Annotated in this window: 56 protein-coding genes, 1 tRNA gene and 1 pseudogene; 23 read left to right on the forward strand and 35 right to left on the reverse strand. The window is 67.7% G+C overall.

Going from position 1 to position 55370, the window contains the following annotated elements:
* Nucleotides 1-319: 319 nt before the first annotated feature.
* The 7 genes from AC4D2C_RS15150 (at nucleotide 320) to AC4D2C_RS15180 (ending at nucleotide 5315) form a co-directional block, all read left to right on the forward strand.
* A complete protein-coding gene (locus tag AC4D2C_RS15150) occupies nucleotides 320-931 on the forward strand; it encodes a hypothetical protein (protein WP_490915669.1) in 612 nt (203 codons plus the stop codon).
* Nucleotides 932-1010: 79 nt separating this feature from the next.
* The gene (locus AC4D2C_RS15155; RefSeq protein ID WP_490915670.1) at nucleotides 1011-1616 is read left to right on the forward strand and encodes a class I SAM-dependent methyltransferase; all 606 of its coding nucleotides are present in this window, start codon (nucleotides 1011-1013) and stop codon (nucleotides 1614-1616) included.
* Between the two features lie 67 nt (nucleotides 1617-1683).
* A complete protein-coding gene (locus AC4D2C_RS15160; RefSeq protein WP_490915671.1) occupies nucleotides 1684-2232 on the forward strand; it encodes a hypothetical protein in 549 nt (182 codons plus the stop codon).
* 203 nt (nucleotides 2233-2435) lie between these two features.
* On the forward strand, nucleotides 2436-2747 hold the full coding sequence (locus tag AC4D2C_RS15165) for a hypothetical protein (RefSeq protein ID WP_490915672.1): 312 nt from the start codon (nucleotides 2436-2438) through the stop codon (nucleotides 2745-2747).
* 333 nt (nucleotides 2748-3080) lie between these two features.
* Entirely contained in the window at nucleotides 3081-3422 is a 342-nt protein-coding gene (locus tag AC4D2C_RS15170) for a hypothetical protein (RefSeq protein ID WP_490915673.1), read from the forward strand.
* Nucleotides 3423-4120: 698 nt separating this feature from the next.
* Nucleotides 4121-4624, forward strand: a complete 504-nt coding sequence (locus tag AC4D2C_RS15175) for a septum formation family protein (RefSeq protein WP_490915674.1) — start codon at nucleotides 4121-4123, stop codon at nucleotides 4622-4624.
* A 442-nt stretch (nucleotides 4625-5066) separates the two neighbouring features.
* Complete coding sequence (locus AC4D2C_RS15180; RefSeq protein WP_490915675.1) at nucleotides 5067-5315, forward strand: hypothetical protein; 249 nt, start codon at nucleotides 5067-5069, stop codon at nucleotides 5313-5315.
* 57 nt (nucleotides 5316-5372) lie between these two features.
* Here AC4D2C_RS15180 and AC4D2C_RS15185 read toward each other — a convergent pair whose 3' ends face one another.
* Nucleotides 5373-5549 (reverse strand): hypothetical protein, encoded by a 177-nt coding sequence (locus AC4D2C_RS15185; RefSeq protein WP_490915676.1) that lies wholly within the window; start codon nucleotides 5547-5549, stop codon nucleotides 5373-5375.
* Nucleotides 5550-5854: 305 nt separating this feature from the next.
* Here AC4D2C_RS15185 and AC4D2C_RS15190 point away from each other — a divergent pair, with 305 nt between their 5' ends.
* Nucleotides 5855-6238 (forward strand): hypothetical protein, encoded by a 384-nt coding sequence (locus AC4D2C_RS15190; protein WP_490915677.1) that lies wholly within the window; start codon nucleotides 5855-5857, stop codon nucleotides 6236-6238.
* An 889-nt stretch (nucleotides 6239-7127) separates the two neighbouring features.
* Here AC4D2C_RS15190 and AC4D2C_RS15195 read toward each other — a convergent pair.
* Nucleotides 7128-7394: a hypothetical protein gene (locus AC4D2C_RS15195; protein ID WP_490915678.1), complete on the reverse strand. Its 267-nt coding sequence runs from the start codon at nucleotides 7392-7394 to the stop codon at nucleotides 7128-7130.
* Nucleotides 7395-7514: 120 nt separating this feature from the next.
* Here AC4D2C_RS15195 and AC4D2C_RS15200 point away from each other — a divergent pair, with 120 nt between their 5' ends.
* From AC4D2C_RS15200 to AC4D2C_RS15215, 4 genes are all read left to right on the forward strand, one after another.
* A complete protein-coding gene (locus AC4D2C_RS15200; RefSeq protein ID WP_490915679.1) occupies nucleotides 7515-7805 on the forward strand; it encodes a hypothetical protein in 291 nt (96 codons plus the stop codon).
* A gap of 69 nt (nucleotides 7806-7874) precedes the next feature.
* On the forward strand, nucleotides 7875-8429 hold the full coding sequence (locus tag AC4D2C_RS15205) for a DUF6578 domain-containing protein (protein WP_490915680.1): 555 nt from the start codon (nucleotides 7875-7877) through the stop codon (nucleotides 8427-8429).
* A 123-nt stretch (nucleotides 8430-8552) separates the two neighbouring features.
* Nucleotides 8553-8906 (forward strand): hypothetical protein, encoded by a 354-nt coding sequence (locus AC4D2C_RS15210; protein WP_490915681.1) that lies wholly within the window; start codon nucleotides 8553-8555, stop codon nucleotides 8904-8906.
* Nucleotides 8907-9039: 133 nt separating this feature from the next.
* A complete protein-coding gene (locus AC4D2C_RS15215; RefSeq protein ID WP_490915682.1) occupies nucleotides 9040-9411 on the forward strand; it encodes a hypothetical protein in 372 nt (123 codons plus the stop codon).
* Between the two features lie 164 nt (nucleotides 9412-9575).
* On the opposite strand, the gene AC4D2C_RS15220 is transcribed toward AC4D2C_RS15215, so the two are convergent.
* The 5 genes from AC4D2C_RS15220 to AC4D2C_RS15240 all read right to left on the reverse strand — a co-directional run bounded on the left by AC4D2C_RS15220 (nucleotide 9576) and on the right by AC4D2C_RS15240 (nucleotide 13117).
* Nucleotides 9576-10457, reverse strand: a complete 882-nt coding sequence (locus AC4D2C_RS15220; protein ID WP_490915683.1) for a DUF427 domain-containing protein — start codon at nucleotides 10455-10457, stop codon at nucleotides 9576-9578.
* A 101-nt stretch (nucleotides 10458-10558) separates the two neighbouring features.
* Nucleotides 10559-10756 carry a hypothetical protein gene (locus AC4D2C_RS15225; protein WP_490915684.1) on the reverse strand — a complete coding sequence of 66 codons (198 nt, stop codon included), beginning with the start codon at nucleotides 10754-10756 and terminating at the stop codon, nucleotides 10559-10561.
* Between the two features lie 35 nt (nucleotides 10757-10791).
* Nucleotides 10792-11064, reverse strand: a complete 273-nt coding sequence (locus AC4D2C_RS15230; protein WP_490915685.1) for a hypothetical protein — start codon at nucleotides 11062-11064, stop codon at nucleotides 10792-10794.
* Between the two features lie 546 nt (nucleotides 11065-11610).
* Nucleotides 11611-11684, reverse strand: a tRNA-Met gene (locus AC4D2C_RS15235).
* 776 nt (nucleotides 11685-12460) lie between these two features.
* The gene (locus AC4D2C_RS15240) at nucleotides 12461-13117 is read right to left on the reverse strand and encodes an HNH endonuclease family protein (protein ID WP_490915686.1); all 657 of its coding nucleotides are present in this window, start codon (nucleotides 13115-13117) and stop codon (nucleotides 12461-12463) included.
* Nucleotides 13118-13537: 420 nt separating this feature from the next.
* On the opposite strand from AC4D2C_RS15240, the gene AC4D2C_RS15245 reads away from it, so the two are divergent.
* Nucleotides 13538-13924 (forward strand): hypothetical protein, encoded by a 387-nt coding sequence (locus tag AC4D2C_RS15245; protein ID WP_490915687.1) that lies wholly within the window; start codon nucleotides 13538-13540, stop codon nucleotides 13922-13924.
* Between the two features lie 670 nt (nucleotides 13925-14594).
* Here AC4D2C_RS15245 and AC4D2C_RS15250 read toward each other — a convergent pair.
* The 6 genes and pseudogenes from AC4D2C_RS15250 to ychF form a co-directional block, all read right to left on the reverse strand.
* Nucleotides 14595-14804, reverse strand: coding sequence for a hypothetical protein (locus AC4D2C_RS15250; RefSeq protein WP_490915688.1), 210 nt, complete (start codon nucleotides 14802-14804; stop codon nucleotides 14595-14597).
* 402 nt (nucleotides 14805-15206) lie between these two features.
* Complete coding sequence (locus tag AC4D2C_RS15255) at nucleotides 15207-15638, reverse strand: hypothetical protein (RefSeq protein WP_490915689.1); 432 nt, start codon at nucleotides 15636-15638, stop codon at nucleotides 15207-15209.
* Nucleotides 15639-15766: 128 nt separating this feature from the next.
* The gene (locus AC4D2C_RS15260; RefSeq protein ID WP_490915690.1) at nucleotides 15767-17713 is read right to left on the reverse strand and encodes a hypothetical protein; all 1947 of its coding nucleotides are present in this window, start codon (nucleotides 17711-17713) and stop codon (nucleotides 15767-15769) included.
* A gap of 80 nt (nucleotides 17714-17793) precedes the next feature.
* A pseudogene (locus AC4D2C_RS15265) lies at nucleotides 17794-17967 on the reverse strand (transposase); the annotation flags it as partial.
* 416 nt (nucleotides 17968-18383) lie between these two features.
* The gene (locus AC4D2C_RS15270) at nucleotides 18384-18665 is read right to left on the reverse strand and encodes a pyrophosphorylase (protein ID WP_490915691.1); all 282 of its coding nucleotides are present in this window, start codon (nucleotides 18663-18665) and stop codon (nucleotides 18384-18386) included.
* A gap of 322 nt (nucleotides 18666-18987) precedes the next feature.
* Nucleotides 18988-20073 (reverse strand): redox-regulated ATPase YchF, encoded by a 1086-nt coding sequence (gene ychF, locus AC4D2C_RS15275; RefSeq protein WP_490915692.1) that lies wholly within the window; start codon nucleotides 20071-20073, stop codon nucleotides 18988-18990.
* An 84-nt stretch (nucleotides 20074-20157) separates the two neighbouring features.
* Here ychF and AC4D2C_RS15280 point away from each other — a divergent pair, with 84 nt between their 5' ends.
* Complete coding sequence (locus tag AC4D2C_RS15280) at nucleotides 20158-21489, forward strand: DNA recombination protein RmuC (protein WP_490915693.1); 1332 nt, start codon at nucleotides 20158-20160, stop codon at nucleotides 21487-21489.
* A gap of 169 nt (nucleotides 21490-21658) precedes the next feature.
* On the opposite strand, the gene AC4D2C_RS15285 is transcribed toward AC4D2C_RS15280, so the two are convergent.
* Both AC4D2C_RS15285 and AC4D2C_RS15290 read right to left on the reverse strand, forming a co-directional pair.
* Nucleotides 21659-22756 carry a 4-hydroxy-3-methylbut-2-enyl diphosphate reductase gene (locus AC4D2C_RS15285; RefSeq protein ID WP_490915694.1) on the reverse strand — a complete coding sequence of 366 codons (1098 nt, stop codon included), beginning with the start codon at nucleotides 22754-22756 and terminating at the stop codon, nucleotides 21659-21661.
* Between the two features lie 61 nt (nucleotides 22757-22817).
* Nucleotides 22818-23660: a hypothetical protein gene (locus tag AC4D2C_RS15290; protein WP_490915695.1), complete on the reverse strand. Its 843-nt coding sequence runs from the start codon at nucleotides 23658-23660 to the stop codon at nucleotides 22818-22820.
* 198 nt (nucleotides 23661-23858) lie between these two features.
* Here AC4D2C_RS15290 and xseA point away from each other — a divergent pair, with 198 nt between their 5' ends.
* Entirely contained in the window at nucleotides 23859-25181 is a 1323-nt protein-coding gene (gene xseA / locus AC4D2C_RS15295) for an exodeoxyribonuclease VII large subunit (protein WP_490915696.1), read from the forward strand.
* Nucleotides 25178-25414 (forward strand): exodeoxyribonuclease VII small subunit, encoded by a 237-nt coding sequence (locus AC4D2C_RS15300; RefSeq protein ID WP_490915697.1) that lies wholly within the window; start codon nucleotides 25178-25180, stop codon nucleotides 25412-25414. Before xseA ends, AC4D2C_RS15300 begins: the two co-directional genes overlap by 4 nt.
* An 82-nt stretch (nucleotides 25415-25496) precedes the next feature.
* Here AC4D2C_RS15300 and AC4D2C_RS15305 read toward each other — a convergent pair whose 3' ends face one another.
* The 9 genes from AC4D2C_RS15305 to AC4D2C_RS15345 all read right to left on the reverse strand — a co-directional run bounded on the left by AC4D2C_RS15305 (nucleotide 25497) and on the right by AC4D2C_RS15345 (nucleotide 34431).
* Nucleotides 25497-25868: a glyoxalase superfamily protein gene (locus tag AC4D2C_RS15305; protein WP_490907770.1), complete on the reverse strand. Its 372-nt coding sequence runs from the start codon at nucleotides 25866-25868 to the stop codon at nucleotides 25497-25499.
* Between the two features lie 82 nt (nucleotides 25869-25950).
* Nucleotides 25951-26775: a PPK2 family polyphosphate kinase gene (locus tag AC4D2C_RS15310; RefSeq protein ID WP_490915784.1), complete on the reverse strand. Its 825-nt coding sequence runs from the start codon at nucleotides 26773-26775 to the stop codon at nucleotides 25951-25953.
* A 74-nt stretch (nucleotides 26776-26849) separates the two neighbouring features.
* A complete protein-coding gene (locus tag AC4D2C_RS15315) occupies nucleotides 26850-28067 on the reverse strand; it encodes a pyridoxal phosphate-dependent aminotransferase (protein WP_490915698.1) in 1218 nt (405 codons plus the stop codon).
* A gap of 100 nt (nucleotides 28068-28167) precedes the next feature.
* Nucleotides 28168-29136, reverse strand: coding sequence for an ABC transporter substrate-binding protein (locus AC4D2C_RS15320; protein WP_490915699.1), 969 nt, complete (start codon nucleotides 29134-29136; stop codon nucleotides 28168-28170).
* The gene (locus AC4D2C_RS15325) at nucleotides 29133-29879 is read right to left on the reverse strand and encodes an ABC transporter permease (RefSeq protein ID WP_490915700.1); all 747 of its coding nucleotides are present in this window, start codon (nucleotides 29877-29879) and stop codon (nucleotides 29133-29135) included. Before AC4D2C_RS15325 ends, AC4D2C_RS15320 begins: the two co-directional genes overlap by 4 nt.
* The gene (locus tag AC4D2C_RS15330) at nucleotides 29879-30586 is read right to left on the reverse strand and encodes an ABC transporter permease (protein ID WP_490915701.1); all 708 of its coding nucleotides are present in this window, start codon (nucleotides 30584-30586) and stop codon (nucleotides 29879-29881) included. The genes AC4D2C_RS15325 and AC4D2C_RS15330 overlap by 1 nt, the downstream gene beginning before the upstream one ends.
* Before the next feature lie 2 nt (nucleotides 30587-30588).
* The gene (locus AC4D2C_RS15335; RefSeq protein WP_490915785.1) at nucleotides 30589-31707 is read right to left on the reverse strand and encodes an ABC transporter ATP-binding protein; all 1119 of its coding nucleotides are present in this window, start codon (nucleotides 31705-31707) and stop codon (nucleotides 30589-30591) included.
* A 274-nt stretch (nucleotides 31708-31981) separates the two neighbouring features.
* Nucleotides 31982-33025: an N-acetylglucosamine kinase gene (locus tag AC4D2C_RS15340; protein WP_490915702.1), complete on the reverse strand. Its 1044-nt coding sequence runs from the start codon at nucleotides 33023-33025 to the stop codon at nucleotides 31982-31984.
* Nucleotides 33026-33189: 164 nt separating this feature from the next.
* Nucleotides 33190-34431 (reverse strand): MFS transporter, encoded by a 1242-nt coding sequence (locus tag AC4D2C_RS15345; RefSeq protein ID WP_490915703.1) that lies wholly within the window; start codon nucleotides 34429-34431, stop codon nucleotides 33190-33192.
* 165 nt (nucleotides 34432-34596) lie between these two features.
* Between AC4D2C_RS15345 and AC4D2C_RS15350 the strand changes: the two genes are divergently transcribed.
* Together AC4D2C_RS15350 and AC4D2C_RS15355 are read left to right on the forward strand one after the other, a co-directional pair.
* On the forward strand, nucleotides 34597-35079 hold the full coding sequence (locus tag AC4D2C_RS15350; RefSeq protein WP_490915704.1) for an Lrp/AsnC family transcriptional regulator: 483 nt from the start codon (nucleotides 34597-34599) through the stop codon (nucleotides 35077-35079).
* An 87-nt stretch (nucleotides 35080-35166) separates the two neighbouring features.
* A complete protein-coding gene (locus AC4D2C_RS15355; RefSeq protein WP_490915705.1) occupies nucleotides 35167-36057 on the forward strand; it encodes an alanyl-tRNA editing protein in 891 nt (296 codons plus the stop codon).
* On the opposite strand, the gene AC4D2C_RS15360 is transcribed toward AC4D2C_RS15355, so the two are convergent.
* From AC4D2C_RS15360 to galU, 4 genes are all read right to left on the reverse strand, one after another.
* Entirely contained in the window at nucleotides 36054-37331 is a 1278-nt protein-coding gene (locus AC4D2C_RS15360) for a phosphotransferase (RefSeq protein ID WP_490915706.1), read from the reverse strand. The genes AC4D2C_RS15355 and AC4D2C_RS15360 overlap by 4 nt on opposite strands.
* 61 nt (nucleotides 37332-37392) lie before the next feature.
* Complete coding sequence (locus AC4D2C_RS15365) at nucleotides 37393-38226, reverse strand: hypothetical protein (RefSeq protein ID WP_490915707.1); 834 nt, start codon at nucleotides 38224-38226, stop codon at nucleotides 37393-37395.
* A 258-nt stretch (nucleotides 38227-38484) separates the two neighbouring features.
* Nucleotides 38485-39114 (reverse strand): GNAT family N-acetyltransferase, encoded by a 630-nt coding sequence (locus AC4D2C_RS15370; protein WP_490907780.1) that lies wholly within the window; start codon nucleotides 39112-39114, stop codon nucleotides 38485-38487.
* Between the two features lie 15 nt (nucleotides 39115-39129).
* Nucleotides 39130-40032, reverse strand: coding sequence for a UTP--glucose-1-phosphate uridylyltransferase GalU (gene galU, locus AC4D2C_RS15375; RefSeq protein WP_490915708.1), 903 nt, complete (start codon nucleotides 40030-40032; stop codon nucleotides 39130-39132).
* Between the two features lie 56 nt (nucleotides 40033-40088).
* On the opposite strand from galU, the gene AC4D2C_RS15380 reads away from it, so the two are divergent.
* From AC4D2C_RS15380 to cpaB, 3 genes are all read left to right on the forward strand, one after another.
* Nucleotides 40089-40736: a 5-formyltetrahydrofolate cyclo-ligase gene (locus AC4D2C_RS15380; RefSeq protein ID WP_490915709.1), complete on the forward strand. Its 648-nt coding sequence runs from the start codon at nucleotides 40089-40091 to the stop codon at nucleotides 40734-40736.
* An 84-nt stretch (nucleotides 40737-40820) separates the two neighbouring features.
* Nucleotides 40821-41141, forward strand: coding sequence for an FmdB family zinc ribbon protein (locus tag AC4D2C_RS15385; protein ID WP_490915710.1), 321 nt, complete (start codon nucleotides 40821-40823; stop codon nucleotides 41139-41141).
* 223 nt (nucleotides 41142-41364) lie between these two features.
* Nucleotides 41365-42042 (forward strand): Flp pilus assembly protein CpaB, encoded by a 678-nt coding sequence (gene cpaB / locus AC4D2C_RS15390; RefSeq protein ID WP_490915711.1) that lies wholly within the window; start codon nucleotides 41365-41367, stop codon nucleotides 42040-42042.
* A 196-nt stretch (nucleotides 42043-42238) separates the two neighbouring features.
* Here the strand turns inward: cpaB and AC4D2C_RS15395 are convergent, their stop codons facing one another.
* The 4 genes from AC4D2C_RS15395 to AC4D2C_RS15410 form a co-directional block, all read right to left on the reverse strand.
* Nucleotides 42239-46342, reverse strand: coding sequence for a DUF4011 domain-containing protein (locus tag AC4D2C_RS15395; RefSeq protein WP_490915712.1), 4104 nt, complete (start codon nucleotides 46340-46342; stop codon nucleotides 42239-42241).
* Between the two features lie 93 nt (nucleotides 46343-46435).
* Nucleotides 46436-48022, reverse strand: coding sequence for a glutamine-hydrolyzing GMP synthase (guaA, locus tag AC4D2C_RS15400; RefSeq protein WP_490915713.1), 1587 nt, complete (start codon nucleotides 48020-48022; stop codon nucleotides 46436-46438).
* A 63-nt stretch (nucleotides 48023-48085) separates the two neighbouring features.
* The gene (locus AC4D2C_RS15405; protein WP_490907787.1) at nucleotides 48086-48571 is read right to left on the reverse strand and encodes a DUF3817 domain-containing protein; all 486 of its coding nucleotides are present in this window, start codon (nucleotides 48569-48571) and stop codon (nucleotides 48086-48088) included.
* Nucleotides 48564-49469, reverse strand: a complete 906-nt coding sequence (locus tag AC4D2C_RS15410; RefSeq protein WP_490915714.1) for an SURF1 family protein — start codon at nucleotides 49467-49469, stop codon at nucleotides 48564-48566. The genes AC4D2C_RS15405 and AC4D2C_RS15410 overlap by 8 nt, the downstream gene beginning before the upstream one ends.
* A gap of 131 nt (nucleotides 49470-49600) precedes the next feature.
* Between AC4D2C_RS15410 and AC4D2C_RS15415 the strand changes: the two genes are divergently transcribed.
* Together AC4D2C_RS15415 and AC4D2C_RS15420 are read left to right on the forward strand one after the other, a co-directional pair.
* Nucleotides 49601-51322: an ABC transporter transmembrane domain-containing protein gene (locus AC4D2C_RS15415; RefSeq protein ID WP_490915715.1), complete on the forward strand. Its 1722-nt coding sequence runs from the start codon at nucleotides 49601-49603 to the stop codon at nucleotides 51320-51322.
* Nucleotides 51315-53060 (forward strand): ABC transporter ATP-binding protein, encoded by a 1746-nt coding sequence (locus AC4D2C_RS15420; RefSeq protein ID WP_490915716.1) that lies wholly within the window; start codon nucleotides 51315-51317, stop codon nucleotides 53058-53060. The genes AC4D2C_RS15415 and AC4D2C_RS15420 overlap by 8 nt, the downstream gene beginning before the upstream one ends.
* Before the next feature lie 18 nt (nucleotides 53061-53078).
* Here the strand turns inward: AC4D2C_RS15420 and AC4D2C_RS15425 are convergent, their stop codons facing one another.
* The 3 genes from AC4D2C_RS15425 to AC4D2C_RS15435 all read right to left on the reverse strand — a co-directional run bounded on the left by AC4D2C_RS15425 (nucleotide 53079) and on the right by AC4D2C_RS15435 (nucleotide 55367).
* Nucleotides 53079-53570 (reverse strand): PTS sugar transporter subunit IIA, encoded by a 492-nt coding sequence (locus AC4D2C_RS15425; RefSeq protein WP_490915717.1) that lies wholly within the window; start codon nucleotides 53568-53570, stop codon nucleotides 53079-53081.
* Nucleotides 53571-53654: 84 nt separating this feature from the next.
* Nucleotides 53655-54794, reverse strand: a complete 1140-nt coding sequence (locus AC4D2C_RS15430) for a GuaB3 family IMP dehydrogenase-related protein (protein WP_490915718.1) — start codon at nucleotides 54792-54794, stop codon at nucleotides 53655-53657.
* A gap of 78 nt (nucleotides 54795-54872) precedes the next feature.
* Entirely contained in the window at nucleotides 54873-55367 is a 495-nt protein-coding gene (locus AC4D2C_RS15435; RefSeq protein WP_490915719.1) for an FBP domain-containing protein, read from the reverse strand.
* Nucleotides 55368-55370: the final 3 nt, after the last annotated feature.

Here is a 55370-nt window from a genome sequence, read left to right on the forward strand (position 1 = left end):
CAGTGAGTCAGGCGAGCTGTTGGCGCCAGACCGAGGCCGCCGGCTGGGTGTTCGGGCTCGGCGTCGAACCCAGACCGCGCAGCACCCGCGCTGCATGGAGTGTCCCGCTGCCACCGAAGGCATTCCTAAGCACCGTAGCGCGACTGCAAGACGCAGGGATGGATGCGCTGCGATCTGAACCATTCTGGGTTGGCTACTGGAGCTATGTGGTCAAGGACCCCGTGGGCCAGACCGTCGAACTCGCTGACGCAAACACCACGGGCCCCTAGCAGGGGCACGTTAGCCGATCCTCGTACGCCGTCGTCGGACACAATGAGATGTGCCCACTACCGAAAAGACCCGATCGCGATTGCTGGCCGCGCAGCAGGAAGAGGCCATGGTGCGCCTCGACCGGGTATCGCGTCCCGATCAGCGGGTCGACGGATTCGTTGTCGCTGTCGGTCGAAAGTGGGCTCTGCTTGCACAGACGATGGACGGAGGATTCTTCGACGGGTACGCAGCCGTCCGTCTACGCGAGGTCGCGCGCGTGAGACCCGACCAGAGCTTCGAGCAGGAGTTCGCCAGGACGCGGCCGGAATGGCCGCCAGCTCCTCCACCCGGTCGGCCTGTACCCGACCTTGATTCGACCTCGAGCATGCTCATCTCCTTCCTTGCCCCTCGTGTCCTGTTATCCATCGAACGAGACAAGAAGTACGACGCCATGTGGATCGGGGTTCCGGCCGAGCTAACGCGCCGGCATCTCTACCTTTGGGAGGTCCGGCCGGATGCAACCTGGCACGATGCTCCCCTTGGCTACCCTCCGCAGAGCATCACAATCGTCAGGACTGGAGACCACTACCTCGACGGTCTGGCTTCAATCGCTGGAACCGTTCCAGCGAAGGAATTTGTGCACCGCGAGGATGCACGCGCAGAGGTCAAGCGCTCCCGCTAGCGAAGGTGCTGCGCGGACAGGTGCTCAGTGAAGGATCGGTGCACGGACGCGAATGCTGCCCGCGCCTAGACTCGGCTACATGCTTGATGAGGTTGGTGATGCGTACTCACGTCGTGCAGCCGAGTACACCGAACTGCTCGGCTCGATGGATGCAGTGCACCCCTCCGACCGTCAGCTGGTTTCCTCCTGGGCTGATGGTATCGACGGCCAGATGATTGACGCCGGTTGCGGGCCAGGCCACTGGACGAACTTCCTCACGGGGCGCGGAGCTGCCATCACCGGCGTGGACCTGGTACCCGAATTCATCGACAGAGCCCGCAACTCGTATCCTGCCGTCTCGTTCGATGTCGGCAGCCTCGAGACCCTTGATATCCCACCAAGAACAGTGAGCGGGATTCTGTCGTGGTACTCGCTCATCCACCACAAGCCCAGCACAATCAGGATCCCCCTTCTGGAGTTCGCCCGCGTGCTTCGCCCTGGCGGCGCGCTACTTCTCGGCCTCTTCGAAAGCGCCGTCATTGAGGAGTTCGCTCACGCCGTGGCCCCGGCATACCGATGGCCGATAAGTGAGCTCAGTGAAGAACTGACGTCGGTTGGCTTCGACGTAGTCGAAACCCACACGAGGACAACCACCGGTCAGCGGCCCCACGCAGCGATCATCGCGCAGCGCAAAAGCGTCCGGTGACTCATCCCTCGTGGGACTGGTCCTCGGCGGGATCGTCTCAACGAGTGACGCGGCGTAGTGTTCCGCCATGAGCGCCCTTCAGCCCGGTGAGTCCCTCAATCCGCCTCCTGCTGTGATCGTCCAGCTGTTGGAGCGGATCGTGATTGAGCAGTGGCCTTCAGGATCAGAGCATTTCAAAAGCTACTTCGCCCGACTCGGCTGCACGCTAGGCGCACCAGTGGACCCTGACGATGAGACTTCTCTAGGCGTGACTCGAGGGCAGTTCTTTGTGCCAGGGGCTGCCGTGGAGGACGCTTCCTGGTCCGCTCTGAATGATGAGCTCTTCAACCTGGGCCTTTTCGCCTATGCCGGTGAGTGGAATTCCTCGCCCGTGGATGTCGAGGCCGGCTATGAGGCGATTCGGGCAGGCATCGCTGCTGCATTCGGTCCTTCACCGGAGGAGCGCACCGATCAGCGCGGTAACCGATCTGCGGTCTGGTTTGTTCAGGGAACTGCGATCGAGTTATACGCGCATGTAACCGAAGCGCCTGTGTTGCAGGCTGGCGCATCCCACGAGGAGCGGACAGCGAAGTTTGAAGACCTTATCAAGCAGCGGCCGGACCACACGAAATATTGAGCTTCTGATTCGAGAGAAGCATCAGCTACAGGCGCAGGCAACTGTCCGGTCAACGACCCTCACCGAACCCAGCATGCGACATACGGCTAACAGGTGGGTTTCGATCCCGCGGCAGCATTGATGTGATATGCGCCTGGGTTCACACTTAGGCACATGGGGTTCCGTTTCTTGGGACGAAGACGTAGGCCGACATGAGGAGTGATATGTCTAGTGCAACGCTGGCGAAGTCCACAATGACGTTTGGGGCGCGGTTCGGAGTCGCGACCGTCGCCCTGCTTGTGTTGGGCCCGCTCATCAACACGAATTTCGGCGTCGGAAACAGTTTGACCTTCCTGTCGCAACCCGAAATCTGGGATACAGCACCAGCAGCCGTGCTGGTATCGCTGATCTGTATGGTCCTTTTGGTTACTGGCTTTTTACTCTCCGTCATCCTCGTCACAGTCTCCCTCATCATTCGTCACAGTGAGACAAGCGAAGAAGCACGCATGAAGGACACTGCCTCCGCCATTCGCTGAACGCATCTTTTCGTTGCTCAGTGCCATGCACGGGTAAGGATCCTCAATCGCAACAGCTTGGAGTGCCCGAAGGTGATGACCGGCGGTGCGCTGTACCGAGCTAGATGCCTCTAACCTCGTGGCGTCATGCCCAGACGGTAGCAAGTCACGACTCAGGCGACTGACCTTAGCGATTCGACACGCGCCCGCCTACACGCTTTTTCCGTAGGAAGGCCCTTACGGTGAGAGCTCGATGAGCCTTATTTATGGAGCTTGTCTGACGATAATCAGCGATGTCTGACTCTGCGTCTGTACTCAACAAGAGAATGTCATCTAGGTTTAGGAGTTTTTCTTATGGATATCAGCTACGAGAAAACCGAAGAGGGCGAAGAATGGCTCTACGGAGAAGACGACGACATTCGCATGGTTGATGTTACGAAGGACGAGCAGGGTGACATTCAGGTGAGTGTTGGCGCTGTGGAGTTCGTACGCGACGAACCCTTGGAGTCACGACTTCGGGCAGCCGTCCTGGAGGCGATCAACAGCGTTGAAGGCGTCGAGAGCGCTGGGGAGGAGGACCGTGAAGTATGGTTCGTTGAAGGTGAGCCTTCCGGCGAAGCACTGGCGCGATCGGTAGGAACTGTTATCGATGGTCTGTACGACGAACTGTCTGCCTACGTTGACGGCCTCGGCTAAGCCCGAAGTGCCATTCAAGGTTCTTGGACGATGTGATCAGGTCCGTAGCAGTCGTCTCAGATTCCTAGGACGTGCTTTCGAAGGCTTGGTCTTGGTTCCTGTCGTGGGGTAGTAACAGAACCAGGGGAAACAGGCGCGACAGTAGGGGCAGGGGCTAAGGGTTTTTGATCGAGTATCCGCGATGCCATCTAGGCGGTCTGGGCCCGATGCCGGTCAGCGGTTGCGACCGGTTCAGGTGCTGTTCGGTGCGTGCGCTCAATGGACGGGGCGTTTTCCAGCTCCACTACGCGGTTTTCAGGCCTACCTGTTTACTTTGAGCTATTTCAGTGGACAGTTTCCGAGTTGCTCCTTGAACAGGGTGGAACCCAGCACCAGGCAGGCTGGTGAGGAGAATTTCCAGACATCTTCTGGGTCACGGCAGGTGATTTTCCCGGGAATCGCGGGGTACTGACTGTGAGGTTGCCGGGGTCAGTGGTGTGCTCAGCACATCGACTGACCACTTGCGGGTCGGCGTGCGGACGGGTATTGGACACAATTGGTACCGTCAGAGCTTGGTCGTGTCGTGGCTAAGTTGAGGATCCTTGTAGTACTCCGCTTCTATACTCCCGTTAGTTGGCACTGGCATTCGCTGGGCCGTGTTCTGGGGGTGCGGTATGGGTCGAGATCCTAAGTCTGCTGTTGTCCGAAGTGTCATTCAAGTGTCGGTGGCGCTGTTTCTCGTTGGTGCTACCGGATGCGCTGTTCTTGAGCCCAGTCTGCCCGCGCCTGATCGGAATCAGGCGGGGGAACTCGTTGCCGAAACGAACACGAACCCTTTCGCTCTCCTGCCCGGGGACTGTACCTCGACTCTGGCACCTCCCGACCAGGTCGATGTAACGACTTCCGGTGAAAGCTTCGACGTCCTTGAGGTGATCGCCATTCCGTGCGAAGACGAACACGTCTTTGAGGCCTATGCGGTCACGACGCTGCCCGATGGCGAGTATCTCGGAGAGCCATGGGCTATCGAGATGGCTGAAGAGTTTTGCGCAGCGGAGTTCGCGGACTTCGTTGGTCTCGCTTATGAGGAATCGGCGCTCTGGTTTACATCTCTTTATCCCACCAACGAAGGTTGGACGTGGAAGGACGACCGCGAGATTCTGTGCCTCATCTCTGCGGCGGAGGAAGTACCCACTACCGGAACTCTCGCCGGAGCTAAGCGATAACCAGGTTCTGCCCGGTTCGCGGCTCACACAACCATGTCCCGCTGACGCACAGCCGTCAATATTCTCCCCGTCCACGTTCGGTCGTTCAACGCACGATGCGCGATGCGCGATCGGCGTACGGACGCCGTTTCGGCGTACGCCCTCCGCTTAGGATGCGGTGATGAGCTCCTTGAACGTCCTGACGTTCCGTCCGCAGGGTCCTGACTTTGTCGCTTCTGAGTTCAGCCACAGATCCCGCCGCTCAAGACGTAGGGAGAGCACGCGATTAGACATCCTCATTGATGGCCGGCCTTTGCGAGTGTGGTGGCGGGACTGGGAACAACCTGAGTATGACTTCGACGTACCCATACCGCCCCTAGTCACTCGCCTCTCTCGGGCATCGATGCGGGAAGCGCTGATACAGCTAGGGCAGCTCCGTGGGTCAAGTCCCGGAGGTAGACCCATGACAGCTGAACTGTTCTATTGCGGGGGATGTTTCGACGTATCGGACGGAATCCTCGGCGTGCAGGTCAGTCGGGGCCAAAGCACAGTGACGTGGCAGAGGTTTGGGTGGATTGATGAGTCCGACGGCATCACCGAAGATGCTCTGATCACCAACGCACCACCCATCACCTTCGACGCTGCCGCGTACGACCGCGCCCTGGATGACGCTCAAGCCGCCCTCGCCAGCTTTTTCCGCCGCAGTCGGTAAGACGAACAGCTCAGGCATCAACTGTCCGGTCAGGGATCGTCTTACAGGGCCTGAGAGTCAGAGCTGAAGCTCTTCCGGGATGATGGCGACAGCCCGCTCGGCGATCTCGAAAAACAGGTTCATTGATGGCCCCAAGGGATCGTCGGCTGGGACATCATCGAGCCACGCCTGCATACGCGATGCCAGGCCGGCTCCAGATTCACCCCAGAACTCCCCACGATCGGGCAGTATCACGCCCGTTCAAACGTAGCCCTCGCGCTCATGGAGTACTGCCCACGTGACCGAGTCACGGGTTTCATCTTTCGAACCCCGTTCCCGAAGCTGCTCCTGAACCTCCGCGAAGAGGATCCAATCACTCCAACCGCGGGAGAGAGTCTTGAGGTCAGGAACAACAACTACTGTCATGGTCACCTTCGTTGACTTGCTCAGCTAAGAGTTCTCGCCAGCCTAGCGACCCTCTTCGTTATGTCGAAGTGAAATCCGCTGAGGGATCCGTCACCGAGATACCTCGGCCAGGTAAGTCCTTTTAGGATCAGTCCATGAGCGAGCACGAAGCGTCAGTTTCTGTCCCCAATGCCTTGGTCTTCATTGAATGCCGCGACGGTGGGGAGTTACCAGCGGCGCTAGCAAGCGGACCAGTGTCAGCCACTAGTTTGAGCATCGCGATCGGTACCCGGCATGGTGTCGACGGCCCGACATTACTTCGCATTCTCGACCGGTCTAAGTCTTCCGACCGTGGGGTCGGCAGTCACCTGCTTCACGCCCAGGCGCTATCGGTGCCTTCGGGCGTCCTGACCATCAAGGACGCCTACCTCGAAGAACTCGTCGAGCATCGTGTGCCTCGCCAGCTCAGGGTAGACGTCTACGTGAATGACCCAGCAGAACCCTCGGACATTAGCGTGGTCTTCTCAGCGATTGAGTGAATCTTCCGTGGCAGGCTTCGTCCCGCTCGAGGATCCCTAACGGCCCTCCGAGTCACCGTCGGCCCAAACGCTGGAACTTCACAATGTAGCGAGAACAGATTCGGCCGCACCGGCAGCGGCGCCTCACCGGGAACTAGGGTGATCTCCCCGTCGGTAGGCAGGGGCGGTGCAATGGCCATGAATTCAGGCGTTGGCAGCTCCCCGGCGTCGTCCCAGAGCAGCAGTTCCACCACCGGGTTCTCGGTGCCCTTGGGCCAGCCGGGTTGGTGCCCGACCACCACCACGATGGCGCACTTGCCGCCCGGAGAACGCAGCAGCACCGCGTCTCCGACGTTGAATGCCACACCGTGCGGCACCGGACGCCTGAGACGTTTGGCGCCGGTTGCCGTCCCGAGAGTTTCTCCAACAGCCTGTCGAGCACTTTCTTGCGCTGTTTCGCCAGGCCCGGGTCCTCCTCGTCCCAGCGAGCTACGTCGCCCCCACGATCCAGGATGCCCAGTGCCCTGTCGCGGACGCCGGGATCAAGGCGGCAGGTTTCCTGCTGGCCGCGGCAAGCGCTGACCAAAACACCGGCCCGTCATCCGGGTCATCCGCCTGCGCCGCATAGGAGCTGACGAGTCGTGCCGTCAGTTCCTGGGGTGGGATTTCGTCGAGGATCCCTTCCCGCCAATCCGAGCGCACGTCAGCGGTGAGCGCAGGTCCGTCCCGTCGAAGAATTCCTGACTTCGATGCAGGCGCTGCACAGCAAGGCACCGAAACTGGTGCGTGGCTTTGCAGGTCGGTCACTACCGTAAGCCGTGGCTCGATCGTCCCGCAGCAGGATCCCCTGCGGGCTGCGCTGAATGTCCTTATCGCTGCGGTGTACGGCTCGTGCGTCGATTGGGTTCAGTCAGTCGCGGAGCAACACGGCTTCGCCGTCGTCGTTGACCTCCTCGACACCGAGGTAGGCCAGATCGGCGACGAATCGCTTACGCGAGACTGGAGGTCCGTCAATGCTGCGGACATAGGCGATGTAGGCCTCGGTGGTGGAGATGGGACCGGATGAGCTGTTGTCGGTGGTGAACCAGTACCGCACGGAAGGATCCGGTGTGCTCTCCGGGTCAGCGATTGCAGGGTCGAAAGTGTGGTTGCAGGCAGGGCAGGAAGTGGTTGGCATAGCTGACAGCGTAGGGGTGATCGGTTGTTGTGGCATCAGGCCCTGGGCTGAGCTTTGCACCGAGCGGTTGAGGATCGCTGTACGGGCGTTGAGTGGAGATCTGACGAGTATCGTCGGACCGTGAAAACTCGTCTGATTGACCCTCGTGATGCAAACTCGGAGGTCGATGCGCCGACGTATCGCGTGTACTTCTGGGCTGACGACGCCGGCCGGAAAGAGGAGTGGGAGCTGTCAGAGACCGATCTTGATGCTGTCCTGCAATGGATACCTCAGCGCAGCAATGGGCGATCGCACAGCCTGTGGGCGGTCACTAAAGGGCTTGGTGATGTCACCCTAGTCCGGCTGCGCGGCATCGACCTCGACGCAGCTCCTGACACTTGGCCAGACTGGGCGAAGCAAGAGTATCGATAGCCGATCCTCCAGCGGGCCAGTTTCGCTGCAAACAGCGATCAGTCACTGAAGGAGCTCTAGGCTCATTGGATGGAAGATCGAAGCGCGCCGCGGTTGTCCTCGGCGGGTACGTGGCAGGGATGCGATAGGTCCTGTCCGCCCGACGAGCACTCCCACTACTTCGGCTCGTACGAACCACTTACAGCAGTACAACCCGACGACGTCGACGTCGAGGACGTCGCCCCTCCTGCCGGCCCGCGTGACACTGACGTCTGGCTGACGGAGTGGCAAGTGGCGGAAGACGGCTTCGACGTCGTACTCGATGAAGAGGTCGAGTGGACCCTCGTACCAATGGATCAGGAGTGGCTTGCTCGCCTGTTCGAGGGCCGCCGACCGGTGTCCCTGCAACGCGATACTTATGCCGGCACGCCAGGCGAGAGGTACGACGCGGCGGAGTGGACTCGCCTTTCAGGTTGTGTCACACGAATCGATCAAGTCTCTGTGCGGTACCCAGTAGATCGTGGAACTGGGTTGGCGGAAGTCGGGAGCGCCATGCAACACACCGTGCCCAGCGTGCGGCAGCGTCGCAGTCATCATGGGGGTCTGGTCGGTTGGATCGTGAGAATTGGAGATTCCGGGCAGTGAGCCTTTCTCGCTCACGAACACCACCCATTTCGCTTCCCAGCAGGGTTACTCCGAAAGTGCCCGGCGGAGGATCCTCTGGTGGACGTTCCGGAAGTGGGCGACGCTGCGTGGCTAGGGTGAAGCATGAACTCCAACGAACTCGCCCGGCTGACCGTGGGGTTCGTCGGGCTGCCGGTCGCTGTACTCACCGTCGGCTTCATCCTCTTACTGCGCAGGTCTCCAAGGAGGCCGTGGAGTAGGTACGTCTGGCTCCTTGCAGCGGCAATCATCGCTTGGGGTGCTCTTGTATTCATCCAAAGCAGTCTCGGGCCGTCGGAAGGGTCCGATGCCGAGGAGGTCCTTTTCGCTGTCGCCTACTACCTGTGGCCCATCCTGAGTCTTGGAACGATCGTGGTCGGTGGCAGCTTCTGGTGGCTCATCGGTCGTGCGGCCGTACTCGAGCGGGAGTCGTCACCGGAACATCTGGTCGGCCCGTAAGCCGATGGTGAATCGGCATGATGGGCGCACTCCTACTGCCAGGCTGCCGCAGGCTCAATGAGTAGAACAACGGTCCTGCAACGGTTCAGTGCACGTAGGGTCGATCCAATCGGTGAAACGTTACTCTGCGCGGATGAGGCAACAATATTTATCCGCTTTAGCAGCTTCCGGTCTGACCGTGGTTTTCCTCGCCAGCTGTAGCGCGACCAACGCAGTTTCGGAGGCCATCGAGGGCACCTTTACCGGTACCCAAACGATTGAATTGGGAGCACCACCAGAGGATGCCACGCACATCCGATTGGACCTCAAGTGCCTCAGCGCTGGCGTTCTCGTAGTGGCGGGCGGCGACGAGGTGACGTGCTCCAGTCCAGACGATGGCACGACCGTCGTCAATTCCTCGAGTCCCTTGCTGCCAGGACAAGACTCCTTCGAAGTGATGGCTGTGGATCCGGACGTCAGGTACGAGGTCACCGCGGTCTACGAGAACGGCGCCTCCGTCAAGTAGGACGCCAACCGCCCGTTGTGGGACCTCGAGCGGGACGTTCAACTAACAGGTAGATTCCGATTCCGCGGCGGCATTGATGCTGCCGTTGTTGGCGCTCCGGCTCTCCCGCCACCACCGATGCGGAAAGCCGACACGGACAACCGGCGGTGGAACGACCACATTCATTACGACCACGGAGTGACCGAGCGCTTCTGCTGCTCGCCGTCGATGACGAGGTCGATTCGCTCGTCGAGGAACGCGACGTATTCCTGCACGTCGGTTGCGTCGCTAAGCGGGTGCTCGTACTGCCAGGCAATGTCGTCGATTCTCCTGTCTCCGATGATCGCGGAGTACCAAGTCGCATAACCCTTGTACGAGCACATTGACCTCGTCGAACTGGGCTCGAGCGGCGCCACGACGTCCTCGATCGGAAGGTAGTACCGGGCAGGGAGGGTCGTCTCGAACAACATCCGAGCTCGGGTGGTGTCGGCCAAGACGTGGCCGTCGAGCATCAACTGGACGTGCCGGGAGGTGCGTCGAATATCGATGCGACCGTACGGATCGTGCGGATGGCTGATGATCTCGTCGTCTTCTTCGAACCACCTGTCGAAGTCGCCGAACGCGAGGATCACGTAGTTGGCGAGACCGGGGTCACGGGCGCGGAATCCAGCTGCTGCAGCGCCCGTTCCTGCAACGCGCACCTCGAGAAGCTCGCCCGGCGTCATGCGGACGTCAAACGGGGTACGCGGGTCGAACACGGGGATCTTCGACAGGTCGGGAAGCATGAATCCGACTGGGCCATTCTCGAGTGAGGCTGAGCTGCGAAGCGAGATTTCGGCGCGAATGTCCTTGTCGGGGACGGCATATCCTGGCACGACCCGGCGTGGTTCCCACACGAGCATCGCTTGCGTAGTGTCGACGACAGTCTGCCCGCCAAGGGTGGCACGGATGCGCTTTACTGTTGGCTCGTATCTCAGCTTTTGAAGCAGCTGCCCCATCACATCCCGCATACGCACGCCGGCCGTGTCGGGCTCGAGGTTGAGTGAGTGATCTAAAGCGCCTGACATGAACTTACGGTAGACCCGCGCCGCCGCGTCAGGATAGAGGCCGAGTACTCGTTACCGCATCACGCGCGCCACCCTCGCCGCGTACAGCTCACCGCGAGCTCCTAGGCCGCCTCTACGTCGATGACCGGCGGCAGTGAGGGCAGCGTCAGAACCGGGGCGGAACAGCGCTCGCGCAGGGCTACCTGGATCGGCAGGGGCGGCATCAGCCGGCCCCGCTCGATGATCTCGAGGGTCCGCCGGGACTGCGGAACGAGCGTCTTCGAGTCTGCGTCGTGGTATTCGCTGGGGTGAGTGATCATGGCTGGCTTCTCTTGCTGATGGGTCCGTCCACAGGTTATTCGTTGCCGGTGACACTTGGGCGAGGTGCCGCCGCGGTGATCGTCGTCACGGCGGCGATCGCCGGCTGCTGGTGGGCCCTCAGGCAGGTGTATGGCCGTGGCACGTGTGTGACGTCCGTTTCCGAGACGGCGAGGTTCAGCATCACGTCGATCTCGACCGGGCGTTGATGCGCGGTCCCGACCCGGCTGATTTCTCGTCCACACGACGTGGCGCCGATGCGGTCGCTGGCGAGGACGGCAATCCAGGTAAGTAGGTCGAAAACCCGCACGGCCCTCCTCTCAACGACTGACCACGAGTCTTCAGACTGCGATGTCGGGGGCGGCAGTCCGGTGTGCCGGTGACTCCCGTTCCTCGCCCCGGCTGGCATGGCATGCCGCCGAGCGCGAACCGGTATGTGCCTCCGCTGCAGCTCGCCCCACCCGATCAGTCGGCGACGGAGCCAGAGAAGGCACCTGCCCTGTGGGTGGAGTTGGATTGCCCGGACGGCCGGAAGCAGACGGTGAAGGGCTCCGCCATGGCATGGAGTCCTGATGCGATGTACGCGCAGTGGGTGGAGTTCTCGCGGGCCTGTGAGGCGTGGGTGCGGCAGGATCAGTGCCGGCGACGTGAGATCCCGGTCAAGAACCGTTTCTGTACCTGAGCAACAGGAGGCCGGTCACCCACCGCTCGCTCGAGGCGAACTACCCCACATCGGTGACGCCGGTGGGAGTGCGGGTGAGGAGCCTCCACCGAGCGCTCATCGTGTGTCACCGTGAGTCCGGCTTTCTGCAGTTCACGCACCTACTCACCATGATCCTGAGTAGGTGCCCTGTTGTTGCGGGGACAGGATTTGAACCTGTGACCTCTGGGTTATGAGCCCAGCGAGCTACCGAACTGCTCCACCCCGCGGCGCATGGTCGACCTTACGCACTACACGAGGAAGACACCAATCGAGGCCACCCCAGGACCGGGGCGCCTGGGCTGTTTCCCGCGGAGGCGGTCACGTTCAGGGACGGCAGCCGGGGAGCACCCGCCAGAGGTCGTTCAAGGCATGGCCGCGGTACGGGCATCAGCCCTATTAGTCTCACAAGGGCGGCATTCCTACTAATTCAGGCGAGGGGTCTATACATCGAATCGAAATTCAACCACGTTCCGTAGCCGGTCAACCTCTGCCTAAGGCCCTCGAATGACGCCAACGACCGCTGATCTGTTCAAGCTTTGATGTCGGCGGCTGAGGAAGTGCACTCCGTCTGGACGTATTGCTCGCTCGGGTACGACGGAGTGCACGACTTAGAGACCCCTCTTCGAAGTACCAGCGATACGGCAGCTGTCCGCGGATGGAAGTCGCCATCTAAAAAGTCGACACGGTTCCGCTACCCTGGGGTCACCGAAAAAAGTACGACCAAGGCGGTACTGAGCGCCTAGCAAAGCGCCGCACGGCTTGGATGGTATCCATGTAGTCCTTCGTGCGCTCAACATCCGGTGTCCCATCAGGGTGAGCAAAATATATGTCAGTAATCCGACCGGATCCCGCACCTAAAGCCTCAATGATGCCGCTGCACACCTCGTCCTGATGGGGACGCCATGCCAGCCGGGATGAGATTTGTGTTCCATACCGACGACCGTAATGCCGACCTACAACAAAGCGCCCGCCCCGATGAGGACGGACGCTCTGTCGACGTGGATTAGTACTTGGTGATTGTCAGGTTGGATACGGGGCACTGATCGGCGAGGCGCACCAGGGCTGCTTTCTCGCGTGAGTCAACGGTCATGCCCCAGCGGGCCTTCACCGTGATCCATTGAGCGACGTAGGAGCACCTGTTAAGTGGTGGCATCCAGTCCTCGGGCCCCTTGGCCTGCTTCTGTTGGTTCAAGAGCGTGGTCTGAGCGTTGAGGGAACCGGCATAGCCGATGTCGTTGTAGAACGCCACGCGGCGGGCCTGCGCCCAGTTCCTCGCTCCGGACCCCCAGGCCTCGGCGACAGGGACGGTGTGGTCGATCTGAACGGAGGACGCCGAGGTGTGGGTCTTGTTGTCCCAGGTTGTGATCCAGCGGCCCTTTGCGACGGTGCAGTTGCGGGCCGTCGTATAGGTGAGAGCGGCCTTGGTTTCAGTGACGAGGACCTCGGTACGCGTGTTCTGGCAGTCACGGTTTGCATCATTCCAGTCGCCGAAGTATCGGGTCCGGTCATAGCCGACATTGTTCTCGGTTGCCACGGGTAGTGCGCGTGCTGCGGCGCGGAGGTTGGTGACGTAGGTGGCTCCTGCTTCGGCGGGAGCGGTAATGCCGGTGAAGAGCAACCCGGCGGTAAGGACCGCGATGAGCCCCGATCTGATTTTCATGTGTATCCCGTAGTCATAGGCGTCCCCTTTGGACGCTTTTCGAAGTTTTGCACGGCATGTCACACGCCGACCAGAATCTGAGCAGATCTTGAGGCAAGGCGTTTGATTCGGACCGTTCCCAGGATTGCGTCCGAGTACGTTTCGCGGATTCACAGACGAGCAGGATCTGAATGTCACCAAGTGCCGCCACTCAGAAACGTTTGGCTCGACGGGGTTCCTGCGATCGATCGATTGATGACTGCGGGAGCGGACGTTCTCGAACTCCACGTGTGCACCGCTTTCCGACCCCTTGAGGAGTGACACAACCGGGGGCGGCCCAGCGAATGGTGGCCTCCGATACCGCCATGTAGGTTGCACACAGGACCTCGCAGGCTAGGACCAGCGGGAGTGCGCAATCACTACGAGGGGAAGTGTTGTTGCATGACCGCGATCTGGGATGAACCAAGCGAAACACAGGGTCCGGCATCGACCGTGAGGCCGAGCCCGCCCCGGTCGATCCGTGGACTAAGGCTCGCGCTCCTGCTCTCCTACCTGTTGCCCCGTATCTTCCTGCTCGCGTACGGGACCAGGGATAGCAGCTTTGGCTACGGCGGGACCTTCTTCACGTTCTTTCTGTTCGTCCTGCCGGTCATGTACCTGATCTCGCTGGTCTACCTGATCGTCTGGCTGAGGACACGGCGCCGGTACCGTTTCAGCGGGGGTGCCTGGAGCAAAGCCATCATCCTCATGTCGGGCGTGGAGGTGATGATCGCGGTCATCGTATCGATCGTCCTGCAGCAGGTTCTGACCTACAACCCGGGCGGGTAGTCATGCGCTGAAGGCAAAATCGGGTCGGGAGCAATCACCAGCACGGAAGTACTTCAGGTTCCCATCGGCCGAGGCAGCTAAGACAAGAAGGCCCAGGATGCAGTCAGCATCCCGGGCCTCTCTCAAGCAATTGATTGAGATCTACACATTGAACCGGAATTCCACCACGTTCCGTAGCCGAATAACGTATGTTGCACCACTGACCAGCGGATCATGCTGGTGACCTCACGCGTGCTAAGCGGGTTCACCGTGCGCTGCTGCGGCCACCTCGCGGTCGTCGGCCCCGGAAAAATCGTTCATCCGTGTGGGCTTCGGCCGTCGGCCTGTACTGCGGACCCACCGGCCCTGTACATCGCGGCGTCAATGCGACTCGATCGGGTCCACGACGAAAGTTCCTGAGGGAAATCCGATCCACCCCGACCGCCCCTCACGAAAAAGATCCGCGGCTCGATGCAGACACAGATAAGCATCCTGACGACCGTGCCGGGACTCGAGTGCGTCAAGCACCTCGCCCGTACTGCGCAGCCTTCGCTCCTTCCCCTGACCGTCGATGAGCAGATACGTCCAGTGATGCTTCAGACCAAGGACCCCCGAGCGGGCGTGTTCGACTACCTTGAGATACTGCTCTCTCAGGGCTGCCATACTGATCACCCCATCTATAGCCGGCGAATCAATTTACCAGCCGATAGTCCTGCGCGGACGGTAGATGACCGAGCACATCTTTCATTACGACTCGCGAGTACCAGCCGATATCGAACTCGTACTCTGATCCGACCGCGAAGGAAGATGCAACTTCCTCTTGATTCTCGAAATCTACGCCCTGATCAATGACTACTGGCCCGCAGTCGGCGGTTTCAACCAAGACCTCTGCCGTCGACACTGACCCCCTGGACCCGCCCGACGCCGTTCTCGGTTCCGCTAAGACAATTTCACCGCGCACACAGTCTCGACGGCGATCTTGTCTAGACGGGGCTCAGGACGACACCCAGCCCGATCAGGATGATGGCTATCCCGAGGAGGTTCCACAACCACCCGAATCCTCGCCTGCGCGATTCGCCTCGCGGACTCTCGCTTACCATCAGCGCCCCTCGTTCATCAGCAATGACTCTTGCTAAAGTCCGCTTGCATGGCGCCCAGCTGAAGGCGCCGAAGAACCTCCCGCAAATCGTCGAGGCGGCAGAACGTCGTCAGATCAGGCGTCGCGAAGATAGGGTTGAACACGTCGAGGTCTTTCGGCCGGGATGGTCAGTGTGAGACCTTCGATCCCCCACGCACCGGGCCTTTAGAAATCTCCGCCCGGGTAGATGCCCTCGGGCAAGGTGAAGCACGCGGATCCCGAGGCGATACGGATCTCGTTCGGGGAGAATCCTTCGGAGACGAGATAATTCTCCCCTGGAGCAGGCGGGTCGATCTGGATCCGATAGATTTCATTTTCGTTCCTATCGACTTCGTCCCTATCGACGGATATTTCGGTTCCGTTTTCCCGGTAGTGGGCTTCGATGGTTTTCACGATGGGCTCTATCTCGGTTCCTTCGGCGACCGTGACCGTGGTTGAAGCATTCCAGTTGTGCTGGGTCTCGTTGCAGGACAGAAGCGTGCCCGTTTTCTTCTGATCGATCGAGAGAACAGCGGCTTCCGGGATCAGTGCGGCGATCTCCCGTTCCATGGCCTGGGTGTGGGCTTTGGCTTCCTGCCAGGTGAGTTCAGCGTTCATCGGTTCCTCCGGTGTTAGAGCAGCCGTTGGCGCAGGTGGCTCGGTCGAACTTGCGTTAGGGTTTCCAGCACAACCGGCAAGCCCGATCAGACCCACCAGCAACAACGTCATGGCACCGCTTCGCGCCCTCATCGAATAACAGTTCTCAGCATTTTTTCGAGCGCTTTCTTGTTGTCTTCGCTGCCGGTGGCGATGAGGCTGTGGTTGTCCATGAGGATGTTCCCTTCTTCGACGCTGTTGATCGCACCGTCGAGTTCGTCGTCGTCGGGTCCGCGGTAGAAGTGCTGGTCGAACTCATCGCGATGAATCGGGTTGTTTCCATCCCACACAACCCCTCTATTCGTGAAGGGGTTGGTAACTCCCTGACCATGGATGAGCACATCGTAGTAGTACAGGTTCGAGTATTCCGTAGTCGGCTGGGGTTCCCAGTCCGGGAGCATCCCGGCCCCGGCGAGGGAAATCACCTTGTCATACCGGGCTCCGGCGACTTCGGAGCTGGTGATGTTCGCCAGGCCCCAGCTGTGTCCGATGCCGGTTTGTTCGGCACCGTTCAGGTAGGGATCCGTGCGCATCCCGGACTCGAAGGATGCCAGTTGCTGCCCGGACGCGCGTGCAAGGTCCTGATCGTTCGCCTCGCCGATTCTCCCCATGTTCGGGCCGCCGGCGGTGTCCTCCTCCCCGGGGAACCGCCCATCCTTGTAGACGAAAGCCACCGTCCCCGACACCTCATCATTGATGTATTTCGACACCTGCTGCACCCCGCCTGTGTAGAAGCTGTTCATCCCGGTGAATGTCCCCGGGACGTAGGTGATCACGTGCCGTGTGTCGGGGTCTGGAGTGCCGATCAACTCCACGATCCGGGACCGATCCCGGTCATAGAGGTAGAGCTGCACGTCCCCGGCTTCCACCTGCTTCAGGTATGCCACCTCATTTTGCAGTATCTTCGTTCGGTTCGGGTCGTGGCGGGCTTGCCCGGTCCCCGACGACGACTTCAGGGCTGCTTCCAGATCCTTCTCCGCCGCCCGGAGCAGGTTCGGCGCGTTCAACTGGTTGGCCCGTACCCTGGCCAGTGCGGGCATCCCGTCCAAAGCGCCGAACATCGCAGGAGCCGCAGCGAGCAGCAACTCCTGCAGCTGCGAGGCGCCGGCCACGCCCGCGGCGGTGCCGGCCACGCCCGCGGCGGTGCCGGCCCCCGCGTTCATGCCCGACCACCAGGCCCCGATCATCGATGGACCCATGCGCTGAAGGGTCTGCTGCCATCCGGTCAATGTTGCCAGCGCTTTGGTATCCGCCGGCGTCGCAGTAGACAGATAGCTCAGCAGGGCCGCACCCGATAAGGACGCCGGTACGGTGGCAAGCACAAGAACGTCGTTCGATACTGTCATCTGACCGACATGTCCGCTGCCACCGGCAGCACGGAACGTCGAAGCGATGTCGGAAAGCCGGGTCGCGTCCTGATGGTTGTCCTCCAGGAACCGCCGCAGCCCGCTACCGACAGCGTGGAGATCAGAGTGCGCCCAAGAGCATTCCTGCTCGAACTCGGACACTGCCGCACTGACTTTGTCAGCTGCTCCTCGGGCGGTGTCGTCCAGGATCCTGAAGGTCGACACCGCGGAGTCCAGGGTGGCAGGATCAGCGGAACTCGCCCCAGCGGTGCTTCCGCTCGCCCAGGCACGCAGGCCCTGCCGTGCAGTGTCCGCGTTCACCGACGGACGGTCGGTCTTCTCCATGGACGGGCGCGGCCCCGTATCCACTGCAACACCGCTACCGGCGCTCGCCCATCCGGCGGTAAGAGCCCACTCCGTCAGCTCATCTCGGCGACGCTGCTCGACCTCCGCGGCGCTCTTCGCTTTCTGGGCCTGACGGGCGACATCGTCCAGCATATGGACCAACTCGGAACGGGCCGCCCGTTCAGCGGCAACGTTCTCCCGGAAACAGTCCGCGAACACGCCCCGGAATTCCGCAAGAGCAGCCGTTGAGACCTGCTCCCGTCCGCTGCGTTGATCCTGCAACGCACGTGCCGCGTCTCGACATGCACCGATCAGATGATCGGCGACCCCCTTATCGAAATTCATTCAAACTCCCCCAGACAAACGAACAGGCACGCGCCACGACGAACCCAACCCAATGCGGCTCTTCAGACATCCGGTAGGGGTCATTGTTCGAGGCCGCCGGCGGCGAGGAGCATGCCGAGCCGGTAGTTGCGGCGATTGCGATAGCCGCGGGCGAGGCGACCGTGGAGTTCGATGATGCCATTGATGGCCTCTGTGCCGCCGTTGTTCGCGCGGTGGTTCGTGATGTAGGCAAGGAAGGCCTGACGCCAGCGCCGCCCGCTGCACCGTTCCCGCCACCGCGTAGTCGAACCGCCCACCATGGGAGGCATCCGATTCCGGCAATAACGGCATCTCCACGAACTCGGTCACAACGAACGCCCCCAGGCAAAGCACAACAGCAAGAAAACAGCAGGAAAAAATCGAACCCGCCGGGCAAAGACCCGTTCGGGAAAAGCAAGAAGAAAAGAGACCTACAACAGGAAGAAACCTATAAGAAAAGAGACCTGCACCAACCACGACCGGCGGAGGACACCCCCGCCCACGGCAGAACAACGCAAAAAGACCCGCTGAGCGAAGACCCGGTCCGGGAAAGCCAGTACCGGGGGAACCTCTGTTTCCGTGACGATCCCGCTGACCGCGCCACTCCACCACGTGGCGCGGTCAGCCGGAAGTCACCGCGAAAGGCTCCTGCTCAGGCGCCGCCGCCGGCGGAGAAGATGTCCTGGGAGATCTTCTGCAGCTGCGTCCGCAGCTCCTCGAGCTCCTGGCGGGCCTTGTCCAAAGCGGCCTTCGTCTCAGGCCACGTGGACCCACGGAACTGCGAGGCCAACGGCCCGTCCCAGACATTCGGGTCCGACAGGATCTTGCCCTGCCCATCCAGCGCCGAGATCTGATCCGTGAAACCACCATTGATGATCGACTGGACCTGACCGATAGCAGCCTTCGCCTGCTCGGTAGACAACACACGCGACATAAAAAACATCCTCCCCAAGAGACCACCGCTTCAATGCCGGATAAAGAGAAACACCGGCGAGCGGACGCTGATGACCCTACCAACACCAACCCGGTGAATCTAGACCGGCAAGAACGACCACGCGGCAGGTCCACGAATCCTCGTCCTCCTGACAGATTGCCACGTGCAGAACCGAACGCTCTCAACTCAGCAGAAACACCCCGTACGCAGAGTAGCGAAACGACGCGCATCCGGGAGGAAAGAAAAGCCTCACTTAATTCTATGGATGAGGATCAACAGGCCCTCCGACCGATAAATCGAACCTGCAGATCAACCACGGAATTTACACATTAAATCTAAATTCGACCACGTCGCCGTCGGACATGACGTATTCCTTGCCCTCGATGCGGACCTTGCCGCGGGACTTCGCCTCGCTCATCGAACCTGCGTCGATGAGGTCGTCGAACGAGACCACCTCGGCCTTGATGAAGCCGCGCTGGAAGTCCGAGTGGATGACGCCGGCGGCCTCGGGCGCCGTCGCACCCTTCTTGATCGTCCAGGCACGGGTCTCCTTGGGACCTGCCGTGAGGTAGGTCTGCAGGCCGAGGGTGTGGAAGCCGACGCGCGCCAGCTGGTCGAGGCCGGACTCCTCCTGGCCGTTCATCTCGAGCATCTCGCGGGCCTCGGCCTCGTCGAGCTCCACGAGGTCGGCTTCGAGCTTGGCGTCGAGGAAGATGGCATCTGCCGGGGCCACGAGCTGGCGCAGCTCCTCCTGGCGCTCGGGACTGCCGAGGACGGCGTCGTCGACATTGAACACGTAGATGAACGGCTTTGCGGTGAGCAGGCTGAGCTCGCGGAGGTGATCCATCTCGAGCTTGTCGCTGGCGACCGACGAGAAGATGGTGTCGCCGCGTTCGAGGACGGACTGCGCGGCCTGCATGGCGCTGAGCTGCGCGGCCTCGCGCTTCTTGATCTTCACTTCCTTCTCGACGCGCGGGATGGCCTTCTCGAGCGTCTGCAGGTCGGCGAGGATCAGTTCGGTGTTGATGGTCTCCATGTCGGAGCGCGGGTCCACCTTGCCGTCGACGTGGATGACGTCGGGATCGTCGAACACACGGATGACCTGGGCGATCGCCTCGGCCTCGCGGATGTTGGCGAGGAACTGGTTGCCGAGGCCCTCCCCCTCCGACGCACCCTTGACGATGCCTGCGATGTCCACGAAGGAGACGGTCGCCGGCAGCACCTGCTTCGACCCGAAGACCTCGGCGAGGCTCGCGAGGCGGGGATCGGGCAGGCTGACCACGCCGACGTTCGGCTCGATGGTCGCGAACGGGTAGTTCGCCGCCAGGACGTTGTTGCGCGTCAGCGCGTTGAAAAGTGTTGATTTGCCGACGTTGGGCAGTCCGACGATGCCGATAGTAAGAGCCACGGGAGACAAGTCTACCGGGCGTCGGCACACGGCCCGGCGGTGTCGGCGCGCCTGATTGTCGGAGGTTCCTGCGACAGTGTGGGCATGAGTACAACCGCCGCCCTCCTCGTCCTCCTCGCCTTCCTCATCGGCTGCGCCGTCGGCGCGTTCCTGGTGTACCGCGCCGTGCGGCTGCGCGACGACGAGCTGCGCAGCGAGCTCGACGACGCCACGGCCCGCCTGGGGAGCACGACGACGGAGCTCGCGGCCGCCGCTGCGCAGCGCGATCTCCTGCAGCAGCACAACCGCGAGCTGACCGGCAAGACATCCACCGACAACGACGTCCTGCGGGCCCTGGCGCCGGTGGCGGAGAAGCTGACGCAGGTCCAGCGGCAGGTGGGCCTGCTCGAGCGCGACCGGGTGGAGCAGTACGGGCAGCTCGCGCGGCAGCTCGAGGAGTCGCGCGAGGCGGATGCACTCCTGCTGTCGACCACCTCCTCCCTGGCCGGAGCCCTTCGCAGCAACAGTGCGCGCGGCCAGTGGGGTGAGGTGCAGCTGCGACGCGTGGTGGAGGCGGCCGGCATGCTGTCGCGCGTCGACTTCCTCGAGCAGGTGTCCTTCACGGCGGGCGACGGGGAGCGGGCGCGGCCCGACATGGTGGTCCAGCTTCCCGGGGACAAGCAGCTCGTGATCGACGCCAAGGTACCCCTGAGCGCCTTCCTCGCGGCGCAGGAACTGGGAGGCGCATCGGACGAGCGCGGTGACGCCGATGCCGGCGCGCGCCGCAACGACCTGCTGAAGCAGCACTCGAAGGCGCTCCGGGCGCACGTGGACGCCCTCGCCCGGAAGAAGTACTGGGAGGGCGCCACCAACTCCCCCGAACTCGTCATCTGCTTCATCCCGGTCGAATCCGTGCTCTCCGAGGCGTTGCGGGCCGACCCCGAACTGCTCGACTACGCCTTCTCGCGCAATGTCGCCCTCGCTTCCCCGGTGTCGCTCCTCGGCATCCTCAAGGGCGCCGCGTTCAGCTGGCGGCAGGCCGTCCTGACCGACAACGCCCGCGAGCTGTTCGACCTGTCCAAGCAGCTGTACGAGCGCCTCGGCACCATGGGCGGCCACGTGACCCGCCTCGGGACGTCCCTGAAGACGTCGGTGGAGCGCTACAACTCGTTCGTCGGTGCCCTCGAAACGAGGGTGCTCCCCACGGCCCGCCGCATCGGCGCGTTCGATTCGGCGTCCCTCGACGCCGTCGAGGCCGCCGTGGACAGTGCTGCCGGGAGTTCCGAGGGGGCAGGAGGCGCCGACGTGAGCCTTCTCGGCACGGCCCGCGCGCAGCGCGCAGGCAGCGCCGGATCGTCCGACCGGGCGGCGGCGACCATCGACGCCACGCCCCGTTCCCTGACCGCCCATGAACTCCTCGAGGAGTCGGCCGGCTGACTGGAGAAATCCCCCCGCTGACGACCGGAGAGGTCGGCGGCCCGTCCTATGGTCATGAGGCACTACCCGGGACGACGACGGCGGCCCCTCTGAAGGAGGGGCCGCCGTCGTCGCGGGGTCTGTGGGCGCGCTGCCGCCGCGTCGAACCGCGTCGCGTCAATCCGAACGGTCAGTTGAGATTCGAGCGGTCCTGCCGCTGGCCCCGACCGCCGACAGAGGGGGTGGAGTCGCCCATGGCCTTCAGAGCGGCGCGGATCTCCTTGGGCAGGGAGAAGATGATGTCCTCCTGCGCCGTCACCACTTCCTCCACCTGGCCGTACCCGTAGTCGGCGAGGAGCCGGAGAACGTCCTGGACGAGGTTCTCCGGGACGGAGGCACCGGAGGAGATGCCGACAGTGGCGACGCCCTCGAACCAGGACTCGTCCACCTCGTTGGCGAAGTCGACGCGGTGCGCGGCCTTCGCGCCGTACTCGAGCGCGACCTCCACCAGACGGACCGAGTTCGAGGAGTTGGCGGAGCCCACCACGATGACGAGGTCGGACCCGGGTGCGATCTTCTTGATCGCCGCCTGCCGATTGGACGTGGCGTAGCAGATGTCGTCGCTGGGTGGGTCCTGCAGCGTGGGGAAGCGTTCCTTGAGCAGGTTCACGGTCAGCATCGTCTCGTCGACGCTGAGGGTGGTCTGGGAGAGCCAGATGAGCCTCTCGGGGTCACGCACCTGCACCTTGTCGACGTCCTCGGGACCGTTGACGATCTGGATGTGGTCGGGAGCCTCCCCGGCGGTGCCCTCCACCTCCTCGTGCCCCTCGTGGCCGATCAGGAGGATGTCGAAGTCGTCCCGGGCGAAGCGCTGGGCCTCCTTGTGCACCTTCGTGACGAGGGGGCAGGTGGCGTCGATGGTGCGCAGGCCGCGGTCCTCGGCGGACTGCACGACGGCGGGCGACACACCGTGGGCGGAGAAGACGACGAGCGCCCCCTCGGGGACCTCGTCGGTCTCGTCGACGAAGACGGCGCCCTTCGCCTCGAGCGTCGACACGACGTGCAGGTTGTGCACGATCTGCTTGCGCACGTACACGGGCGGGCCGTAGTGCTCGAGCGCCTTCTCGACGGCGATGACCGCACGGTCCACGCCGGCGCAGTATCCGCGCGGGGCCGCGAGCAGTACCTTCTTCGCCCCGGCCACCGGCGCGGCTGCGAGCACGTCCTCGGGTGAGCGACGCCTGCGCGGGATGGTGGGCATGGGGACCTGAACGGTGGTACTGGTCATGATCCGATTCTACCGGCTCGCCCTCCCGCCTCCGGCTGTTCGGGTGCCGCTCCGCTGTGAGCTAAGCCCTACGGCGTCGCCCGAGGAGGAGTTGGCCGACGATGCCGAGGACGAGTGCGATCACGCCCGCGACGATCACGGGCATGCTCGACCCCGCGATGTCCGCTCCGGCCCGCCCGGCAAGGCCCCCGATGAAGACGTCCGCGATCGCAGTGGTCCCGGGCGCCCTGGCCGCCACTCCTGGTACCCAGTCCCCCGCCAGCAACCCGAGGGCGCCGATCCCGACGAGGCCGAGCCCGAGGAACGCGAGGGTGGTGCCGCGCCGTCGTGCGACAGCGACGGCCAGCAGCCCCAGGACCGCCGCGCCCGCGAGGTACAGCCGCCATCCCTCGACGGCGTCGGCGACTGCGCTCAGCATCCCGCCGCGCTCGAGGGACCCGACGTCGATCGTCGTGTCGTCCGGCACAGGCACGTCCAGGCCCAGCCGACCTCCGACGTCCTCGGCAAGGAGCTCCGCCACCGGCCGGAGGTCGAGGGTCAGCACCGCCGGCGCGGGCTCCCCTGGGCCGGGCGCCTCGGTGAGGGTGAAGGCGTGGGACAGGCGCAGTGTCTCCGTCCAGGCCGCCGGATAACCCGCCGAGCCGGTGACGGCACCCGCGGCGTCGAGGACGACCGGTTCGACGAAGGACTGCAGCTGTTCGGGCAGCCCGCTGGTCGCCGTGACCTCCTGGGCGAGCGACTCCGCGAGCGCCGCCTGGAAGTCGGGGTCGCTCCCCAGGGGGGCGGCGAGTGCCACGAAGCCGGATTCCTCGACGAGGTTCTCGTCGATCCAGGCGGACGCCAGGCCTCCGGCGGCGACGACGAGCGCGAGTAGGGCCAGGACGGCAGAGACGAGGGTCCGCATGGAATCCTTAGGTGGTGGTCGAGTGCACGATTATGCCGGTTCGGTCGTTCTCGGACACAGTGCCCGGCAGCCATGGCCCCTGCGTGCTGCACATAGCGGCCCGTCGGGATGCGGTGTGGGTCGGGGATGGTAGAGATGGACAGTGCACTTTCGAGGAGCAGGAACGGGAGCACGGAGCTCCCCGAGGACAGGACACCCATGACGAGCGAGGGAACGCGGACGCAGGCCGCGGGAGCTACCGGCCCCGCCCGGAGTGCAACGACCATCCCCGCGACCGCGGCGGAGACCTCCCCCGATGCGCCATGGCCGCTGCACCTGCTGTCCGAGAAGCTCAAGGCGCACATCGAGCGTGCCCCCGCCGCGTGGGTCGAGGGGCAGGTCATCGAGCTGAACCGGCGCGCGAGCATGTGCTACATCACCCTGCGTGACGTCGACTCGGAGGTCTCGCTCTCCCTGTCGGTCTACGGCTCGGTGATGGAGCGGGTGTCCGGCCCTCTGGACCGCGGGTCGCGCGTCGTCGCCCGCCTCAAGCCGGATTTCTGGGTCAAGACGGGACGACTGTCGATGCAGACCATCGACATCCGGCCCGTGGGCATCGGGGACCTCCTCGCCCGGATCGAACGCCTACGGCAGGCGCTGGCAGCCGAGGGACTGTTCGCGGCGTCCCGCAAGAAGCCGCTGCCGCTCCTCCCCCACAGGATCGGGCTCATCACCGGCCGGGACTCCGACGCCATGAAGGACGTGATGCGGAACGCGGCGCTGCGCTGGCCCGCCGTCGAGTTCGAGGTGCGCGAGGTGGCCGTCCAGGGCGTGAGCAGCGTCGCCCAGGTCTCCGCGGCCCTCGCCGAACTCGACGCCCACCCACAGGTCGACGTCATCATCATCGCGCGCGGAGGCGGCGCCCTGGAGGACCTCCTGCCGTTCAGCGACGAATCGCTCGTGCGGGCCGTGGGAGAAGCCACCACGCCCGTGGTCAGCGCCATCGGGCACGAGGCGGACCGTCCCCTGCTCGACGAGGTGGCGGATCTCCGGGCGTCGACGCCTACGGACGCGGCGAAGCGCGTCGTGCCGGACGTCACGGAGGAGCTCGGGCGGATCCGGCAGGCGCGCGCCGCGCTCGAGCGGTCCATCCGGGTCCTCGTGCACCGCGAGAGCGAGAGCCTCGCCAACCTGCGTTCCCGTCCGTCCCTCGCGAAGCCGGAGGGGATGATCGATGTGCGCGAGGCGGACGTCGAACGCCTCCGCTCCCGCGCACTGCGTTCGACCTCCGCCCTGGTGGAGCGCGACGCCGACGCGGTCCACCACCTGCGGGAGCGCGTGCGGTCGCTGTCCCCGCAGAAGACCCTCGACCGTGGCTACGCCGTCGTCCAGCGACCCGACGGGCAGGTGGTCCGGGAGCCCGACGACGTCGGCACCGGGGACGCCCTGAGGATCCGGGTCGCCGGCGGGCGGTTCGCGGCCATCGTCCAGACAGAACCAGGCACGGCCGCGGGCCGCGAGAACAGGAAGAAGCCGGAATGACGGACAAGACCACCGAGACAGCACAGCACTCCGATATCGAGGCGCTGTCCTACGAGCGGGCCCGGGAGGAACTCGTCGCCGTCGTGTCACGGCTCGAGGCCGGCGGCGTGAGCCTCGAGGAATCGCTCGCACTCTGGGAGCGCGGCGAGGCACTGGCGGACCGCTGCGAGGCGTGGCTCGAGGGCGCGAAGGCCAGGCTTGCGGCGGCGCGGGACAAGGCCGAGGGCCAGTAGCGAACCGGTGCGGGGCGTTCCCCAGCGCCCGCCCCGCCCGGCCTGCCCGGAGGGACCGGGCGAGCCGTAGCCCGGCACGAGGTCACCTCCAGTGGGGCAGCTCCTGCAGCGCCCACGCGTTGCCGTCCGGGTCCGCGAAGTAGACGAATTTCCCCCACGGCTGTTCGTCGACCTCCGTGGCCTCCATCCCGCGTCCGACGAGTTCGGCCCGCGCCTGCGCCGCGTCGGCCACGACCACCTGGATGCCACGCAGCGAGCCCGGTGCCATGTCGCTGATGCCCTCGCCGAACGCGATGGAGCAGGCCGATCCGGGCGGCGTGAACTGCACGAACCGGACGCCCTCGCTCACGCGGTGGTCGTGGTCGAGCACGAACCCCGCCTGGTCGCGGTAGAACGCGATGGAACGGTCCACGTCGCTGACGGGTACGCCGATGAGTTCGATCTTCCAGTCCATGAGGGCCTCCGTTGTGGTGGTTGGACCTCAAGACTAGGAAGTTACGCGGTCGGATCCTGTCCGCATCGGTGGCGGCAGCGCGTCAGGTCGCGGCGAGCCGCCGCTTCTCTGCCTCGACGTCGAACGTGGCGCGCGGCCAGCTCAACTGCATGTCCTCCAGCGTGGCCGTGAGCAGGTGCTGGACGGCGAGCCTCGCGTACCACTTGCGGTTCGCGGGCACCACGTACCAGGGGGCGTCCGGCGTGCTCGTCCGTTCGACGGCCGCCTGGTAGGCCTCCTGGTACTGGTTCCAGTAGGCGCGCTCGTCGACGTCGCCGGGGTCGTACTTCCAGTGCTTGTCCTTGCGGTCGAGGCGTTCGGCGAGCCGGATCTTCTGCTCGTCCTTGCCGATGTGGAGCATGACCTTGAGCACGCGGGTCCCGGATGCGATGACCTCGTCCTCGAACCGCTGGATGGCCCCGTACCGCTGCTCGACGTCGGCGGCGGGTGACAGGCCGCGCACGCGGTGGATCAGGACGTCCTCGTAGTGGGACCGGTCGAACACCCCGATGAGCCCGGCCCCGGGCAGCTGACGGCGGATGCGCCAGAGGAAGTCGTGCTGACGCTCCTCGTCGGTGGGCGCCTTGAACGCGTGGTGCTGCACGCCCTGGGGATCCACCAGCCCCATGACGTGACGGACGATCCCGCCCTTGCCCGAGGTGTCCATCCCCTGCAGGACGAGCAGCACGGCGATCTCGCTCCCCGCGCGGCTCTCGGCGAACAGCTTCTCCTGCAGGGACGACAGCGCCTCCGCGCCGGCGGCGAGCGCCGCCTTGCCCTGCACCTTGCCGCCGTCGAACCCGGGGGTGGACTGCGGGTCCACGGACGCGAGGGAGAAGTCCGGCCCCGCCAGGAGCAGACGACGCATGTCGGTGATGCTGCCGGTGATGCTGCCGGTGGTCGGTGCCATGGGTGCTCCTGCGGGTGGGGCGGCGGGACTGCTCAGGGCTTGTAGGTGGACAGGAAGTCGGCGAGCCGCCCGACGGCGTCCTCGATGACCTCCACGCTCGGCAGGGTGACCATCCGGAAGTGGTCGGTGTGCACCCAATTGAAGGCGCTGCCGTGGGAGATCAGGATCTTCTGCTGCTTCAGGAGGTCCAGGGCGAACTTCTCGTCGTCCTTGATGGGGTAGACGTCCGGGTCAAGCTTCGGGAAGAGGTACAGGGCGCCCTGCGCGACCTCGCAGCTCACGCCGTCGATGGCGTTGAGCATCTGGGCGGCCTTGTCCCGCTGCTGGCGCAGGCGCCCGCCGGGCAGGATCAGGTCGTTGATGCTCTGGTAGCCGCCGAGGGCCGTCTGGATGGCGTGCTGCGCGGGGACGTTGGCGCACAGGCGCATGTTCGCCAGGAGGTTGATGCCCTCGATATAGTTCGCGGCGTCGCGCTTCGGCCCGGAGATGGCCATCCAGCCGCTGCGGAAACCTGCGATGCGGTACGCCTTCGACAGCCCGCTGAAGGTGAGGCAGAGGACGTCCTCGCCCGTGACCGAGGCCGCATTGATGTGCACGGCGTCGTCGTACAGGATCTTCTCGTAGATCTCGTCCGCGAAGATGATGAGCCCGTGCTCGCGGGCCATCCGCACGATCGCCTCGAGGACGGGGCGCGGGTACACCGACCCCGTGGGGTTGTTCGGGTTGATGAGGACGATCCCCCGGGTGTTCGGGGTGATCTTCGAGGCCATGTCCTCGAGGTCCGGCCACCAGTGGTCGTCCTCGTCGCACAGATAGTGCACGGGGGTACCGCCGGCGAGCGCCACGGACGCGGTCCAGAGCGGGTAGTCCGGCGTGGGGATGAGGATCTCGTCGCCGTTGTTGAGCAGGGCCTGCATCGAGAGCGTGATGAGCTCGCTCACGCCGTTGCCGAGGTAGACGTCGTCGACGTCGATCGAGGTGATGCCGCGGCTCTGGTAGTACTGCACGACGGCGGTGCGCGCCGAGAAGATGCCCCGCGAGTCGCTGTAGCCCTGCGACCTGGGCAGGTTGCGGATCATGTCCACGAGGATCGCGTCAGGTGCCTCGAAGCCGAAGGGTGCGGGATTGCCGATGTTGAGCTTGAGGATCCGGTGGCCCTGGGCCTCCATGGTCATGGCGTGCTCGAGCAGCGGCCCCCTGATGTCGTAGAGGACGTTCCGGAGCTTATCCGACTGCGCGTAGGTGGCCATTGGATCAGAATGCCATATCGCAGTGCCGCAGCAGGGGCCCGGCACGCGGCAGGACGACGCCGAGTGCCGGGCCCCTGAGGGGTGGAACCGGGAACCGGGATCAGCCCGCGAGGCCCTTCGCCGCGAGCCAGTCGGCCGCCGCATCCGCCGGGTTGCGCTTCTCGGAACCGCTGACCTCGCGGTTCAGCGAGAGCAGGTCCTCGGTGGTCAGCTGCGCCGAGACCTCGTTCAGGGCCTCCTGCGCCGCCGCGCTGACGGTGTCCGTGTTGATGAGCGGGAGCACCTGCTGGGCGATGAAGTTGTCCTCCGGGTCCTCGAGGACCACGAGGTCGTTGTCCTCGATCGACGGCGTGGTCGTGTAGATGTCGGCCGCCTGCACGTCGTCGTTCAGCAGCGCCTGGAGGGTGATGTCCCCGCCGCCGTCGTTGATCGCCTCGAAGCCGCCGGGCTCGCAGCCGTACTTGTCCTTCAGGCCGGGCAGGCCGTATGCGCGCTCCTGGAAGGTGCTCGGAGCGCCGATGGTGATCTCGCCGCAGACCTTCGCGAGGTCGGCGAGGGACTCGAGGTCGTACTTCTCGGCCGTCGCCGCCGTGACGACCAGTGCGTCCTTGTCCTCGGCCTTGGAGGGCTCGAGCACGCCGAGCTTCACGTCGGGCGACTTCGCGGCGAGCGCGTCCGGCAGGGCCGCCAGGATGTCCTGGGCGGACGCCGCCGTCGCATCGGGATCGGCGAACAGCAGCAGGTTCCCGCCGTACTCGGGCAGGATGTCGATCGATCCGTCCTCGAGGGCGGAGTAGTAGATCTCCCGCGACCCGATGTTGGGCTTCGTCGTCGCCTCGACGCCGGCCGCGGTGAGCGCTCCGGCGTAGATCTCGGCGATGATCTGGCTCTCGGGGAAGTCCGCAGAACCGACGACGACGGACCCGCCGGCGGCGCTCGCGGTGCTCTCCGTGGCGCCCTGGGGGTCGCTGTCGGCACCGCATGCGGTCAACGCCAGCGTGGCCGTCAGGCCGCCGGCCAGTCCCATCAAGGCGCGCCGGGTGGCGCTTCGGGCTGACAGGTTCTTCATGGTGTTCCTCCTTGTGCTCCGGCGACGGCCTTCTGCCGGCCGGAATCTCTGGTTTTCTGGGAACCGGTTGCCCGGAGGCCCGGTGGAACGGCGAGTCGCTGCATCAGGCCCAGGAGCAGATCGACGGCGATCGCGAGGACGGTGATGACGACGGCGCCGCCGAAGAGGCGCCCGTAGTCGGCGAGCTGGGTGCCCTCGACGAGGTACACCCCGAGCCCACCGAGGTTGATGAAGGCCACGACGGCCGCGGTCGCGATGACCTGCAGGACCGCGGCCCGGACCCCTCCGAGGATCACCTGCAGGCCGTTGGGCACCTCGACCCGGAGAAGGATCTGCAGTTCACCCATGCCCATGCTCCGCGCGGCGTCCACCACGGTGCGGTCCACCGACGCGATGCCCGCGTAGATCCCGCTCAGCAGGGGTGGGACGGCCAGCAGCACGAGCGCCCAGATGGGGGGCATCAGCCCGAGCCCGGCGAGCAGCGTGAACAGGAACACCATGCCGAGTGTCGGCAGGGCGCGGAGGATGCCGACGCCGGAGACGATGACGACGCGGCCGCGGCCCGTATGGCCGACGTACAGGCCGACCGGCACGGCGATCGCGAGCGCTATCAGCAGGGTCAGCCCGGTGAAGCCGAGGTGCTCGACGGTGCGCGTGGGGATCCCGCGGTCGCCCTCCCAGTTCGCGGGCGCGGTGAGCCACTCCCACATCTGCACGAAGAGATTGGTGCTCGAGTAGTCCATCAGGCACCCGCCACCTTCGCCTCGGGCGCGACCGCCTCGGCGGCTGGCCCCGACCCGCGGGACCCGCCGGCGCGTGCGCTCCGCGCCCACGGGGTGAGCAGCCGCTCGGTGAGCACGAGGAGCAGGTCGAGGACGAGGGCCAGCAGGAGGATGATGGCGATCCCGACGGCGATCTCCGTCGGGAAGGAGCGGAACAGGCCGTCGGTGAACAGGGTCCCGAGGCTCGGTACCCCGATGAGGGCACCGACGCTGACGAGCGAGATGTTGGTGACCGAGACGACACGCAGGCCCGCGAACAGCACGGGCAGCGACAGCGGGAGGTCCACCGTCAGGAACCGGCGCACGGGCATGTACCCCATGGCGATCGCCGCCTGGCGGACGCCGTCGTCGATCGAGTCGAGGGCGTCGAGCGTGGACCGGACGAGCAGGGAGAACGCGTAGACGGACAGCGCGACGATCACGTTGATGGGATCGATCACCTTGGTCCCGAGGATCACGGGGAGGAACACGAACATGGCCAGCGACGGGATGGTGTAGAGGATCGAGGAGCCGGTCAGCAGCACCGACCCGACCACCGGGTTCAGCCGGGCGAGCTGGGCCATCGGCACGGCGGCGAGGACGCCGAGGACCAGCGGCACGATCGCCTGGAAGAGGTGGAGGCGCGTGTGTAGCCAGATGAAGTCGAGGTTGGATAGGAACCAGTCCACGGTCAGACCGCCGTATCGTGCTGGGCGCGGCCCCGGTCGAGCCGCGCGGCTTCGATGAGCTCGAAGACCTCGGCGGCCCGGACGACACCCACGGCGCGCCCGTCGTCGTCGATCGTCACGCCGAGACCCGAGGGTGAGGACAGTGCGGCGTCGAGCGCGCGGCGCAGCGAGTCTCCCCGCGTGTACAGCGACCCGCCGGGTACGGCATCCGCCTGCCGCGTGATGCTCGCGCGCGTGGCCTGCGGGATCCAGCCGTGCGGGCGCCCGTCGGCGTCGACGAGGAGGGTCCACGGCGAGTGCACGGGGACGGTCGGATCCGCGAGGCGCTCCGCGTCGATGGTCTCGACGGGGTGGATGGTGACGCCGTCACCCTCCTGGAAGGAGAGGTGCCGGAAACCGCGGTCACGTCCGACGAAGCCGGCGACGAAGTCGTCAACGGGTGCCCGGAGGATCTCCTCGGGCGCGGCGAACTGCGCGAGGCGCCCCCCGACGGCGAACACCGCCACCTTGTCCCCGAGGATGGTCGCCTCGTCGATGTCGTGCGTGACGAAGACGATGGTCTTCGCGAGATCGCGCTGCAGGCGCAGCAGTTCCTCCTGCAGTTCGGCGCGGACCACGGGGTCCACAGCACTGAACGGCTCGTCCATGAGGAGCACGGGCGGATCCGCCGCGAGGGCCCGCGCCACGCCGACGCGCTGCTGCTGGCCGCCCGAGAGCTGCGCGGGGTACCGGCGGCCAAGGTCGGGGGCGAGCCCGACGACGTCGAGCAGTTCACGCGCACGCCGGCGTGCCTCAGCCTTCCCGACGCCGTTGAGGCGGGGCACGGTCGCGATGTTGTCGAGGACTGTCCGGTGCGGGAGGAGCCCTGAGGACTGCATGACGTACCCCATGGAGCGGCGCAGCTCCGCGGCCCTCTGCCGGCCGATGTCCTGTCCGTCGAGGAGGATCTGCCCGGAGGTCGGTTCCACCATGCGGTTGATCATGCGCAGCGAGGTGGTCTTGCCGCAGCCTGAGGGGCCCACGAAGACGGTGATCCGCCCGCGGTCGATGTCCATCGAGAGGTCCTCGACGGCGGGGCGTCCGCCGTCGTAGGTCTTGGTGACGTTGCGGAACTCGATCATGGGGCGGCTGGAGGCCTGCTCGGGGGGTGTCATGGCAGCTGTGCCTTTCCTGGCAGGAGCTTCTCGGCCGGGCTGCGCCCGCGGGCCGCACGAATGCGGGTCCGGCTTGCCGTCTGTGGGTCGCTGGGCGGAGGCGCAGCGGTCAGTTCAAGCTGTCGGAGGTTCTGAGTCTAACCATCAGTTCGGAGCAGGCAAGACCGCATATGGGTCCGGGGTCGTTCCGTCTCCCTCCACGGACGGGATGATGCTGCCGGCGCGGCCGATGCGCCCGGCCCTACTGCCCCATCAGGAAGCGGACCCCCATGACCGGGTCCTCCTCGAGGAACACCACACGGGTGATGCCCGCGGCCGCGAGCAGCGTCCGGAGGCGTACCTGCAGGTCGGGCTGGTGCATCGCCAGTCCGCCACCGAGGACCACAGGGCCGGGCACGCCGATCACGGAAGCGACGTCGAGCACGAGGCGGGTCAGTGCCTCGGCGGCGCGGTCGAGGATGTCAGCGGCGTCGGCGTGGCCGTCCCGTGCCGCGTCGAACACGGCGCGGGACTGCGCCGCCCAATAGGTCCGGCCGGCCGCGGAGTGGAACAGCCCGATCAGTTCCGTGGGGGTAGCGACATCGTTGAGCGCCAGCACGGCGGCGTCGAGGGTATCGGCCGGGAGCCCGACGTCGTTCCGGTGCAGGGCCCGCCGGACCGCCTCGCGGGCCACCCAGTAGCCGCTGCCCTCGTCCCCGAGGAGGTAGCCCCAGCCCCCCGAACGTGCCTGGCGGCCCTCCTCCGTGACACCCCAGGCCACCGAGCCGGTCCCGACGATGACGGCGATGCCCGCGCGCGCTTCCCCGGCGGCGAGGATGAGGCGCGTGTCGTGGACGACGTCGATCGCGGCTCCGGGCGCGTGGGGTGCGATCAGGGCGCGGAGCCGGTCGGCGTCCGCCCCGGTGTCGACTCCGCCGGATCCCGCGACGACGCGCCCGACGGCTCCGGCAGGCCCGGCGGGCGCGGTGGCCAGGAGCTCACCGAAGAGATCGAGGAGGTTGCGTGCCGCCGCATCCGGCGTGACGTTCTGGACGTTGGCGCTTCCGGCCCGGGCCTCCGCGACGAGCGTACCGTCCCGCCAGAGCGCGCCATGCGTCTTCGAACCGCCGATGTCGAGGCCGACGACGAGTCCTGCGGCCGGCCCTGCGGCCGGTCTCTCGGTCCCGCGGGCGTCGGCCCGTGTCGCGGTCGTACCGGGCGCATCGGGGGCCGCGGACGCGGCCGGACGGGACGACGGGCTGTTCGACGGGCTGTCCGACGGGCGGGACGACGGGCTGTTCGACATGCCTACAGGGTACAAACAGCGGTCCGCCGGCCGAGGAGCGGTGACCGCCCGACAGGGCGACGTAAGACCGGCCGGGTGTCGGGGCCGGCCCGTCGGGTGCTACCGGGCCCTGCTGCCGGGCGGCGCTACCGGGCGCGCGGGCCGGACCTGCTACCGGGCGCGTACTACCAGGCGGCGCGGAGCCGGACGACGAACGATCCGGTGGCGAGGGCGGCGCAGACCCCGGCGACGGCGAGCGCGAACACCGTGACCGACGCGTTCAGACCCCAGATCCCCGCTGCGGCACCGAGGCCCAGCACGGGCACGGCGCTGCCGAGATAGGTGATGACGTACACGGCGCTGACCGTCTGGGCGTGCAGGGCGGGCGCGACCCTTACGGAGACCTCGTTGAACACCACCCGGAAGGCCATGCCCTGCCCGAAGCCGGCCGCGAGGCACGCCCCGACGAGCAGGGGCAGGCTGCCGGTCGACTCGGCGACGGGCAGCAGTCCGACCCCGAGTGCCATGCCGGCGAGTCCCAGCGGCACCACGAACCGTCCGCGTGGCGACAGGATCTGGCTGACCGCCGAGGACCCGAGCACGAGGGCCGCGAGGAGGCCGATCAGCGGCCGCGAGGACGTACCCGCGATCCCCGCGAACCAGGTGGGCGCGAGGCTCAGCGTGAAGCCGAACACGGCGAAGCTCAGGAACCCCACGGACGACGCCGTCCAGAACGACCGCCGTGCCTCCCGCGACACGGCCGGCCGGCGCGGACGCAGGGCGGTGAGCGGGCTCTGCCCCTCCGCGGACTTGATCGCGGGCCGTGCGCGCAGCAGCAGCAGCGGCACCAGCAGGCTCGCGAGAGCCACGAGGTAGACGAGGAAGGGGGTCCTGGTGGGCACCGGCAGCAGCGAGAGGAGCCCGCCGATCACAGGACCTGCGGCCACGCCTCCGGCCGAGGCCATCAGGGTGAAGCGGGACGCCCAGTCGGGGCGCGTGGGCAGCAGGTCGCGGAGTGCGGCCGCGCTCGCACCGGTCGCCAGGGCGACGGCGCCGCCCTGCAGCGCACGCCCCGCCGCCAGCATGGGCAGCGAGGTAGCGACGGCGAAGAGGGCGGCTCCGAACAGTCCGAGGACGACGGCGAGGACGAGTGCGGCGCGCCGGCCGATGTGGTCGGACCAGTGGCCGGCGAGGACGAGCCCGCCGATCAGCGCGACGACGTAGGAGGCGAAGGCGACGGTGACGGCGAAGGGCGTCAGCCCGAGATCAGCCTGGATGAGGGGATAGAGGGGCGTGGCGAGATTCGCGCCGACGAGCAGGGTGGAGATCACCGTCACTGCGAGCGCGAGACGGACGGCAAGGGAGGCGTCCCAGCTGCGGCGCTCGGCCGCCGTCGGCCGCATCCGCAGCTCGTTGATGACGCTCATCCCGCTTCTCCTTGCTCGCACGCGCCAACAGTAGGCGTTACCCCGGGCGGATCGGATCCGGGCTTCTATAGGATGGAACGTATTGCACTCCGTGCCGCGTCACGGGCTCACATTTTGAGCGTCGTGCGCAACACAGGTGCAGCGGACTGACAGGAAGTGAGCTTCATGAGCAAGCTGGACAGACTCGACCTGCGCCTGCTCCTCGAGCTGGTGCGGGATCCGCGGGCGCAGGTGAGTGAGCTCGGTGAGCTGCTCGGCGTGGCCCGCAACACGGCGCAGACCCGGATCCGCCGGCTGCTCCGCGCGGGGGTCCTCCGCGTCGGCGGGCGCGAGCTCGATCTCGAGGCGCTCGGCTTCGACGTCGTCGCCTTCATCACCATCGAGGTGGCCCACCGCGAGCTCGACGGCGTGATCGCCGGACTCCGTACGCTCAACCAGGTCCTCGAGGTGCACGAGATCTCCGGCCGTGGCGACGTCTGGTGCCGCGTGGCCGCGACGGACACCCACCACCTCCAGGCCGCCCTGCGGTCGGTCCTGAAGATCAAGGGTGTCATCCGCACCGAGACCGTCCTCGCGCTGCACGAGCACATCCCGTACCGAACCGAGCCCCTGCTCGAGCGCCTCGTGCAACGCCCCGCCGACGCCTGAGCGAACCCGATCCGGTACGGTTTCCGCCCGACCTGCCCGACCTGCCCGACCTGCCCGACCTGCCCCCGACCCGTCCAGGAGACCCCCATGGCCCTGCCCACCACCGATACCCGCGTGACCTACCCCCAGGGCGCCGTCGAGTCCGTGTCCCGCGTGCTGCACGTCGAGGCCCGTGATGACGGCCGGCACGCCGTGCTGCTGGACACCACGGCGTTCCACCCCGTGGACTCCGCGTGGCCCGACCAGGGCGCCGACCGCGGCGGACTCGAGGCCCCGGGACGCAGCTGGCCCGTGACCGACTGCGTGGTCGGCGCGACGGACGGCACCACCCTCTACCTCGGGGCGGAGTCGCCCGTCCGCAAGGGCGCCGAGGGCTGGGCGTTCGTCGTCGTGCACCTGACCGACGGGGATGCGCCGGCGGAGGGCGACGACGTCGTCGTACGGGTGGACGCCGCGTACCGCGCGGCGGTGTCGGCCGGGCACACCGGGTGCCACCTGGCCTCGCTGGCGCTCAACCGTGCCCTGGAGGACCGCTGGAGGAAGGAGGTCGCCGCGGACGCCCTCGGGGCGCCGAACTTCGACGCCCTGGCGATCGACACGACCGTCATCGGCGAGTTCGGATCGGTCGACACCTACCGGATGGGCAAGTCCCTGCGCCGGAAGGGTTTCAGCGTCGAGGACTTCGACGCCGGCGCGACGGCCCGGACCGTGAACGCGACCCTCGCGACCTGGACGGCCACCGGCGCGACGATCGGCATCGCGGCGGACGGACCGGGCCTCACGGACCGGCGCCGGTGGGTGTGCGACCTGCCGGGCGAGCGCGCGGAGATCCCGTGCGGCGGCACGCACCTGTCCTCGCTGGCGGGACTCGACGTGACCGTTGACCTGGAACAGACGGACACGGACGGCACGCCGGTGCTGCTCATGCGGACGCGCGCCGTACCGGCCGCGCCAACGACTGCACCCACGACTGCCTAGGCTCCCCCGCCACGGCCCGCGCCGAGCGATCGCGCCTCCTCGAGGAACTGCTCGGCGACCTCCAGGCGGGACACCGCCTCCGAGGCGTCGCGGCCGTCCGTTCCGCTCCGCCGCGCCCCGGCGATGAGCGTGAGGCTCACGGCCGCGGCCCTGCTCCTGAGCGCCACCGGGTCGACGTCCCGGTCGAAGGCCCGTAGGAACCGCAGCAGTGCCTGCGGGACGTGCGTGTAGCCGGCGTGCAGGCCCGGCAGGACGGCGATGTGCCCGAGGAAGCAGGCGAGGTCGTCCACGAGGCGTCCGGGCCCGAGAGCGTCGACGTCCAGCAGCCCCGACACCGCGCCGCCCGTGATCAGGAGGTTGCCCTCGTAGAAGTCCCCGTGGGTGGGGACGAGAGGACCCCCGTCGCTCGAGCGGACCATCTCGTCGATACCTGCCGCGAGGTGCCGGATCCGGGCCGCCTGCGCCGGAAGCGCGGCCACCGCACCTTCACCGTAGTCACGCACGCGCGCAGCCCACGGCGGGCGGACGGGGAGGGCGAGGACGGCGCGAGGCAACGACCCTAGTACCTCGACGAGGGCGTGCGGATCGACGTCGGCCGCGCCATCGCGCATGAGGAGCTCGGCGAACGGCGTGCCCGGGGCGGGATGCATGGCGACGACGTCCTGCACCGGCTCCCCCGCGACGACGGGGGCCGGCACACCGGCCGCGCGCAGCATCCGGTGCCTGTCCGCGAGTGGACCGGCACCGTTGCGCCGCAGGACCTTCAGGTAGCGGCGCTCCTCCCCGTTGTCGGCTAGCACCACGGCGCGGCGCAGGGGCCGGTAGCTGCGCAGGCCGAGGACCGTCGCCCGCGGCTCGTGGCCGGGTCCGAAGGCGAGCGCCGTCGCGCGCTCCTGATCGAGGGCGAGCGGGAGCCCCGGCAGGAGCGGATCGGCAGGATGCACCCACACCGCGAGCGCGTCCGTCCCGCGACGGTGGAAGACCACGACGCCGGCCGCCGGGTGCGGGACGGCGCAGGACGTGATGCAGGCGTACGCCGGCGCCGGGGACGCGCGGGACCGGCGGCCGGGCGAGCGCCGGGCAGGGCGGACCTGGACGGAGAAGATGCCCGTCACGCCTGCTCCGGGCCGGTGGTGCAGGGAGGCGAGCTGCCAGGATCCGAGGTCCCAGCCCACCCCCGCGAGCGCCTTCCGCAGGAGGTCCGCGGGTGCATCGGACTCGAGGAGCGCCATGGTCTCCTGCTCACGGACGATCCGTGCCTGCCTCGCCCTCATGCGGCTCCCAGGAGATGCCTACGGGGGCCGGTGCCCGGTTCCCCTGCGATGTGGTGCCCTGTCAGGCGCGCCGACGCTGCAGCACGTCGTCGAGGTTGATCCGTCCCGTGGCGGGGGCGGCGTCGGCGGTGTCGTGCGCGGTGTCGTCCGTCGCGGCGATGCGGGCAGCGGCCTCGGACGCCTTGATGGGCGTCCTGGAGGTCGGCTTCGGGGCTTCGGGCAGATCCAGCGGTGCGGGAGCCTGGCGTTCGGCCTTCGCAGCGTCGACGTAGGTAGGTCGGGGGACGTCGACGGGAGCCCACTCCGGCGCGGTCCGCTCGACCGCGTCGCCGGTGCCGGCCGTGGCTGCTGCGCCGGTATCCTGCGCGGAGGCGCTCCGGACGTCCACGACGGTCGAGCCGTGCGCCACGGCCAGGGCGGCTGTGCGCAGTTCCATCGGCGTGAGGCGGCGCGTGACGGTCTCCTCGGCGTCGAACAGGCTGGTGGGCCGTCGAGGTGCTGCCGGTGCTGAGGGTGCTACGGGAAGGGCGGCGGGGAGCCCGGCAGGCTCGGCCTCATGGTCGGGCGCCATCGCGTGAAGGAACGCCTGGTCCACGCGCGCACGCCGGGCGCGGACGGCGAGCATCCTGAGGACGGCCACGGCGGCCACGGCGACAGCGAGGGACACCGCGGGGAGCAGGAGGGAGACGACGCCGAACGCTGCCGGCACGAGCGTCACCAGCACGGTCAGGAGGGCCACCAGGCCTACGAGCGCGACTCCGATGCGTCCCCATCTCGGGCTGAAGGACGGGGTTCCGGTGGGCGCCACGGCGGGCAGGCCCGCGGGCTCCTCCGGCGGGGAGGGCGGGACCGGCGTGGATCCCGTGGTGCGTGCATCGTCCTGTGGCGCGGTCATGGTCATCATGCTCCCTGCGGGACGGCGGGTCCCGCGTCGTGGCGATCGGTATGTCCTCCCGGCGGTCGCCGGTAAGGTCCTCCTGAGCACGGAAGGGGCCACCCATACCAGCCACAATCCGACGATTGCGGCGAGCACCAGCGAGCTATCCAGGGAGAGGACCACACTTAGAACCGTAGGAGCACTTCGTGCCCCGTCCCCGCATTGGGCGCGGTGTGTCGGGGCCTAATATGCTTGCCGCGGCATTCAACCGTCCGCTCAGCCGTGGTGGGATCGCCCGCTCTCGAGCCAGGGCGCCAGCAGGCCGCGCGGCACCTCCTCCGCGGTCAGTGCGAAACTCCGATGGTCCGCCCACTGGCCGGCGATGTGCAGGTACCGGGGCCGCAGTCCTTCGTCGCGGAACTGCAGCTTCTCGACGACGCGGAGGCTGGCACGGTTCTCGGGCCTGATGTTGATCTCCATCCGGTGAAGGCCTAGGTCCCCGAAGCAGTAGTCGGTGGCCAGGGCCACCGCCGTCGGGGCGATGCCCCGGCCGGCCCGCTCGACGTCCACCCAGTACCCGAGGGTCGCCGTGAGGGCGGATCCCCAGGTGATCCCCGAGACGGTCAGCTGCCCCACGAGCCGCGCGTCACGGGAGCCCGGGGGCTGCTCCGTGATGAGGAACGGCAGTGCCGTGCCCGCCCGGGCCTGCGAGGTGAGGGACCGCACCATCTGGTGGTATGTGGGCAGGAACCCTTCCGGGTCGGGATTCGAGGCTTCCCACGGCGCGAGCCACCGGGCGTTGCGGTGCCTCAGCGCCGTCCACGCTGCCTTGTCCCTGTGGCGAATGGGCCTCAGGACGAGGGAACCCGTCCTGAGGCTCACGGGCCAGCTGGTCGCCGACCACATGGCGTACGCTCCGTGCTAGTCCGTGAGGTTCTTGCTGAAGTCCCTGATCCAGGCGCGGAGGTCCGGCCCGAGGTCCTCCCGCTCGGAGGCCAGCGTCACCACGGCCTTGAGGTAGCTCAGCTTGTCGCCCGTGTCGTAGCGGCGGCCGCGGAACACCACGCCGTACACACCGGAGCCTTCGCCGTCTGCGCCCGCGAGGGTCTGCAGGGCGTCGGTCAGCTGGATCTCGCCGCCACGGCCGGGTTCGGTGGTCTCGAGGACGTCGAACACGCGGGGGTGGAGGACATAGCGGCCGATCACGGCGAGGTTGGAGGGCGCCTCCTCGACGGAGGGCTTCTCGACGAGCTGGTTCACGCGGACGTGGTCCTCGCCGTCGATCTCGGTGATGTCGGCGCAGCCGTAGGCGCTGATCTGCTGGGGATCGACCTCGATGAGCGCGATCACGGAGCCGCCGGTCTTGGCCTGGACCGCGATCATGGTCTCGAGCAGCGGGTCGCGGTCGTCGATGAGGTCGTCGCCGAGGAGTACGGCGAAGGGCTCGTTGTTGACGTGCAGCTTGGCGCGGAGGACGGCGTGCCCGAGACCCTTGGGGTCGCCCTGGCGGAGGTAGTGGATGTCGCCGAGCTCGGAGGGGCGGCGCACCGCCGCCAGCTTGTCGTGGTCGCCCTTGGCCTCGAGCGTCTGCTCGATGAAGGGCACGCGGTCGAAGTGGTCCTCCAGGGCGCGCTTGTTCCGGCCGGTGATCATCAGGACGTCGGACAGGCCGGCGTCCACGGCCTCCTGCACGACGTACTGGATGGCGGGCTTGTCCACCACGGGGAGCATTTCCTTGGGCATAGCCTTCGTGGCGGGCAGGAACCGGGTTCCCAGGCCGGCCGCGGGGATAACGGCCTTCGTCACACGTGATCGCAGAGTCATGGGCACAACACTACATAATGGGCGCCCGATCCCCGGCTGCCCATCACAATGGTGGGATGAGCCTCGCCGGACGTGATACGGGAAAGCATTCTCTACGCGCATCGCTGCGCGCCGCGCGCTCCGCGCTGGACCCGGCCGAGCGGCAGGGCCAGTCGCAATCGATCGCCGACGCCGTCCTGGAGTACGCCATGGACGTCCTCGCCCCGACCGGTTCCGGGGATCGCCCGACGATCGCCGCCTATCTGGGCCGTGATCCCGAGCCGGGCACCGAGCACCTGCTGCACGGGTTGCACACGCGCGGGTTCGGTGTCGTCGTACCCGTATGCGAGCCGGCGTACCAGCTGTCATGGGTGGTGTGGGCCCCGGGCGCCGCGCTCCGGAGGTCCGTCCGCGCGCCGGTCGACGAGCCCGTCGGCCCGCGGCGCCCCTTCGAGGAGGTGCCCTCCGTGGGCCTGATCCTCGTGCCGGCCCTCGCCGTCGACCGGTCGGGGCAGCGCCTCGGCCAGGGCGGCGGCTACTACGACCGCTTCCTCGCGCAGCATCCCGCGGATTCCCGCGGAGCGCCGCTCCGGCTGGGCGTGGTGTACCGGTCGGAGCTCCTGCCGGCCGGCGCCCTCCCGGCCGAACCCTTCGACCAGCCACTGGGCGGTGTGTTCACAGCTGAGGGGCTCCAGTGCTTCGAGGCGGTCGGCGGGTCGGTGTAGACTGGCACTCGACCCCGGAGAGTGCCAAGAGCAGCGGCCAGAAGAGCCGTCCGGGGGCCACGAAGTTCGTCCAGGAGGATTTCCATGCCCATGTACGCCTATGCCTGCAAGGACTGCGGCCATGCCTTCGACATGCAGCAGTCGTTCTCGGAGGACTCCCTGACCGTGTGCCCGGCGTGCGGCGGCACCCTGCGCAAGAAATTCAACAGCGTGGGCGTGGTGTTCAAGGGCTCGGGGTTCTACCGGAACGACTCCCGGTCGACGACGACGAGCACGGACGCCGGTGCGCCGTCGACATCCTCCGCGCCGTCAACGGCCGCATCCGACTCCTCGGGCGGGTCCAAGGCTGCGTCCTCCGCGTCCTCCGCCTCCTCGACCTCGACGGGCAGCGCCGCGGCGTCCTGACCGGGGGCGGCCTGAAGGCTGCGTCCTGTTCCCCCAGCGGACCAGGGCTCCCTTCAACGGACCGGTGACTTCCTCGCGCGGACCGGGACCTTCTCATCGGACCGGTGGCTTCCTCCCGCGGACCGGGACCTTCACATCGGACGGGTGGCGCGGCCTTCGGGGCGATGTCCACATAGCTGCGGCTCCCCGCGCTGGCGGGGCGCACCCGGCCTACGGTCGGCGCATGACCACGACCAGCCTCTCCCGGGAGGCCCCCGTCCGCTACCGTCTCCGCAGGCTGATGCACCGCCGCAAGCGGCTCCTCGCGTGCCTGCTCCTCAGCATCGCGGCGGGCGTGGCGGTGGAAGGGCTGGTGGGCGACGACTACACCACGACGACGGTGGTCACCGCTGCCCGTGATCTCCCTGTCGGCACGGTGCTCGCGGAGTCCGACGTCGCTCTCGTCCGACTGCCCGAGGCGGCGGTTGCAGGCCGAGCTTTCGAGCAGCCGGACCTCCTGGTGGGCCAGCAGCTGGCCGCTCCCCTGGACCAGGGGTCGCCCATCCCGACCACCGCTCTCGTCGGCGACGGGCTGCTGACGGGCACTCCTCCCGGCACCGTCGCCGTCCCGCTCCGACCGGCAGACCCGGGGATCGTCCAGCTCCTCGTGCCCGGCCAGCTCGTCGACGTGGTCCTGACCACCGGCAACGGCTACGACGCCCCGGCCGAATCGATTGTTCTCGCCCGGTCGGTCGCCGTCCTGTGGACGGACTCCGGCGCGGGAGGAACCGGCGGCACCTGGCCCGGGGCCGGCGGCGACGAGGGGCTCGTCGTCGTCGCGGCGGGCACCGACGAAGCTGCCGCCCTCGCGGGGGCCTCCAGCTCGGGGGACGTCCACCTGGTTCTGACGACCAAGCCGTGAACGGTCAGGGCACGACCAGGGCATGGTCACCCAGCCGGACCCGCCGGACCGGGCAGAGCCGCCGGACCGGGCAGAGCCGCCGGACCGGGTAGAGCCACCGGACCGGGTAGAGCCACCGGACCGGGCAGACCCGCCGGACCCGCCGGACCCGCCGGACCGATCAGAGCCGTGGGAGCGGGCAGAGCCCTCGGAGCGGTCAGCCCCAGTGCGGGGGCCGCTGCTCCTTGAGCCACTCTTCGTGGTTCTCCTCCGTGTCCCCCCAGGACCGGGGGTCGTCCTCAGCGGCGGTGGCCGGGAGGACCGGGGCCTGATCGGTTCCGGCGGCCTCGCGACCATCGTCGCTCGCGTCTCCGTCGCTCGCGCTTCCGGTCTTCTGCTCGTCGCTGGTCATCAGTGCATCGTCCTTCGGTGCATCGTTGTTCGGTGCATCGCCCTTCCGGGTCCGTACGGGTTGGGAGGTCTCCCTCGGTGGCAGTCCGAGGACGGCGGAGGCACGTTCCGCGCAGCCGTCCGGATCGGTGAAGACCTCGATGGTCCACAGCGGCATGTACCGCCAGCCCATGCGTTCGAGGACCTGCGGACGGAGCCTGCTGCGTTCCCGGACGGACATCGACCCGTAGCGGGTGGTCCCGTCCGACTCGATCGCCAGCGGCGCGGGTCGCTCGTCCTGGACCGCGGCTGCGCTGCCGTCCGGACGAAGGTCCGCCGGGCGCACCGCGACGATGTCGAGGACGCCGGCGTAGTGGTCCCACACCTCGGCGCCCCGGTGGCGCAGGCGGTCCACGAGGTCCGCGACCAGGGGGTCCTCGTTGCTGCCGGACAGGGCCCGGGGGTTCCCGGTTCCACTGCCCATCTCCCGCTGCAGCAGTTCGAAGAAGTCGAGGGCCCCGGTGGTGAGCCGGTCCGGATCGAGGTCCGAGGGCTGGAAACAGGTCAGCACGTGCTGGAGCCGTCGGGCACGTGTCATGGCCATGACGAAGTTCCGCCGACCGTTCGGGCCCGAGAGCGGGCCGAAGGAGTGAAGCGCCCGGCCGTGGGGTGTGCGGCCGTAGCCGAGCGAGAAGATGATGTCGTCCCGGACCAGGCCGCCCGCCCGTTCCACGGGCACCACACGGAAGGCCTCCCTGCCGGGTGTGAAGAAGTCGGCGGCCCAGGGGAACTCGGTCATCTGCAGCCGGATCGCCTCGCCCACGCGCGCTGCATGCCGGGAGCTGGCGGTGACGACGGCGAGCGAGACGTGCGGGCGGCGGCGGATGTGCTCGAAGACCAGCTCGACCACGCGGTTCACCTCGACGGCGACGCTCTCGACGCCGTCGTGCTCGGAGCTCGGCATGCCGGTGCCGTTCGGCAGGTACTCGACCACGAGGCCCCGTCCGCTGCCGGTGACCTCGGAGGCCTGCGGGAGGCGGGAGAGCTTCCCGTCGTAGAAGGACTCGCTCAGGTAGGTGTCGAGGCCGCGGTCGACGCCGCGGTACACCTCGGTGAGTCCACGCACGGGCAGCACCTCGCGGAGCGCGTCGAAGGCACTGGGCAGGGGTTCGAGGGTGGAGGCCCGGTCGGCGGACTGCACCTCGATGCTGAAGCGGGTGGGTCCGGCCAGGCGGTCGTCACCGAAGACGGCCACCTGCGAGGCGCGCGCGATGCAGGGCACCGCGCTCTGCAGCGACATCGATTCGCCGTCGAGGATCACGGCGGTGTCGAACGCGTACCCCTCGGGGACGGCGCCCCGGACGGTCAGCGGGCTCACGGCCCAGATGGGCACGAGCGCGGCCACGATCTCGGGGTGGAGGCCCGCGAAGACCTCGAGGGTCAGGGTCCCGTCCTTGAGCTCCTGCCGCAGCCGGGCGGCGTCCCCGGGGTGGCTCTCGACGGCGGCGCGCCACCGCTCGCCGAGCGTCCATCGGATGCGGGCGGGGCCGGACGCGATGTGCGCGTTGTCCGCCAGGCGGTACTCCGCCTCGAGCTTGCGCAGGCTGTCGCCGTCGGACATGGCGAGGTAGTCGTCCCCGCTGATCATCGCCTCGAGGGCTGACTGCCACCATGCGAGTTCGAGCTCGTCCCTCACGCGGTCGGCCGGCACTTCCCGGTCGGCGAGGTCCGTGAGCAGCTCGCCCAGGCCCTGCTCGCGCATCTCGTCGAGCAGCAGCGTGCGCTCGGGCAGCGTGGCGAGGGTCTCCTTGTCGACGGCGAGGTCGCGGAGGAGGGTCTCCAGACCGTCCAGGTCCAGCGCCGCGAGGTCCGGGCGCCCGGAGGTGGGGCGGAGGATCGTGGTCAGTTCCTCGAGCCGTGCCTCCACGGCCCGGTACGACGCGTGGATCTCGGCGAGACCCGTGGGCACGGAAGGGTGGCGTTCGGTCAGGGCGTAGCGCGTCCAGAGCGTGCGCTGCTGCTGAACCTCGCGCAGGGACGTGTGCAGGTCGGAGATATGGACTCCGGGCCGGATGTACTCCTTGGCGACGCGCCGCAGCCGGGACCGTGTCATGGAGCTCATCTCGATGTCGCGTTCCTTCCGCCACGAGGACGGCGCGGTGGCGGAGATCAGGTCGGTGACGGGCCGGTCGAAGATGTCCGGCGTGAACTTGTCGAGGCTGGCGCGGACCGCGACGAGGAGTTCGAGCTGCTCGCCCCACTCCCGGAAGGTCCCGCCCAGCGTGATGTGGGAGTGCTCGGCGACGCGCTGCACCTTGTTCCGGAGTCCGGGGATCTCGGTGGCGAGCTGCTCGGCGAGGCCGTGCGCGTGCTCGGTCTCCTTGCGGTTGAGCAGCTGGGCCCCGTACCAGGGGCTCTGCGTCGACGCCTTGCTGAAGCTGCCCAGCTCGGCGGCACGCCGCAGGCGCTCGGTGAGCTCCGCGCGGTCCGTGATGGAGTCGAGGACGCTCCGCTTCAGGCGCACGGTGGTGGACGGCGCCGGATCGAGGGCGGTGAGTCCGGCGAGCGACTGCATGGCCTGGTAGGGCGAGCACCCCCAGCGGCTGCGGATGTCGTGGAGGCTCCGTACGTGCTCCGTGAGCTGGTGGCGGTGCCCGGTCAGCGTGGAGTGGAGCGTCCCGAGTTGCGGCTCGACGGCCTTCTCGTTGCGGACAAGGGCACGGATGACGGCTTCGCGCAGCTGCGCCGGCCCGGTCTGGCTGCCGACCTGGAGCACGAGCGAGCCCAGGTTCAGCCCGTCGAGGTCCTGCACGAACTCGTTGAGGGTGCCGCGGCGCTCCGCCGCGACCACCACGCGCCTGCCCGCGGCCGCGGCCCGGGCGGCGACGTTCAGCGCGGTCTGGGTCTGGCCCGTCCCGGGGGGTGTCGCCACCACGAGGCTGACGCCCGCCGAGGCGAGATCGAGGACGTCCTGCTGGGCCCTGTCAGCGTCGAGGACCAGGATCTCCTCGGCGGGGTCCCGCTCGTCGGCGGGCGGGAACTGCAGGCCGTCGGCCGCACCGGCGAGGGCCGACGCCGCGTCGGCGTCTCCCCTGGCCGCGCCCACCAGGGCGGCGAGGACGGGATGGTCGGGGTTCAGGGCGGGATCACCCTTGACCCCGGCGAGGTCGGCGAAGGTGGACACCAGGATCCGGTGTTCCACGGACATGCCGCGGACGCCCTCGCTCAGCGCCCGCATGCGCTCGAGGACGGGATGCGGATCGAAGCGCGCCGTGCCGTAGGCGAGGCGCGCGATACCGACGGGATCCACGCGCAGGCCCTGCTCGTTCCGCAGGTGCCGGACGAGTGCCGGGTTCATGCGGGCCTGCTCCGTGATCTGCAGCTCGTAGTCGTCCTGGGAGGGATGCACCGTCAGGGAGACAGCGGTGAGGAGCACGGGGGCGTTCAGCGTCTCGGAGCGTCCCGAGTCGTCCACCGACCGCCACGAGGCCGTCCCGGCGGCGAGGTAGCCGACGTCGATGCCCCGCTCGGTGCCGAGCTCGAAGATCTTCGCGCGGAGGGCGCGCGCCGCGGCCTTGGCGGCACTGTACTGGACGGGGTCGCGCAGCAGCGTGGACAGGCGCGTCCGCCGGCCCGCCTGGAGCTGGGCGAGCCCCGAGGGATGCGCGTGGGTCAGGTCGATGCTCGTGCCGGCCGAGGGCCGGAAGTGCAGGAGCGTGTCCCCGGTGGCCTGGGGACCGAGGCCCTCGAGCCAGGGCACGAGGAACTCCTGGGCGGACGACGCATCGCAGGACGCGTCGGTACGCTGCCGCCCCGACCCCGCGCCCTGCGGCTCCTCCGCGGGGGCTCCCGCCGTATCCCGCTGGTCCTGCTCCGGCACGGCCGCCTTCTTCCCTGCATTGTCACGTGCTGATCTCGACCAGATTGGCATGTCTTCCAAGCTATCCGAAAAGCGGTCGGACCCCGCGGATAGCAACGCGGCCCGGGCGGATGGGAGGGGGTTCGACGCCCCTCCCGGTTCCGACTACTCCCATTCGATGGTTCCCGGCGGTTTGCTCGTCACGTCGAGCACCACGCGGTTGACGCCGTCCACCTCGTTGGTGATCCGGTTGGAGATCCGTGCGAGGAGGTCGTACGGCAGGCGCGACCAGTCAGCGGTCATCGCGTCCTCGCTGGACACGGGACGCAGCACGATGGGGTGCCCGTACGTGCGGCCGTCGCCCTGGACGCCCACACTGCGGACATCGGCGAGCAGCACCACGGGCATCTGCCAGACCTCGCTGTCGAGTCCGGCGGCCGTGAGTTCGGCGCGGGCGATCGCATCGGCCTTGCGCAGGAGCGCGAGACGCTCCTCCGTGACGTCCCCGACGATCCTGATCCCGAGTCCGGGACCGGGGAACGGCTGGCGTCCGACGATCTCCGCGGGCAGTCCGAGCTGCGCGCCGACGGCGCGCACCTCGTCCTTGAAGAGCGTGCGCAGCGGCTCCACGAGCTCGAACTGCAGGTCCTCCGGCAGCCCGCCCACATTGTGGTGGCTCTTGATGTTGGCCGCACCCTCGCCACCGCCGGATTCGACGACGTCGGGGTACAGCGTGCCCTGCACGAGGAACCGGATGGGCTCGCCCTCCGCCTCTGCCTCGCGCATGATGGCGCGCTCGGCCTCCTCGAAGGCACGGATGAACTCACGGCCGATGATCTTGCGCTTCGTCTCGGGGTCCGACACTCCGGCCAGGGCCTCGAGGAAGCGCTTCTGCTCGTTGGCGACGTAGAGCTTCACGCCGGTGGCGGCCACGAAGTCGCGCTCGACCTGCTCGGCCTCGCCCTCGCGCAGCAGTCCATGGTCGACGAAGACGCAGGTGAGCTGGTCGCCGACGGCGCGCTGAACGAGCGCGGCGGCGACGGCGGAATCGACTCCTCCGGAAAGTCCGCAGATGACGCGCGCGTCGCCGATCTGCTCGCGGATGCGCTCCACCTGCTCCTCGAGGATGTTGCGCGTGGTCCAGTTCGGATCCAGGCGCGCGCCTCGGAACAGGAAGTTCTCGATGACCGCCTGTCCGTGCTGCGAGTGCTTGACCTCCGGGTGCCACTGCACGCCGTAGAGCGCCTTGTCCTCGTTGGCGAAGGCCGCGACCGGGGCGCCGGCCGTGCTGGCGAGGACCTCGAAGCCGTCCGGAGCGGCCTGCACGCTGTCACCGTGGCTCATCCACGCGTTCTGGTGCTCGGGGGTCCCCTCGAGGATGGAGCGGGACGCGCCGTCCGAGGTGATGTCGGTCGAGCCGTATTCCCTCAGGCCGGTCTTCGCGACCGTGCCGCCGAGCGCACTGGCCATGGCCTGGAACCCGTAGCAGATGCCGAGCACCGGCACTCCGGCGTCGAACAGGTCCCGCTCGATGCGGGGCGCGCCCTCCGCGTAGACGCTGGAGGGGCCGCCCGAGAGGATGATGGCCGAGGGGTTCTTCGCGAGGATCTCCTGCGTGCTGAGCGTGTGCGGCACGATCTCGGAGTACACATCCGCCTCACGGACGCGGCGCGCGATCAGCTGCGCGTACTGCGCGCCGTAGTCCACGACGAGGACAGGACGGTGTTCGGAGCCGTTCTCGGGGGTAGTCACCCACCAACAATAGTCCGCGGGCACCCGCCGTCGCACATCATCCGAGGGGGCGTGACTCCCGGCTCAGTACCGAGGAGCGGCCTCGGGGTGAGCTGCGAGGTCCTCCTCGGCCTGGCGGTGGATCCGCTTCTCCACGAAGAAGGACAGCAGCGGCACCACGCCGCCGAGCGCGATCAGGACGAAGCGGCCGAAGGGCCAGCGCATGAGCTGCCACAGCCGGAAGTCGGCGATGAGGTACACGACGTACAGCCAGCCGTGGACGATCAGCACCGCCCTCGAGAGGTTCACGCCTCCGGCGGTCTCGGCGACCACCTCGGGGAGGACCTGGAGGAACGCTCCCCCGCCGGCCACGATCTCGGAGTCGAACCCGTACTTCGCCACCATCTCCACGACGACGAGCAGCAGCATGACGCCGGTCGCGTAGGAGAGCACCTTGTAGAACGTGAGCGCGGACCGGATCTGCGCGTGCGTCCCGCCGAACCGCCGCTTCGGCTTCCCGCCCTTCGGTCGTGCGGCTCCGGCGGCGGGGTCGAGTACTGGCTCAGTCACGGTGGGCACCGCTTTCCTGGGTGGAAGTCTGGGTGGGCGTCGGGGTAGTCGGAGCATCTGCGGGAGGAGCATCTGCGGGAGGGGACGCGCCCGGCGAGGGGTCGGAGGCCTCCCGCAGGGCCTCCTCGGCGTCGGCCTCGTCCTCGAGGGTGCGGCGGTGGTCGTCGGCGACGAGGCGCCACCAGAGGAAGAACGCGAAGCCGGCGAAGACGACCCACTCGACGGCGTAGAAGATGTTCAGCCAGTTGATCGGGGTGTCCTGCGGCTGCGGGCCCACCACCACGGGTTCCAGGCCGGCGGTGAAAGGTACGGCCGCGCCGTCGACCGTCACATCGGAGGCCACGACGAACGCGGCGTAGGTGGTCGCGTCCCAGATGTTGGAGAGCTCGGCCGTGGACAGCGAGGGGACCTGCCCGTCGACGTTCCGCTGCACCTCGGGGGCCTCGGGCGGCAGGAGGCGGCCGACGACGACGGCTTCTCCTTCCTGCTCCGGGACCGCTGCCGCGTCCTCCGCGGTCGCCACCCAGCCGAGGACGACGGGGATGACGGCCTCCCCGGCGGATGCGGCCGGCTCCGGGGACGCGGCGACGGTGAACGCCTGCGCGACCCAGAGGCCCTCCTCGCCGTCGCGCAGGCGGTTCTCCACCAGCATCCGGGTGCCGGGCTCGAACGCGCCCTCGACCGACACCATCTGGTCGGCCCCCGACGCGTACAGCGGCGTGAGGGGTTCCAGCACGTCGGTGAGCGGACGGACGTTCTCCGTGGTGCTGGGCGCGGGCGGCGGTGTCTCCCGCGAGGAGCTGAACTGCCACTGGCTGAGGAGGACGAAGACCGCGGCGGCCGCCATCGCGAGGATCAGCGTGAGGATCCATCGAGGCTTGAGCGCGGTTTTCAACACCCTTCAACGGTACTTCGTGTCCGTGTAGAACAACGAATACCGGAGGGACCGGTCGGCGCCGCCCTTTCGGCCGAAAGAGTGATTGGCAGATCCCTATCACTATGCCCGGATGCCGTCTAGGATGGACCCTCGTGCGTTCCTTTCCCTACCCCCTGACCGGCTCGCCGGACCTGCGCTCCCCTGCGCGCTATCTGCTGTGGCTCGGCGGGCAGCAGAAGGCGACACTCGCGGCGGGGGTGCTCCTCGGCACCGTGTGGATGGCGTCGCAGGCGGTCATGCCCTTCGTGCTCGGGCGCGCCCTCGACGACGGCATCATCGGCGGCGACACGCGTGCCCTGCTCGGCTGGGCCGGTGCGCTGCTCGGCCTCATGGTGGTCCAGGCCGTCTCCGACACCGCGACGCACCGGGCCGGTGTGAGCAGCTGGATGCAGGCAGCGTTCCGTTCCGTGCGTCTGGTGGGGCACAAGATCAGCCGCACGGGCGACGCCCTCCCCGCCGCACTGTCCACGGGCGAGGTCGTGTCCACCGCGGCCTCCGATGCCTTCCGGCTGGGCGAGGTGTACGAGGTGCTCACGCGCCTCGCCGGAGCGGCGGCGGCCTGGCTCGTGGTCACGGTGTTCATCTGGCAGACCTCCCCTGTGCTCGGCGTCGTAGTGCTCGTCGGCGTCCCCGTGTGCTGCGGGCTCCTGCTCTTCGTGGTGCGGCCCATGCAGGCGCGGCAGCGCGAGCAGCGCGAGGCGTCCGGCCGGATGACCGCCGTGGGCGCGGACACCGTCGCGGGACTGCGCGTGCTGCGCGGCATCGGCGGCGAGCACATCTTCGTGGGCCGGTACCGGGACAAGTCGGCCGTGACGCGGGATTCGGGCATCCGGGTGGCCCGCTCCCTCGCGGACCTCGAGGCGTCCCAGGTGTTCATCGCCGGGTCCTTCAGCGTGGTCTTCACGTGGGTGGGCGCGTCGCTGGTCCTCGCGGGCGAGATCACGCCCGGGGAGCTCGTGGCCCTCTACGGTTTCTCGATCTTCCTCATGACGCCCATCCGCGCGGCCGCCGACTCGGTGGCCCGCTTCATCCGCGCCCACGTCGGTGCGCGGAAGATCATCGCGGTGCTGTCGGTCGAGGCCGCCGTCGCGGAGAGCACGACGCCGGTGCACGCCCCGCCGCCCGGTGCGGTCCTCGTCGACGAGCGGTCGGGCGTCGTCGTCGAGCCCGGGCTGATCACGGCCGTCGTCTCGCGGGAACCCGCCGAGTCCACGGACGCCGTGACGCGCCTCGGCCGGTTCGAGGACGCCGTGCTCGAGGAGGCCACGGTCCGCTGGGGTGCCGCGGACCTCCGGCACGTGCCGCTCGCGGACATCCGTGCGCGGATCGTGGTGAGCGAGGCCGCCCCGCAGCTCTTCAGCGGGTCCCTCCGCGCGCAGCTCGACCCGCAGGGCCGGCACGGCGACGAGGCCGTCCTCGCGGCGCTCGAGGCAGTGAGCGCCCTCGACATCCTCGACGGGCTCGAGGGCGGCCTCGACCACGAGGTCACCGAGCGAGGCCGGAGCTTCTCCGGCGGGCAGCGCCAGCGCCTGGTCCTGGCGCGCGCCTACCTGACCGAGGCCGAGAACCTGGTCCTGGTGGAGCCGACGAGCGCCGTGGACGCCCACACCGAGCAGCGCATCGCGGCCCGCCTCGGCGGCGCCCGACGGCGGGACGGCCGGACGACCGTCATCGTCACGGCGAGCCCGCTGCTGCTGCGGGTCGTGGACCGCGTGGTCTTCCTCGAGGACGGCCGGGTCAGCGCTCAGGGCAGCCACAAGGACCTCATGACCAGCAGCAGCACCTATCGGAACGTGGTGATCCGCAGTGAGTAGCACGGCCAAGCTCCCCGTCGCCGGACCGGCATCCGTCCGCGACGAGGCCTCACGCCTCATCCGCCACCACCGGCGTGCCCTGGGCGCGGTGATCGCCCTCTACGTGGGGTCAGCCGTCGCGGGCCTCGCCGGGCCGATCCTGCTCGGCATCCTCGTGGACGCCGTGTCCGCGGGCACGACGGCGTCGTTCGTGGCGACCGTGTCCCTCTGGATGCTCGGGTTCCTCGTGGTGCAGTCGGTGCTGCGCCGGTACGCCGTGCGCTCCGGCATGGTCTTCGGCGAGCGCGTGTTCGCCGAGCTGCGCGAGGACTTCATGGAGGACGTCACGGCGCTTCCGCTGTCCACCGTGGAGAAGGCGGGCACCGGTGACCTCGTCGCCCGGACCACGAACGACATCGACGCGGTGTCCCACACCGTGCGCTTCGGCGTGCCGCAGGTCGTCGTCTCCGTGGTGACCATCCTCCTGACGCTCGGCGCCGCGGTCGTCACCTCGCCCGTGCTGTCCCTCGCCCTCCTCGTGGGCCTGCCGCTGCTGTGGCCCGTGACGCGCTGGTACCTGCGGCGCAGCGCGGCCGGCTACATGCGCGAGCGCGAGACCTATGCCGTGGTGAACGGGACGCTCACGGAGTCGATCGAAGGCGCCCGGACCGTCGACGCCCTCGGTCTCGGCGCGCTGCGCCGCCAGGACCTCGACGCCGCCCTCGGCACGAGCTTCCGGGCGGAGCGGTACACGCTGTGGCTGCGCTCGGTCCTGTTCCCGGCCGCGGACATCGCCTTCTGGCTGCCCGCCGCCGCGGTGCTGCTGTGGGGAGGCTGGCTCGCGGGCCAGGGCGTCGTCACGCCCGGCGCCGTGGCCGCGGTGGCGCTGTTCGCCGTCCGGCTGATCGACCCCGTGGACCTGCTCATCATGTGGACCGACGAGATCCAGGTCGGGGCGGCGTCGCTCGCGCGCATCATCGGCATCAAGGACGTCGAGCCCGACCGCGAGGCGACGGCGGCGGAACCCGCCAACGAGGACATCGTGGTGTCCGCGGCGACCTACGCGTACCGGCCCGGCCACAACGTGCTGCACGGGGTGGACCTCACGCTCGTGCGCGGCGAACGGCTCGCCGTCGTCGGCCCGTCCGGTGCCGGCAAGTCCACCCTGGGCCGGTTGATCGCGGGGATCCACCCGCCCACCTCGGGGTCGGTCACGGTGGGCGGCGTACCCCTGGTCGACCGGCCGCTGGACGACCTGCGCCGCGAGGTGGCCCTCGTGACGCAGGAGCACCACGTCTTCGTGGGGTCGGTCTCGGACAACGTGCGGCTCGGTCGCGCGGACGCGGGTGACGTCGAGATCGAGGACGCGCTGCGCAGCGTCGGCGCCCTCGACTGGGTGAAGCAGCTCCCGGAGGGCATGGACACGGAGGTGGGCTCCGGCGCGCACGAGCTGACGCCCGCCCAGGCGCAGGAGCTGGCGCTGGCCCGGCTGATCCTCGCCGATCCGCACACCCTGGTCCTGGACGAGGCGACGTCGCTGATCGACCCGCAGGCTGCACGGGACCTCGAGCGGTCTCTCAACGCCGTCCTCGAGGGGCGCACCGTCATAGCCATCGCCCACCGGCTGCACACGGCTCACGACGCCGACCGCGTGGCCGTGGTGGAGGAGGGGCGGATCGCGGAGCTCGGCTCGCACGACGAGTTGCTGGCCCTGGACGGTGCGTACGCGTCGCTGTGGAACTCCTGGCGGAGCGAGTAGGGCCCGGACCGCGGGGCGCTAGTGGTCGAAGAACACCAGCGAGGAGTTGATCAGCTCGGCGATCACCTCGGCGTCGTGCGCCCTGCGCAGGGACTCGCGGAAGTTCTCCTTGAACAGGCTGCGGGCGATCGTGGCGAGGACTTCGAGGTGCTCCGAGAAGGACTGCGCGGGCGTGGCCATGAGGAGGACGAGCGTGGCCGGACCGTCCACGGCGCCGAAGTCGAGGCTGTGCCCGAAGCGCGTGACGCCGACGGCGATCGAGGTCTGGTTCACGTACTCGCTGCGGGCGTGCGGCAGGCCGACGCCGCCGGGCAGTCCGGTGGCCATCTGGTGTTCGCGCGAATTGACCTGGTCGAGGAAGGCCTGCAGATCCGAGATGCGCCCCGCGGCATACAGGCGCCCGGCCAGCTGGGCTGCGGCATCCTCCTTGGACGCCGCTTCCATCTCGAGGATCACCAGGTCGGGCGTGGTGAGTTCGGCGTCGTGCAGCTCGAGGGACAAGTCGCTCACAATGTGCCTTTCGATGTTCCCGCCGGCCATGGCCTTCCAGCTTAACCCCGGCCGCACCGGGCGCCGGCGTCCGCGTGTCCTCGGTCAGTCGGTGGAGACGTAGGGAGAGAGGACCACTTCCACCCGCTGGAACTCCTTGAGGTCCGAGTACCCGGTGGTGGCCATGGCCCGGCGGAGCGCGCCGATCAGGTTGGACGTGCCGTCGGTGTGGTGGGAGGGGCCCCAGAGCACCTCCTGCAGGGGGCCCACGGTGCCGATGTTGACCCTGTCGCCGCGCGGCAGTTCGTGGTGGTGCGCCTCCTGGCCCCAGTGCCAGCCCTTGCCGGGGGCCTCCTCGGCGCGGGCGAGCGCGGAGCCGAGCATGACGGCGTCGGCGCCCATCGCGATGGCCTTGACGATGTCGCCGCTGGCGCCCATGCCGCCGTCGGCGATGACGTGGACGTAGCGGCCGCCGGATTCGTCCATGTAGTCGCGGCGGGCTCCGGCCACGTCGGCGATGGCCGAGGCGAGCGGCGAGTGGATGCCGAGCGCGCGTCGCGTCGTCGTCGTCGCGCCGCCGCCGAAGCCGACCAGTACACCGGCCGCGCCCGTCCGCATGAGGTGGAGGGCCGGCGTGTAGCCTGCGGCGCCACCCACGATCACCGGGACGTCGAGCTCGTAGATGAACTTCTTCAGGTCCAGGGGCTGCTCGTTCTTCGACACGTGCTCCGCGGACACCGTGGTGCCGCGGATCACGAAGATGTCGACGCCGGCGGCGAGGACGGTCCTGTAGAACTGCTGCGTGCGCTGCGGCGTGAGGGAACCCGCGACGGTCACGCCGGCCTCGCGGATCTCGGCGAGGCGGCTCGTGATGAGCTCGGCGCGGATGGGCGCACTGTACAGCTCCTGCATCCGACGCGTGGCCGCCGGGCTGAAGGCCTCCGTGCTGAGACCGGCGATCTCGTCCAGGACCGGCTGCGGGTCCTCGTATCGGGTCCACAGCCCCTCGAGGTTGAGCACGCCGAGGCCACCGAGGCGGCCCATGGCGATGGCGGTGGCGGGCGACATGGCCGAATCCATGGGGGCGGCGACGACGGGCATCTCGAACTGATAGGCGTCGATCTGCCAGTTCACCGAGACGTCGAGCGGGTCCCGGGTGCGCCGGGAGGGCACCACCGCCACGTCGTCCAGCGAATATGCCCTGCGTCCGCGCTTGGCCCGGCCGATCTCGATCTCGTAAGTCACTGCTCTAGGTTAGCCCAGCGGGCGCCCACGACCCGGCGGCACCCCCGGTCCCTGCGTTCCGGCACACGCCCGCGGTGGCTACCGCTGGTCCACGCGGTCGAGGAACTTCCCGGTGCGTTCGCGCAGCTCGCTTGCCTGGCGCCGCACGACGACGGCCGGGTCCGGGTGGATCTCACTGGCGGGCGGTTCCCGGCGCACGTTCGCCGAGCAGACGAAGTCGGCGCAGATCAGCGTCCCGACGCTATTGCCGTCGCGTCCGGACTGGCCGGAGCGGCGGGCCACCCATAGGAGGACGTCCTCCTTGGAGTGCACGTCCCGGCAGAGTTCGCAGAGGACCGCCCGGTTCTTGCGCGCTCCTCCCTCGGGGGCCCGGAGGAGGATGCCGGTCGGACGCTGGGGGCCCGGGACCACGAGGTAGCCCCGGAGCGGCATCTTCTCGTCGCGCCAGCCGAGGAAGTCGAGGTTCTCCCAGTCCAGGATGTCGAGGTTCTTCGGCGGGGTGAGCTTCGCGGTCTCGGACCGGGTGGCGTTGATGAAGGAGGAGCGGATGTCCTTGATGGAAAGGGGTTGCATGGA

Source organism: Arthrobacter sp. TJ-240 (genome assembly GCF_058269195.1).

Excerpts from the sequence above, each read along its gene's own strand:
- AC4D2C_RS15310 (WP_490915784.1), bottom strand. The coding sequence starts at position 26,775 with ATGCGTCGTCTGCTCCTGGCGGGGCCGGACTTCTCCCTCGCGTCCGTG.
- AC4D2C_RS15255 (WP_490915689.1), bottom strand. The coding sequence starts at position 15,638 with ATGAACGCTGAACTCACCTGGCAGGAAGCCAAAGCCCACACCCAGGCC.
- AC4D2C_RS15345 (WP_490915703.1), bottom strand. The coding sequence starts at position 34,431 with ATGAGCGTCATCAACGAGCTGCGGATGCGGCCGACGGCGGCCGAGCGC.
- AC4D2C_RS15215 (WP_490915682.1), top strand. The coding sequence starts at position 9,040 with ATGAGGCAACAATATTTATCCGCTTTAGCAGCTTCCGGTCTGACCGTG.
- galU (WP_490915708.1), bottom strand. The coding sequence starts at position 40,032 with ATGACTCTGCGATCACGTGTGACGAAGGCCGTTATCCCCGCGGCCGGC.
- AC4D2C_RS15340 (WP_490915702.1), bottom strand. The coding sequence starts at position 33,025 with ATGTCGAACAGCCCGTCGTCCCGCCCGTCGGACAGCCCGTCGAACAGC.
- AC4D2C_RS15285 (WP_490915694.1), bottom strand. The coding sequence starts at position 22,756 with ATGACCAGTACCACCGTTCAGGTCCCCATGCCCACCATCCCGCGCAGG.
- AC4D2C_RS15335 (WP_490915785.1), bottom strand. The coding sequence starts at position 31,707 with ATGATCGAGTTCCGCAACGTCACCAAGACCTACGACGGCGGACGCCCC.
- AC4D2C_RS15170 (WP_490915673.1), top strand. The coding sequence starts at position 3,081 with ATGGATATCAGCTACGAGAAAACCGAAGAGGGCGAAGAATGGCTCTAC.
- AC4D2C_RS15245 (WP_490915687.1), top strand. The coding sequence starts at position 13,538 with ATGACCGCGATCTGGGATGAACCAAGCGAAACACAGGGTCCGGCATCG.
- AC4D2C_RS15160 (WP_490915671.1), top strand. The coding sequence starts at position 1,684 with ATGAGCGCCCTTCAGCCCGGTGAGTCCCTCAATCCGCCTCCTGCTGTG.
- AC4D2C_RS15300 (WP_490915697.1), top strand. The coding sequence starts at position 25,178 with ATGACGGACAAGACCACCGAGACAGCACAGCACTCCGATATCGAGGCG.
- cpaB (WP_490915711.1), top strand. The coding sequence starts at position 41,365 with ATGACCACGACCAGCCTCTCCCGGGAGGCCCCCGTCCGCTACCGTCTC.
- AC4D2C_RS15290 (WP_490915695.1), bottom strand. The coding sequence starts at position 23,660 with ATGCGGACCCTCGTCTCTGCCGTCCTGGCCCTACTCGCGCTCGTCGTC.
- AC4D2C_RS15195 (WP_490915678.1), bottom strand. The coding sequence starts at position 7,394 with ATGCCAACCACTTCCTGCCCTGCCTGCAACCACACTTTCGACCCTGCA.
- AC4D2C_RS15270 (WP_490915691.1), bottom strand. The coding sequence starts at position 18,665 with ATGTCGCGTGTGTTGTCTACCGAGCAGGCGAAGGCTGCTATCGGTCAG.
- AC4D2C_RS15180 (WP_490915675.1), top strand. The coding sequence starts at position 5,067 with ATGACAGCTGAACTGTTCTATTGCGGGGGATGTTTCGACGTATCGGAC.
- AC4D2C_RS15220 (WP_490915683.1), bottom strand. The coding sequence starts at position 10,457 with ATGTCAGGCGCTTTAGATCACTCACTCAACCTCGAGCCCGACACGGCC.
- AC4D2C_RS15240 (WP_490915686.1), bottom strand. The coding sequence starts at position 13,117 with ATGAAAATCAGATCGGGGCTCATCGCGGTCCTTACCGCCGGGTTGCTC.
- AC4D2C_RS15385 (WP_490915710.1), top strand. The coding sequence starts at position 40,821 with ATGCCCATGTACGCCTATGCCTGCAAGGACTGCGGCCATGCCTTCGAC.
- AC4D2C_RS15165 (WP_490915672.1), top strand. The coding sequence starts at position 2,436 with ATGTCTAGTGCAACGCTGGCGAAGTCCACAATGACGTTTGGGGCGCGG.
- AC4D2C_RS15435 (WP_490915719.1), bottom strand. The coding sequence starts at position 55,367 with ATGCAACCCCTTTCCATCAAGGACATCCGCTCCTCCTTCATCAACGCC.
- AC4D2C_RS15395 (WP_490915712.1), bottom strand. The coding sequence starts at position 46,342 with ATGCCAATCTGGTCGAGATCAGCACGTGACAATGCAGGGAAGAAGGCG.
- AC4D2C_RS15190 (WP_490915677.1), top strand. The coding sequence starts at position 5,855 with ATGAGCGAGCACGAAGCGTCAGTTTCTGTCCCCAATGCCTTGGTCTTC.
- AC4D2C_RS15350 (WP_490915704.1), top strand. The coding sequence starts at position 34,597 with ATGAGCAAGCTGGACAGACTCGACCTGCGCCTGCTCCTCGAGCTGGTG.
- AC4D2C_RS15155 (WP_490915670.1), top strand. The coding sequence starts at position 1,011 with ATGCTTGATGAGGTTGGTGATGCGTACTCACGTCGTGCAGCCGAGTAC.
- AC4D2C_RS15315 (WP_490915698.1), bottom strand. The coding sequence starts at position 28,067 with ATGGCCACCTACGCGCAGTCGGATAAGCTCCGGAACGTCCTCTACGAC.
- xseA (WP_490915696.1), top strand. The coding sequence starts at position 23,859 with ATGACGAGCGAGGGAACGCGGACGCAGGCCGCGGGAGCTACCGGCCCC.
- AC4D2C_RS15380 (WP_490915709.1), top strand. The coding sequence starts at position 40,089 with ATGAGCCTCGCCGGACGTGATACGGGAAAGCATTCTCTACGCGCATCG.
- AC4D2C_RS15320 (WP_490915699.1), bottom strand. The coding sequence starts at position 29,136 with ATGAAGAACCTGTCAGCCCGAAGCGCCACCCGGCGCGCCTTGATGGGA.
- AC4D2C_RS15225 (WP_490915684.1), bottom strand. The coding sequence starts at position 10,756 with ATGATCACTCACCCCAGCGAATACCACGACGCAGACTCGAAGACGCTC.
- AC4D2C_RS15280 (WP_490915693.1), top strand. The coding sequence starts at position 20,158 with ATGAGTACAACCGCCGCCCTCCTCGTCCTCCTCGCCTTCCTCATCGGC.
- AC4D2C_RS15370 (WP_490907780.1), bottom strand. The coding sequence starts at position 39,114 with ATGTGGTCGGCGACCAGCTGGCCCGTGAGCCTCAGGACGGGTTCCCTC.
- AC4D2C_RS15360 (WP_490915706.1), bottom strand. The coding sequence starts at position 37,331 with ATGAGGGCGAGGCAGGCACGGATCGTCCGTGAGCAGGAGACCATGGCG.
- AC4D2C_RS15325 (WP_490915700.1), bottom strand. The coding sequence starts at position 29,879 with ATGGACTACTCGAGCACCAATCTCTTCGTGCAGATGTGGGAGTGGCTC.
- AC4D2C_RS15205 (WP_490915680.1), top strand. The coding sequence starts at position 7,875 with ATGGAAGATCGAAGCGCGCCGCGGTTGTCCTCGGCGGGTACGTGGCAG.
- AC4D2C_RS15355 (WP_490915705.1), top strand. The coding sequence starts at position 35,167 with ATGGCCCTGCCCACCACCGATACCCGCGTGACCTACCCCCAGGGCGCC.
- AC4D2C_RS15365 (WP_490915707.1), bottom strand. The coding sequence starts at position 38,226 with ATGACCGCGCCACAGGACGATGCACGCACCACGGGATCCACGCCGGTC.
- AC4D2C_RS15305 (WP_490907770.1), bottom strand. The coding sequence starts at position 25,868 with ATGGACTGGAAGATCGAACTCATCGGCGTACCCGTCAGCGACGTGGAC.
- AC4D2C_RS15210 (WP_490915681.1), top strand. The coding sequence starts at position 8,553 with ATGAACTCCAACGAACTCGCCCGGCTGACCGTGGGGTTCGTCGGGCTG.
- AC4D2C_RS15260 (WP_490915690.1), bottom strand. The coding sequence starts at position 17,713 with ATGAATTTCGATAAGGGGGTCGCCGATCATCTGATCGGTGCATGTCGA.